The sequence below is a fragment of the Rhizorhabdus sp. genome (assembly GCF_018006725.1).
Classification (GTDB): Bacteria; Pseudomonadota; Alphaproteobacteria; order Sphingomonadales; family Sphingomonadaceae; genus Rhizorhabdus.
This window is the reverse complement of record NZ_JAGMXV010000008.1, coordinates 1-49,914: the sequence shown is the minus strand read 5'-3', so window position 1 is coordinate 49,914 and position 49,914 is coordinate 1. Positions and strand designations below refer to the sequence as shown.

Here is a 49,914-nt window from a genome sequence, read left to right as displayed (position 1 = left end):
AATGCCCTCAGGCCTCAGGCCATAACCTGAATCCCTGATACCTCATTGGCGCGGGGTGGAGCAGCCCGGTAGCTCGTCAGGCTCATAACCTGAAGGCCGCAGGTTCAAATCCTGCCCCCGCAACCAAAACTACAAAAACCCGCCAGGCATTCGCCGGCGGGTTTTTTGTGCGTCCGAGGCCAGTCCCTCAGGCGTTCCGACCTGTCTCTATTCCCGCAATGACACCTGCGCGAGCCGATCAATTCGGCTATGCTCCCCGCATGATAATGATTTTCGACGACACAAGGACGGCCCGCGCATGAGCCTCTCGCTGTGGCAGGGAGCCTGTCTGGCGCTGCTGATCGCAGGGGCGATGGAGCTCGTCGCCTGGGGCGTCCATCGCTACGTCATGCACGGGCCAGGCTGGATCCTTCACAAGTCGCATCATGTCCGGTCAAAAGGCTGGTTGGAGTGGAACGACCTTTACGGGCTGTTCTTCGCGCTGATCAGCGTCGCGCTGCTGATGTTGGAACCGGTCGATAGCGCTGGCTATTGGGTCGGGATCGGCATGACGCTGTACGGTGCTCTCTACGCGATATTGCACGATGGCCTCGTCCACCGTCGACTGCCGCTGCGGTTCGATCGGATGAATGGCTTTTTCCGCCATCTCGTGCGGTCGCATCATCTTCACCATGCCACGCAGGGGCGCGACGGAGCCGTCTCCTTCGGCTTTCTCTATGCGCCGCCGCTCAAGGTGCTTGCCGCCCGGCTGCGCCATAACCGGCAACACCGCCGTGGATGATCTTCCACGATCGCGCGGTTTGCTGCTCGCCGGACTCGTGCTCGGGACCTGGGCGGCGCTGCATATCTGGTCAGTCTTCCTGATCGAAATCGATCGCACGCCGCTGTGGCTGACATCATCGCTTATCCTGCTGCTCTGCTGGTTGAGCGTCGGTCTGTTCATCGTCGCGCATGACGCCATGCACGGTTCGCTGGCACCGGGACGCCCAGGGTTGAGCCGGGCGATCGGCCGGCTGTGCCTGTTCGTCTATGCGGGCTTTTCGTTCGACCGGCTGTTGCCCAAGCATATGGCGCACCATCGCCACGCCGGGACGGCCGAGGATCCCGATTTCCATGCGCCCGCGCCGCGCGATGTGTTCCGCTGGTACGGTGCCTTCTTCCGCCAATATTTCGGTCTGCGTGAGCTCGCGATGATGTCGGCGATGATCGCCGTCTATCTGTTCCTGCTCGGCGCCCGTTACGAAAACCTGCTGCTGTTCTGGGCGCTGCCGTCGATCCTGTCGTCGATGCAGCTGTTCTTCTTCGGCACCTATCTGCCGCATTGTGCCGGTGACGATTTCGTTGACCGACATCGTGCGCGGAGCGCCGATGTGCCTGTCTGGGCCTCGCTTCTCAGCTGCTATCATTTCGGCTATCACCATGAGCATCACCGCTGGCCGCATGTCCCCTGGTGGGGCCTGCCGGCGGCGCGGCGGAGGGCCAAGGCCGAGGCCGCTCTCGGTTCAGGCGGCCGCGTGTAGCAGCGATCGGGCGACGATCGCCAGCTTGCGTGGGGTCGATATGACGACCCGCTCGTCCCAGGCCTGAGCGCCGCGGGCTGCAACTTCCCGACCAATGCCGCCATAGATCGACCGGGCGCTGTGGATCGCCCAGCGCGACCGGAAATCGAGGCGGGCGATCCCCGCCATCGCCCGCTCCTCGTAGAGCAGCGACAGGTCGACGATCCGGCCGACCAGCGCCACCAATGCATCACGACGCGACGGATTCATCGGATCGGCGGGATCGACCCCGAACTCCTCCATCCACGCCCTTGGCAGATAGCAGCGGCCGCCTGCATGATCCTCGGCGACATCGCGGGCGATATTGCCGAGCTGGAAAGACAGACCGAGCGCACAGGCGGTGTCGAGCGTTGCGTCGTCCTCGGGATCGACGCCCATCACGACCGCCATCATGCAGCCGACTGTGCCGGCGACATGATAGCAATAGCGCAGCAGATCGGCTTCGCTTTCGGGCGTCCATCCCGCGCAGTCGAGCGCAAATCCCTCCAGATGGTCGTCGATGTAACGCACCGGAATGCGCCGTTCGGCGGCGACCGCGGCGAGGGCGCGATAGGGAGGGGCACCCGAGATGCCGTCTGCCAGCGCGCGATGCGTCTCGCGGCGCAGCTCTTCGATAACGCTGGCATCACTGGCGCTCAGCGGACCGCCCAGTTCCTGACCGTCGCAGACATCGTCACAGTGCCGGCACCAGGCATAGAGCAGCCAGGCCCGCTCGCGCGTGGCGCGGTCGAACAGCTGGCTGGCCATATAGAAGGAGCGCGAGCCGAGCCGGATCGTCGACCCGGCCCAGTCGACCAGTTCGCTTCTATCCTGCAGCACCGCCGGTGGCACCTCTCCGCTCACCCGGCTAGGTCTTCGATCATCAGGGCCGCCGTGGCCTTCGCGCTTCCCACCACCCCGGGAATGCCCGCTCCCGGATGGGTGCCGGCCCCCACGAAATACAGGCTGCCGATATCGGGATCGCGATTATGCACGCGGAACCAGGCGCTTTGCGTCAGCACCGGCTCCAGGCTGAAGGCCGAGCCGAGATGCGCGGCGAGATCGTCGCGGAAGTCGAACGGCGTGTAATGGAACATCGTCGTGATCCGGTCGCGCAAGCCGGGCATGAAGCGCTGCTCAAGGATCGACAGAACCTGATCGCGATAGCGCGGCCCTTCGACCTCCCAGTCGACATTCGCCTTGCCCAGATGCGGCACCGGAGCGAGGACGTAGAAGGTCGAATGACCGTTCGGCGCCATCGACGGATCGGTCGCGGTCGGATGATGCAGATAGAGCGACGGATCGGGTGCGAGGCCGCCACCCTTGTAGATATCGTCGAGCAGCCCGCGATAACGGGGCCCGAACACGATCGAATGGTGCGGGACATCGGGCCAGTCGCCCGTCGTTCCGAAATGGACCACGAACAACGATGGCGAGAAGCGCTTGGCCTTCAGCTTGCGCTGCTTGCGTTCGTCGCCGAGCAACCCGTAGGTCGAAACGACGTCCGCATTGGATGCGACCGCGTCATAGACTGCACTATGGCCCGAGCGGGTGGCGACGGTGCGCACCTGGCCTTCGCTGGTACCGATGCGCACGACCGGGTCATCGAGGCGCAGCGTTCCTCCGAGCCGCTCGAAATAGCGCACCATGCCGCGGATGAGCGCGTTGGTACCGCCCTTGGCGAACCACACCCCGCCATCCTTTTCCAGCTTGTGGATCAGCGCATAGATGGCGCTGGTCGTCATCGGGTTGCCGCCGACCAGCAAGGTGTGGAACGAGAAGGCCTCGCGCAGTTTCTCGTTGCGGATGAAGCTCGACACCATCGAATAGACCGATCGCCAGGCCTGGTAGCGCGCCAGTTGCGGCGCGGCCTTGAGCATCGAGGCGAAGTCGAGGAACGCGACCGTGCCGAGCTTGCGATAGCCCTCTTCGAACACGCCGGCCGAATAGTCGAGGAAGCGGCGATAGCCGGCCACGTCTGCAGGATCGAGCGCGGCAATCTGGCGCTCGAGCGACGCGTCGTCATTATCATAGTCGAAGGTCGTCCCATCGGGCCAGGACAGGCGGTAGAAGGGCCTTACCGGCACGAGATCGACATCCGCCGCCATATCCGCGCCGCTCAGCGCCCATAGCTGCTGCAGGCAGTCGGGATCGGTGATGACGGTCGGCCCGGCATCGAAGACATGGCCGTCCTTTTCCCAATAATAGGCCCGCCCGCCGGGCCGGTCGCGCGCTTCGTAGATGGTGGTCGCGATCCCTGCCGACTGCAGCCGGATCGCAAGCGCCAGGCCGCCGAAGCCCGAACCGATGACCGCCGCCTTCTTCATGCGCGGCCTGCGATCGCCGAGAGCGCGGCGAAAATACCGACCGGCGGCTTCCCGCTGAGGGTGCGCAGCTTGTCGAGCGCGGTCAGGCGCGTCGCGTAGAAGCGGGCCACGCTCGCCTCGGGCAGGTGATAGAAATGCTCGAGCACACGGTAGCGCTGTCTGGGTGGGGCGGCGTGGAAGAGCATGCGGTTCAACATCCTGTAGAAGCCGCGTTCGCGCCAGAGGCGTTTTGCACGGTCGTGGAGGAGCCGGCGGAGCCCCGACGTCGTCATGTCGGATGCCTCGGTCAGCAGCATGGCATTGGCCACCGCATCCGGCACCGAATAGCCGGTGGTAGGATGGAAGAAGCCGCCGCGCATCCCAATCCGTCCAAATGGGTAGTCGTCCGGCCATAGCGCGTCGAGCCGGCCACCGAGCACGATCGGCAGGACCCCGGTTTCTTCGCCTACCGTCTCGAACCTCCGGCCGATGCGATCGTCGACATAGGCGTTGATCCGCTGCCGCAACAGACCCACGTCCAGCGCCGGATCGAGGCTGTAATAGGTGTCCTCGACAAGCAACTCGGTGGCGCTGAAGGGGAGGAGATAGACGAAGCGATAGCCATCGGCCTGGTCGACCTCGGCGTCCATGATCATCGGCTCGGCGACCCCGTGGGGCACGGCGAAGCGCAGATGACGCCCGACGAATTTCTGCCAGCCCAGATCTAGCCCCTCGATCGGCCCCCCGCCGCGCGCGTCGACGACCGCGTCGGCAGTGATCGTCTCGCCATCGGACAGGCGCACGCCCTCCGGCGTCACTTCGACCGCTTCGCGGCCCAGCCGCAAGGATGATGCCGGCAGGGTCCGGAGCAGAGCGTCGTGGAGATCGGGCGATCGGAGGCTGTTATAGCCCAGGCCGATATGCCGCCTCCGCGCCGGGAAGGCGATTCGGTGCGAGGGCCAGCGCGTCGGGCCGACCGCATCGACGAGCCAGCGATGGCCGGCCTCCACGTCCTGATCGAAGAAGGACCAGATATGATTGCCGCCGAAGCGATCGCCGCGTTCCACGAGGATAGGCTCGACATCCTGCCTTCTCGCATGGAGGGCAAGTGCGCTAAGCCCTCCGGCGAGACCGCCGCCCAGAAGCAGGACACGCCGCTTCATGCCGCGTACCGTGCCGCTTCACGGCGTGGGCAAATCGAAGGATGGGCTTGGTGATGGCGAAGCGCGGGTATCAATGGGCGGCCCTTATCGTCGCGGTGACCTTAGGCGCAGAACCCGGCCATGCCGCCACTGCCGAGCTTCGGCTGTGTCTGGAGGGGTTGCGTAGCACGCGGGGCATGCTCCGCCTATGCCTGGCACGCGAGGCAGCGGCCTTTCCCGATTGCAAGGCAGGGGCGTCGGTTCGCCGGGATATGCCGATCGGTGCCGCGCCGGACCATTGCTTCACTCTAACGGCGCTCCAACCCGGGCCTTACGCCATATCGCTCTTTCACGATGAGAATGCGAATGCGCGGCTCGACAAGACAATGGCAATACCCCGCGAAGGTTTCGGCTTCTCGCGAAACCCCAAGATCGGATTCGGCCCGCCCCGGTTCGACGCAGCGCGCATAGACGTGAAGGCCGGGCAGAATGCCGAGACGGTGAAGGTCCGCTATCTGATGTGACCCGGACAGCTGTACCTTAGGTCGCCGAACGGGAAGCCTGTGTGCGAGAATTGCTCGTGCAATGTCTCGGTACGAGGCGATAGGGCGCCCCGGATAGGGTGCCCATTCCGTTCGTCGCGATCGACGACGCGATCTGCTTCCAAAGTCTCGAAGGATGCTGCATCGTCGCATCGTCCGAAGCCGCATCGACGGCGGAGGACGGCGTCGACACGGCCCTGTCCGCGCTCGCCGGGAGATACAGGCCCTCGATCGGCGAGATGGATGCGCGGGCGGAGTCGATGCTGTTGAAGGGGAGGCCGTTGCATGACGATCGAGATGTTGACTGACCAGGATCTGCCGACTGCGATGCGGCAGGTATCGGATTCGGTCGACGCGGTGTTCGCCGACATATTGGCGACACCGCCCGGCGCGAGCGAACGGCTCTACGAAGCGATGCGCTATGCGGCGATCGGTGGCGGCAAGCGGATGCGGCCATTGCTGGTTGTCGCTTCGGCCAGACTGTTCGATGTCGCGCCGCAAAACGCGCTGCTCGCCGGCGTCGCGGTCGAGTGCGTCCATGTCCATTCGCTGGTTCATGACGACCTGCCCTGCATGGACGATGACGATCTGCGCCGCGGCCGGGCGACGCTGCACAAGCGGTTCGACGAGGCCACCGCTGTATTGGCAGGCGACGCTTTGCTGGCGCTGGCCTTCGAACTCCTCGCTCGGCCGGAAACCCATGCCGATGCGCTGGTGCGGGCCGAACTGATCTCGACGCTCGCCTCTTCGGCCGGCGCGTCGGGCATGGCCAGCGGCCAGATGATGGACATGGCTGCCATCGATGCCACGCTCGACATGGACGCTGTTGTTCAGTTGCAGCAGTTGAAGACCGGCGCGATGATCGGCTGGTGCGTCGGTGCTGGCGCGGCGCTCGGTGCGGCCGATGCCGGCCAGCGCGTGGCGCTATCGCATTATGCCCAATGCGTCAGCCTGGCCTTCCAGATCGCCGACGATCTGCTCGACGTCGAAGGCGATGAACAGGCCGTGGGCAAACGTCTTCGCAAGGATGACGAGCAAGGCAAGCAGACTTTGGTGCGCATGCTCGGCCGCGAGAGCGCGCGCAACTATGCGAGCGGTCTGATCGACCGGGCTGTGAACAGCCTTTCCCCCTTCGGTCCCGCAGCCGATCTGCTCCGCTCGATCGCGCATTTCAGCATCCATCGCGATCGGTGATACTGCCGCGCAGTCCTGTGCCTCAGAGCCCGCTAGAGAATTCTGCGAGATCGTTCAGCACAACCGTAGGATGACGTAGGCGGGGATCGCGAAGGACGTCGCGGAACGCCGCATGTTGCGGATGCGTCGGCATGAACACGGCGCGATCGGCATAGTCTGCTGCGGTGAAGGTGCCCCAGTTGGTCAGGCGCGAAAAGCCGACATGGTCTGCTCCGTAGCGGATGCCGAGATCGACGAAGTCGGGCATCTCGCGGAAATTCTCGGTCTGCACCGTAAAGACGAACTCCAGCGCCTGCACCGCCTCCGCCGCCCGCAACTCGGCCGCGAAGGACAGGTTGCGCTCCATGACCTCCCACCGGGCACCGCGACGGATGCTTTCGTGCACCGGTCCGCTCGCGGCATCGAGGCTGATGCGAAGATGGGCAACGCGCCCGTGAAGGGTGGGAAAGCGCTTCCACTCGCGCGGCGTCAGCAGCATCGCGTTGGTCATAATCAGGAAGCGCAGGTTCGGATAGGTCTCCGCGTCCAGCCGATGGAGGAGGTTCCGGAAATTTTTGCTCGCAAATGGGTCACCCGAGCCGGTGACGAATACCAGTTCGCTGTGCTTCAGCATCGGCAGAACGGCCTCGTCCTGCAGCTTGTCGAAGCGCGCCCGGCGATTGGGGCCGGCGGCGATGATACCGGTGCGGCAACTGGGGCAGGACAGGTTGCAGGTCATGTCATAGGCGAGGTTCACGCGGCGCGGGCTGCTTGGCAGCAGTGTCTGCGTGCGATCAAGGATCGCCTGCGCTACCGGTGAGGTGGCAGACGCCTGAGCTTTTGTCGGCAGCTTGCCCCCCGCGATCAGCGGACACGCCGTCTTGTTGCAATAACGATAGCTGCCGTCATGGATGCTGTTCCGGATCGCCTGCGCCGTGTCCGAATTCCAGACATCCTGCCACGGTTGCTCAGCGAGATCACCGACCGATTCCGGCAACCAGCTGGCGCAGCAGAGATGGCTTTTCCCGTCGAGCACGTCGAGCGTATCGAAAGGCACCGAGCAGAAGCGGTTCGACAGGTCGAACTTCGGATCATCGGGATGCGCGAGCGATTTCAGGTGGAAATAGGCGCCCTGAACCAAGGTCGACTGGCTGTGCGCGACGGCGATCGGTTCCAGCGTCCGCAGGCCGTCCGCCAGGCGTCCTTCAGCGGCGATGCAGACCGCGTACACGACGCTCCACATCTCCGTGTAGAAGTTGAGCTCGTTGGCGGTGAGGCGTTCGATCTGCGCCGAAAGTGAAGGGAAGCACCCGACAATCGCCGGCATCGCGGCCCAGATTTCGGGATGGTCGAGGCCGTCGAGGATTTGCGCCAGAAGCAGTTCGACGACGGCCGTCTCGTGCGGCAGCATCAAGTAGCGCAGCTGAGCGGCGGCATTGCCGAATGCCTGATTAGGCCGGAGATAGGCGGCGCGAACCAGCAGAAAATCCGCGTCCTCGCGACAACCCCGAGCAGCCAGAAGGGCGGCTGACAGCAGCACGAGAGAATCGCCCAATTGGGCCAGATCGTCCTGAGCGGTCAGGCCGTTGGCCTGGCGAAGGATGTCGAGCGCGATACCGGCGATGCGCGGGGTGAGGTCGAGGACTGTTCCGATGGCATCGGGGTTTGAAAGATTCAGATCGAGCTCTTCGAGTGTCTCGACGAGTACGTCGACAAGCAGGGCCCGGTCTTGATCATTGTCCAGCGGCAGCAGGGCGAAATCGGAAAGGCGTGCGGAGGTGAAAGGATCGCTTCGGCTTTCAGGACAGCCCGCTTCTTCGAACCCATGATCCAAGACCAAGTCGATATCGCCGGGATTATCCATGGGTTACCTCGCTGATCCTCCCTATGGTCGCTAGGAAAACAGGGTTAACGAGATGTAAAATTGGAGCTTGCTGCCTGACATAATGCGCCAAAATGGATGCGATTGGTGACCATTCCACCCGCGCCCATCCAGCGCGGCTATTCAAATGCCTTTGGTGAACACCTGACAGGACGCTCCCCACAAAGCCTTGAGTCGGCTCCGGAAACGCGCGACGCTGGCGGTCTGTCTATTTCGAGGGATGCCATGATCAAGACGTCGCTGCTCGCCCTGTTCGCGGGTGCCTCCATCTTCGCCACGCCGGTTCTGGCCCAGGATGCTGCGAGCACGGTCTCGCGCTTCGAGGGGCGGGATATCTTCGCGCTGCAGGTCGCGGCCGATCCGCAGATCAGCCCCGACGGCCGCAGCGTCGCCTATGTGCGGCGGCAGGGCGACATCATGACCGATCGTCAGAAGGGTTCGATCTGGCTCGTCGACGTCGCCAGCGGTCGACAGCGGCCCCTGGTCGAGGGGGCAAGCCAGCCGCGCTGGTCGCCCGACGGGCGGCGGCTGGCCTATGTCGCGGCCGATGCGAAGGGCAATGCCCAGCTGTTCGTCCGCTGGATCGCCGAAGATGCGACCGTCCGCGTTACGGGCCTCCCCGACAGCCCCAGCGCGATCACATGGTCGCCCGATGGCAAGAGCATCGCCTATATCATGCGCGTGCCGGGCGAGCCGATGAAGCTGGGCAAGGCGCCCGACAAACCCGAGGGCGCCGAATGGGCCAAGCCGCTCGAGGTGATCGACCGGATCGACTATCGCAGCGACGGCGGCGGCTATGTCGAACCGGGCTATGACCATGTCTTCCTCGTCGCGGCGGACGGCGGCCCGTCGCGCCAGCTGACGAGCGGCGACTATCAGCATGGCGGGCCGCTGTCGTGGTCGCCCGATGGCCGGTCGCTGCTGTTCAGCGCGGTGCGCAAGCCCGACTGGCAGCGCGAGGTGTTCGATCCCGAAATCTATGCGCTCGATCTGGGCAGTGGCGCGATCCGCGCGCTGACCGACCGGCGCGGTCCGGACATCGCGCCGGTGGTGTCGCCCGATGGCTCCAGGGTTGCCTATCTCGGCTATGACGACCGCCGCCTGTCCTATCAGAACACGCTGCTCTATGTGATGAACCGCGACGGCAGCGGCGTGCGGGCAATCACCGCCGGGCTCGATCGCAGCATCGACCGGGTCGAATGGGCCGCCGACGGCCGGTCGCTTTTTGCGCAATATGACGAGCGCGGCGTGAACCGGGTTGCGCGGATCACGCTCGACGGCAAGGTGACCGAACTGGCGACGGGACTGACCGGCACGGCGTTCGATCGCCCCTACAGCGGCGGCGACTTCACCGTATCGCGCAATGGCGTCATCGCCTTCACCAGCGGGTCGGCGCTGCGACCGGCGGATCTGTCGGTGGCAAGCGGGGGCAAGGCACGCCGGCTGACGGCGCTCAACGACGATTTCCTGGCGCACAAGAGCCTGGGGCAGGTCCGCGAGCTAGCGGTCAAGGCACCCGATGGTCGCGAGGTGCCGGCCTGGCTGGTGACGCCGCCCGGCTATCAGGCAGGGCAGAAGATGCCGCTGGTCCTCGAAATCCACGGGGGGCCGCACACCGCCTATGGGCCGCATTTCTCGACCGACGACCAGCTGTACGCCGCAGCCGGCTATGCGGTGCTCTACACCAACCCGCGCGGGTCGACCTCCTATGGCGAGCAGTTCGCCCAGCTGATCCACCATAAATATCCGGGCGACGACTATGGCGACCTGATGGCGGCGGTCGACGCTGCGATCGCGGCCGGCGTCGCCGATCCCGACAATCTCTTCGTCACGGGCGGATCGGGCGGCGGCGTCCTGACCAGCTGGATCGTCGGCAAGACCGATCGCTTCCGCGGCGCCGCGACGCAGAAGCCGGTTATCAACTGGGTCAGCGAGGCGCTGACGATGGACAACACGCTGTTCACGTCGCGCTACTGGTTCCCCAAGCTGCCGTGGGAAGATCCGATGGGCTATTGGAACCGCTCGCCGCTCAGTCTGGTCGGCAATGTGAAGACTCCGACGCTGGTGGTGGTCGGCAGCGAGGATTATCGGACCCCGGTCAGCGAGTCCGAGCAATATTATGCCGCGCTCCAGATCCAGGGCGTACCGACTGCGCTGGTAAAGATTCCGGGGGCGAGTCACGGCGGAATCGCTGCGCGACCGTCGCAGTCGGCGGCCAAGGCGGCGGCGATCATCGCCTGGTTCGACCGTTATCGCACGGGCGCCAGGGGCACGACTGCACCCTGACCTTCGGGGCATAGGCCGTTCGGCCTAGTCGAAGCGGACGATGCCCGGCCCCGCGCTCCTCGTTATGCCCAGCGCATATAGGGGAGAGGATCGGCGCGCGTCCCGGCTTCGGGCCGGTCCGACCCCATGAGAGAAAAGGACGGGGTCGACATGGCAAAGGCGTTGCGGTTCGTGGTCATCGGTGCGGGGATGTCGGGCATCCTCGCGGCCATCAAGCTGAAGGAACAGGGGCAAAAGGACGTCACCGTCTATGAAAAGGGCGCGACGATCGGTGGCACCTGGCGGGAGAACCGCTACCCCGGCCTCACCTGCGACGTGCCGGCGCATTGCTACACCTACAGCTTCGCGCCGCATGCCGACTGGAGCGCCTTCTACGCCCCCGGCCCCGAGATAAAGGGTTATTTCGAGAAGGTGATCGACGATTTCGGCGTGCGCGACCTGATCCAGCTCGAGCGCGAGGTGACCGAATGCATCTGGCGTGATGGCCGCTGGCAGCTGCGGCTGGCCGATGGCAGCACCGACGCGGCCGACATCGTGATCGCGGCCTCGGGTGTGTTGCACCATGTCAACATGCCCGAGATCGAGGGCATGGAGGATTTCCAGGGCGCGCTGTTCCATTCCGCGCGCTGGGACGACAGCGTAGCGCTCGACGGGCAGCGGATCGGCGTCATTGGCAATGGCTCGACCGGTGTCCAGATCGTCACGGCGCTGTCGACCCGCGCGGCCAAGCTCGTCCATTTTCAGCGCTCGCCGCAGTGGATCATGCCCGTTCAGCAATTTCCCTATAGCGACGAGGACCGCGCCGCCTTCCGCAGCGACCTCTCCAAGATCGATGCGATCCGCTATGGCGACGACTATTGGAACGGTGTGCGCCGCTTCAACAAGGGGCTGGTCGACCCCGATTCCGAAGCGATGCGCGAGATCGAGGATCTTTGCCGCCAGAATCTCGAGAACAATGTCCATGATCCTGTGCTGCGAGAGAAGCTGCGCCCCAATTACCGCGCCGCGTGCAAGCGCCTGATTTATTCGTGGAACTATTATGAGGCGGCGCAGCGGCCTGCGGTCGAGATCGAGACCGGAAAGATCGACCGGATCACCGCGACCGGCATCCGCATGCAGGACGGCACCGAGCACCCGCTCGATGTGATCGTCATGGCCACCGGCTTCCGCGCCGACCGCTTCATCCGGCCAACCGTGGTGCTGGGCGAAGATGGTGCCGATCTCGACGAACTGTGGCGCGAGCGGCCGACCGCCCATTATGCGGTGACGCTGCCGGGCTTCCCCAATTTCTTCATGCTCAACGGCCCGACCGGCCCCGTCGGCAATTTCTCGCTGATCGACATCGCCGAGCAGCAATGGGGCTATATCGCGCAGTTGTTCGCGCCGATCGTCGAGGGGCAGGCCAGGGCGGTTGCGCCGACGCGCGAGGCCCATGCCGACTATGACCGCCGCCGGGCCGATGCCGCCCGCAACACCATCTTCGGCTCGGGCTGCACCAGCTGGTATCTCGACAAGAACGGCGTCCCGCTGACCTGGCCGTGGAGCTACGACGCCTTCGCCGAGGCGATGAGCGCACCGAAGCGCGAGGAATATGTCTGGGCCTGACCGGTTTTCGGGGCGCCGGCCTTGGCAGGCGCCCCATCTACCATTTGAAGCGCTGGACGATACCCCGGCGGCGGCCGGCCAGCTGCTCGCGCCGCTCTTCCGGCCCGATTTGCTTCATGCCGGCGGGCAGATGATCGAACAGCGCGCTGCGCTTGACCTGCTGACAGGTCGGAACCGGATAATGGTCGGCGATCATCCAGCGATAGGTGACATAGCCCTCGCTATGGCCTGACGGGTCCAGCCAGTTGGGCACGCCCGGATCGTCATGACTGACGACGACGATCAACTCGCCATCCTCCTCCAGCGCGGCATAATGGCAGTTGGTGTTGGCGAGGCGGTAGCGATAGTCCATCGTCTCCCACCAGTAATTGCCGAACTCGACCGCCCAGTAGCGCGCTTCGGGCGGGCGGACGCGGATGATCAGCACCTCGTCCTCGGGCAGTATCCAGTAGCAGATCAGCGGCTCGCCGCCCGGCGTCGCGTCGATCTTATTGTCGTCGAGCTGGCGGTAGGAAAGGAAGCGATTGGGCTGGACCTTCCACTTGTCGATCATGTCCGCCCAATAGGTTACCGACCAGTGCAGCCAGTGCGCCGCCGCCGCCAGTCCCTCCGCGACCGTCTCCGGGGTCAGCTGCGGCGGGGCGCCGTCGCCGGTGATCCGGTCGATGCGTGCCTCCATGGGCTTCTCACCCTCCCAGTCGGCAAAGAACTGGCGGAAGGTCAGGCGGAAGGTGTCGGGCGTGGTCCTGATCCAGTTACCCGGGCGCTCGTCGGGCCCGACCCACAGCTCGAAATTTCCGTCCGCATCGACGTCCAGGTCGTCCCCGAACAGGACCGAGGGCACCGCCCCGCCCCAGGGGGTGGCGCCGCGCTCGACCACGGTGACGCTGAAATAGCGGGCGTTGCCGCGTTTGCCGCTGACCCGATAGGTGTCGGTCCCGTTGATCGGCGCGCCGACATAGAGCGCGTCGGTATTGTCCCCGCCCTGTTTCCGCATCGGATCGAAATAATGCATGATCTCCGGGTGGAGCGGGTCCTTGTTCTCCAGCTCGAAGGCCAAAGCGAGGCCGATGTTGCGCGACAGCAGTCGGATCGCGGCCGCACGATCGACGGGATTGGACGAGGCGGTCTCACGGAAGCTGATCTCACCCGCGCGTTTCAACGAGTCGCAGAAATCGTTCCACGCATCGCGCAGCAGCAGGTCATGGTCCGTGGTCATCGGCTGATCCTTTCGTGACGGGCGTGGTTCGGTTCAGGCTTCGCTGGGGACGTCGAAATAGCTTTGGTAGCGGTGGAACAGCTGCCGGGTCCGATCCTGCTGATCGACCTGATAGGCGTGCGCGCCGAACTTCCCCTTGGGCTTATGCGCGAGATAGTCGGCGACCGCCGAGCGCGCCTGGTCGGTGAAAGGGAAGCCGATCTTCGCGTAGAGCTTTTCGAGCGCATCGACGGGCGCGTCGATCAGATCGGCATAGTGGGAATGGACGATCTGGTCCGCCGGGATCGTCCCTTGCTCGATCCAGTCGATCATCTGTTCCAGCCGCGCGGCGGTGCCTTCGGGCGTCAGCAACTCCTCAAAGGCGCGCGCGTCGAACGCCTTGTCGCTACGCATCCAGTAGATGGTGCCGAGCAGATTGGTGACCGAACCCTGTGCCTTGACCGGGTCCCGATGCGTGACGATCACGCGGGCGTCGGGGAAGACGTCGAAAAGGGTCGGCAAAAAGCTCTGATGCTCGGGGGCCTTGAGCAGCCAGTGGTCGCGCGGATTGCGCCACTGCAGCAGCTTCAGCAGCCGGCGATAATAGGCATAGACCGGCGTCTGGTCGGCACCGAACAGCCAGGTCACATAGGTCGGCACCTGGAAGGCGGCGGCGAGATGCTGAGAGCGGAAGGTCAGCCGGAACGCGACCCCGCATTCGTTCGGGATCCACGCGCCCATCTCGTGCATCGCCTGATAGGTCGGCGCGACCCGACCCATCTGCGTGATCATGTCGTGCGCGCGCGGGACCCGCGGATCTGTGCGATAGGTGGCCGCCTCGGGCGGCGGGCAGGGGAGGACGAACTCCCAGTTGGCGGGGGCGAGGAACTGCCTGTCCTGTGCCAGCAACTCAAACAGGATCGAGGTGCCCGATCGCGGCAGGCCGGTGACGAAGACGGGCTTATCGATCACCTCGTCCTCGATCTCGGGATGCTGGCGATAGGCGTCTTCGACCTGCAGCCGGACCTCGAGGAAGTGCAGCAGCTCCTGCCGGGTCCACAGCCGGCCGAACAGGTGGAGTTCAGCCTCCTCATTGATCGCCCTGACCATGATCTCGAGCGGTTCGCGCCAGTCGTCGCTGCCGAAATCGCTGAGGCCCGTGCGGGCGCTGGCGGTGGCGATCAACTCCTTTGCATCAAGCGGGGCGACGGTTTCCGCGTCCCAGGCGGAGGTTTCGGCAAGAAATTGCGACAGCCATTCGGGACGGGGCGGCGGTGCCCAGCTGGAGATTGGCGACCCGTCCTTCTCGCTCATCCTCATCCTCCGATCGGCCGGCGCGATCCATGCGCGCGTCTTTTGTCCTGCCCTGACGATAGGCCGGTAGATGGACGGAACTGGACAGGATATCTCTTCATAAAGACGAGGGTTTTTGTTCGGGAGCGGCTATGGTCGACAGTGGCAGGTCAGTGGCCGAATTGCTCAAACTCTTGCAGAAGATATCGCGCATCGGGGGCGAGCCAACGGACGTGCTGCGCAAGGCGGGAGCGAGCTTCCTGCCGGCCGATCTGGAAAATGGACGGGTAGCAGCGATCGAGCGGCGTCAGCTGGTCGCCATCTATCGCGAGGCGATCGTCACGATCGGCTGGCATTCGAGCCGGCTGGACCGCAAGCCGCAGATGCACCCGGATGAGTTCCGGCTGATGTGTCACTGCCTCATCACCTGCCGGACGCTGGAACAGGTAATCGAGCGCCAGGCCATTTTTTTCCGTACGCGGCTGGAGAAAATCTCGACCATCCGGCTGCAGCGTGGAGAAGGGACGGTGCATGTCCTGGTCGACACGCTGCGTCGGCGTACGAACCTCAGCAGCTTCCTGTCCGACCTTGCCGGCATGTCAATGTTCTGCCGCCTGTACGGCTGGATGCTCGGAACCGGAGAGCATGTCTTTTCGGTCGGCCTCGCCTATGACGAGCGCTACGCCGCCGAGGCGGTGTCCGACTTCTTCTCGGGCGAACTGGCCTTCGGCTGTCCGGTCAACCGCATCTCCTTCCCCGCGCATATGCTGACGATGCCTATCGTGCGGACGCCGGACGATCTCGACCGGCTGCTGGTCGATTTCCCGTTCGACTTTCTCGCAGCGTCGCCCGACAGCCTTGCGCTGACCGACCGGGTGCGGACGCTCTATTCCATCGCTCTTGCTCGCGACGGTCGGTTACCGACACTGGAGCAACTCGCGTCCCTGACGGGCCGCAGCCAGAGTAGCCTCCGGCGGCATCTGGCGGATAGCGGTCAATCGATCCGCTCCTTGCGCGAGGAGGCGCAGCGCGGCCTCGCGACCGAGGCGCTGGCGGTCAGTGGGCGTTCGATCGACGATATCGCGCTGCGTGCCGGCTTTCGCGATACGGGTAGTTTTCGGGAGGCATTCCGGCGCTGGACGGGAGTCTCGCCTGCCGCCTATCGTCGCGTCCGGCGCGATGATGGAGAGACATTAGGTCGGACAGGGGAAACCATTTCGTAACAGCGGCTGTGGCAAGGACAGGCTTCCCCGTCCCCAGCAGAGCATTCCCCTGATGAAGATTTCTCGCGCCCTTCTTGCCGGCCTGTGCCTGATCTCGGCAGCCCAGCCTGCCTTTTCGAGCACGACGCAGGACGAGCAGGCCTGGGTGAATTTGACGGTCATGGGAACCCTCACGGGCAAGGTCGTCTATTTTGCCGAGGTCCAGCCCCGCTTCGGCGACGGCGTCAGCCGGCTCGACCAGTTGCTGCTGCGCCCGGCGATCGGCGTGAAGCTGTCGCCGACGATGACGCTCTATCAGGGCTATGCGCGGGTAATCACCAAGCGCGAGGGGGCCCGTGATCTGCGCGAGCATCGCAGCTTTCAGCAGCTGAGCTGGGTCATGGGCAAGCCTTGGGGTGGGGAGTTCTCCACCCGCACCCGGCTCGAGCAGCGCTGGCGTGCGGATGGCGACGATGTCGGGCACCGGCTGCGCGAAATGGTCCGGCTGGAGGTGCCGGTGGCAAGCAATGGCCTCGCGGCGTTGGGCTATGCGGAGGGCTTCCTTGCGTTCAACGATACTGACTGGGGCGCACGATCCGGCTTCGACCAGCTGCGCAGCTTCATCGGCGCCGAGATTCCGGTGGCCGGCAAGACGACGATCGAGCTCGGCTATCTGAACCAGCTGGTCAATCAGACCGGCGGGCGTCGCCGGATGAACCACGTCCTGTCCTTCTCGCTGTTCGCGCGCTTGTAAGGATCAGGCGGGCGGCAGCGGCAGCGCCGTCGTCGACTTGATTTCGGAGAGGGCAGCGATCGAGTTGATCTCCTGTACGCCCTGCAGCCGGCTGAGCTTGTCGAAGAAGAAGCGTTCATAGGCGTCGATGTCGGCGGCGACGATGCGCAGCAGGAAGTCGACCGGTCCCATCAATACGAAGGCTTCGAGCACTTCCGGAAATTCCCGGATCGCGGCGGTGAACTCGTCGAGATGCTGCCGGCCGTGCGCGTTGAGCTTCACCTGGGCGAAGATCTGCGCGTTGAGACCGATCTTCCGGCGATCCAACAGCGCCACCTGACGCGCGATCACGCCGCTCTCGCGCAGCCGCTGGATGCGCCGCCAGCAAGGTGTGGTCGACAGGCCCACCCGTTCGGCAATCTCTGCCGCCGAGAGCGAGCAGTCCTCCTGCAGAAGGGCGAGAATCTTGCGTTCGTAGCTGTCGAGCTTCATCGCAAAATCATACTCAATATGAGCATATATGAGGAATGATTTTTTCGGATAGACAGGGTGCTCCGTCAATCAGCACGAATTTTCCCGGCCGGATCGTCTAGAAGACCTCCTGTCGAAACACCCACTGGAATCGCCATGAGCCTCGCCACCCGCACCTCCCCCGCCGCGCTGCGGTCCCGTATCTCACTTGAGGCCGAGGCCGATCTCGGCGTGACCGGCAGGCTGCTCGATCTGCTCGTCGCGCGTGACAGCCTTCCGCAGAAAATGGATCTCCTGCGCGACGGTCGCACGATGACCGTGACGATGGAAATGGCCGGCGGTGTCGAGTTGGACGCAGGTCTGCTGGCGCAGATGCGCGAGATTCCTGGCGTCAGGGCCGCCGGTCCGCTCTGACCACAGCGCGCCGCGGCAGGGGCGGCCCACGATAACCGGCTGCGGATGTCGAGGGTGCTGGATGAACCCGCCGCCTCTGCCTATGGACGGATCATGGATGTTCCGCCCGATCCCGCCACCTCTCCCGATGCGCTGACGACGCTGCGCGCGTTGCTGCGGGGGCATCGGGGCATCGGATCGGTCGTCGGCCTGTCGATCCTTTCCAGCCTGACCGAAGGCATCGGGCTGCTGATCATGGTGCCGTTGCTGCTGTCGCTGGAAGCGGGGGATGGGCGCGCCGCGCACTATCTGGACATTCTGGGCCTCTCGAAGACGCAGTTTGCGATGCTGGCGCTCGGTCTCGGTTTCCTGCTCGTCATGCTGCGTGTCGCCATCAACCTGGCCCTCAACGTACAGCGCCGGCGGCTCGAACAGGACGTCGTAGACGGGCTTCGGATGCGGATTTTCGGAGCGCTGGGACGGGCGGAATGGCGCTGGTTGTCACAGCAGCGCGGCGCCGATCACGTCGCCGCCATGTCGACCCAGCTCGGGCGCATCAATGCCGGTCTCTACGCGGCGATCCGCGTTCTCGGCCTGCTGGTGTCGATCGGTATCAATCTCGGTGTCGCGCTCGTCATCTCCTGGCAGACCGCGCTGGCCGCGATCCTGTCGGGCGGGTTGATCGCCGCCATTTTTCGCCAGCAGCGCGGCCGCGTCGCGCGGCTGGCGCAGCAGGTCACCCCGCTGTCGAACCATGTCCACCGTCTCGGCCAGGAGGGGGTGACCCAGCTGCGCCTGAACCGGTTGCTCCACCGCCAGCCGGCGGCCGAAGCCGAGCTTGGCGCGGCGGTGCAGCGGCTGCGCGACGTTCAGATCGGCCATGGACGCGATGTCGCTCTGATCGGCGGCGCAGCGCAGCTGGTGACGGCGTTCGTGGCAGTCGGTCTCGTCGCCTTCGGTTATGCGCTGATAGGCCTGCCGATCGGCATGCTCCTGCCGCTGCTGGTCGCGATCGTCCGCATTGGTCCGATGATCGGCGGGGCCCAGGACAGCTGGAACATCTGGGTTCACGCAGCACCCACCGTCGAGGCCGTGCAGCGCCTGATCGTGCAGATCGACGCCGCCGCCGAGCCCGTCGCAGCGCCGGATATGCCGCGGATCGCGCTGGTCCGGGATATCCGTCTGTCCGGGGTCACGCTATGCTATCCGGGGCGCGATCGACCGGCGCTGGAGCGCATCGACTGCCGGATCGAGGCGCGCACCACGACGGCGCTGGTAGGCCCCTCAGGAAGCGGCAAGAGCACCTTTGCCGATCTCGTGACGGGGCTGCTTGCGCCCGATGAGGGGCATGTGGAGGTGGACGGGCGGATCCTGTCGGGCGGGGACCGGATCGCCTGGCGCCGCTCGGTCGCCTATGTCGACCAGCATGCGATGCTGTTCAACGCGACGGTTCGCGAAAATCTGCTCGCTGCGGTGCCAGGTGCCAGCGAAGCCGAATTACGGGCAGCGCTCGATGCGGCTTCCGCCCAGTTCGTCCACAGTCTGCCCGCCGGGCTCGATACCGCCATCGGTGACGATGGCGTCCGTCTGTCGGGCGGGGAGCGCCAGCGGCTGGCACTGGCGCGCGCGCTGCTCGATCGGCCGGCACTGCTGCTGCTCGACGAAGCGACGAGTGCGCTCGATGGCGACAATCAGGCCGCCATCGCCGACGCCATCGCCGCGCTGCACGGGCGCATGACCATCCTGTCGATCAGCCATGGCGGCTGGCTGCTCGATCGCGCGGACCGCATCCTGCGGATCGAGAATGGCCGACTGACGATCGAACGCTGAGCTTACGGCTTGTAACGGCGGGTGATTGCGCGCAGCCTTTCCGTGCTGGCCCAGCGGACAGGCGGGGCGCGGAGGGGAGGGTGTGTCGATGGCGCCACAAGGGACGCGCATGATCTGGCCTGCCGCCAACGCTGCTGTTCGGACCCCGGCGGTACAGGCCGTATCGCCAACCTTCTTCCCGCCCGCTTCAGCGAATTTGGCGCGCCATGCTCGATAATCGCTGCCAGCCATCGCAGCAACGTCGTCCGGGGCCCGGGCGGCCGCGCCGCGACGAGATCGACGCGCGAAATGCCGAATTGCTCGATCAGGCGCTGGCGCTGTTTCTCGACCAAGGCTTCGAGCGCACGACGATCGAGGGGATAGCGGCCGCCGTCGGCATGGCGAAGCGGACTGTCTATGCCCGTTATCGGGACAAGGAAGGCCTGTTCAAGGCGGCGCTCGAGCGAGCGATCGACGATTGGGCGGTGCCGCCCGAGGCCTTTTGGGCGATCGAGTGCGACGATGTGGAGTGCTGTCTGCAGGACATTGCCCGGCTGCTGGTTTCCAACCTGCTCGGCTCGCGCGGGCTGCGACTGATGCGGCTGGTGAATTGTGAATCCTATCACCTGCCCGACATCGGCCGATACGCCTATCAGCGGGTGACGCAGCGGACGATCGGCTATCTGGCCGATCTGTTCCGGCGGCGCTCGAGCGGAAGCGGGACAGACCCGGACGAAGCAGAGGAAGCGGCGGCGGCGTTCCTCAACCTCGTCGTCGGCGGTCCCGCGCGCACGGCGGCCATGGGCATCGGCCTGCTGGATGACGATCTGGAGCGGCAGACCCGCTTTCGTGTGCACATCTTCGTCCGGGGTGCTTTCCCGCTTGCGACAGAGCGGCAGAACGCGGCCGTTTAGCCCGACGGGGTTCTTTCGGCCGAGGACACGGCATCGGCTGCCCGCAGCGCCGCGATGATCTTCATCAGATGCTGGAGGTCGTCCACCTCGACCGTGACGTCATAGGTGTGGAAGGCCGCGTCGCGATGCGACAGGCTGAGGTTGACGATGTTCGCGTGATAGGTGCCGAGAATGCCCGACATCACGCCCAGCGCGCCGGGCTCGTTCTTCACGATCACGGTCAGCCGCGCGCTCGCGCCGTCCGATCCGTCACCCCAGGCGAGGTCGACCCAGCCGGACTCGTCGCTTTCGGCGAGGATGCGGCAGTCGATGGTGTGGACCTGCACCGGCTGGTCGGGCTGACGCACCCCGATGATGCGATCACCTGGGACCGGGTTGCAACATTTGGAGAGCTGGAAGGCGACGCCGGGGGTCAGGCCTTTCATCGAGATCGCCTCGCGCTGGACCGGATCACGCCGTTTCACGCCGGCTTTTTCGGCGCTTCCCGGCATGAGCGCGTCCATCACCGAGGCGTCGTCGACCAGCTTGCGCGCGATGGCCTCCATCAGCGCGTCCTCGTCGGGCAGTTTCAGCCGCTTTAGGGCGTCGTGCATCGCGTCGGCGCCCAGCGTCGCTGGCAGCCGCCGAACGATCTCCTCGTAGAATTTGCGGCCGAGCGCGATCGTTTCGTCGCGCTCCTTCTGGCGCACGAAGCGTCGGATCGAGGCCCTTGCCTTGCCCGTGTAGGCGAAGGCGAGCCATTCGACCTGCGGCTCCTGCGCCTTGGAACGCAGAATCTGCACCTGGTCGCCATTCTCGATCGGCGTCCGCAGCGGAACGACGCGGCCGTTCACCTTGGCGCCCACCGTCGTGTCGCCGACGTCGGTATGGACGGCATAAGCAAAGTCGATCGCGGTCGATCCCTTGGGCAACTGGATCAGTTCGCCGGTCGGGCTGAAGGCGAAGATGCGATCCTGGTACATCGCCATCTTGGTGTGTTCGAGCAGTTCTTCCGGATTGCCCGCATGTTCGAGAATGTCGACCAGATCCCGGATCCAGCTGTGATTCCCGTTGGGGTCGGTCTGCTTGCCCTGCTTATAGGCCCAGTGGGCGGCGAGGCCGAACTCGGCCTCGGCGTGCATCTCCTCGGTGCGGATCTGCACCTCGATCCGCATCTTTTCCGAATGGATGATAGAGGTGTGGAGCGAGCGATAACCGTTGCGCTTCGGGGTCGAGATATAATCCTTGAAGCGGCCGGGGACCATCGGCCAGCGGCGGTGCAACACACCCAGCGTCTTGTAGCAGTCCTCCACGTCCTTCACGATCACGCGAAACGCCATCACGTCCGACAGTTGTTCGAAACTGATGTGGCGCTCTGCCATCTTTCGCCAAATCGAATAGGGGTGCTTCTCGCGGCCCTGAATATCGGCCTGGATGCCGGCGCGGCCCAGTTGCAGGCGGAGGCCCGAGCTGATCCGGGAGATCAGATCTCCGCCACCTTCGTTGAGCTGCTCCAGGCGCTTGGTGATCGAGTCATAAGCGTCGGGTTCGAGCTGCTGAAAGGCGAGTGTCTGCATCTCGCGCATGAACTCGTACATGCCGATCCGTTCGGCGAGCGGGGCATAGATGTCCATCGTCTCGCGCGCGATGCGCCGGCGCTTCTGTTCCGAGGCGATATGGTGGAGCGTGCGCATATTGTGCAGCCGGTCGGCCAGCTTGACCAGCAGCACGCGGATGTCGCTCGACATCGCCAGAAGGAATTTGCGCAAATTCTCGGCGGCGCGTTCATTCTCGGTCTGGGCTTCGATCTTCGACAGCTTGGTCACGCCGTCGACCAGCCGCGCGACTGAGGGGCCGAAGCTTTTCTCGATCTGCTCCGGTGTAGCGACGGTGTCCTCGATCGTGTCGTGGAGGATTGCGGTGGCAATCGTCTCGTCGTCGAGCTGGAGATCGGTCAATATGCCCGCCACCTCGATCGGGTGGCTGAAATAGGGATCGCCGCTGGCCCGCTTCTGGCTCCCGTGCGCCTGCATCGAAAAGACATAGGCGCGGTTAAGCAGGGCCTCGTCGGCATCCGGGTCGTAGCTCAGGACCCGGTCCACTAGTTCATATTGTCTCAGCACATATCCATGATTGGGGTGCGATTGCCGATGATGCAACTGCGAAAAGACCGATTATTTGCCTCAAGGCCAGCCGGCCTGTCCAATCGCACCAGAAAGGAAACGACCCGCCTGCCGTGGGGCAAGCGGGTCGTGTCATTCCAGTCGTTGCTACGACGGTCAGTCGTAATCGCCGCCGATGTTCTGGTTACGCGGCGGGGCGGCGGCCGTAAGGCGCAGCGCCTCGGCAGAAGCCGCCAGCGAGCCGATTTCGTCCGGCGCGTCGTCGTCGTCGACGCGGACGCGCTGAAGGGACGAAACCACGGCCTCGTGCAGGTCGGCCGGGGTCACCGTCTGCTCGGCAATCTCGCGCAGCGCGACGACGGGGTTCTTATCGCGGTCGCGGTCGACCGTCAGTTCGGCGCCGCCAGAAATCTGACGGGCGCGCTGGGCCGCCATCAGCACCAGGTCGAACCGGTTGGAAATCTTGTCGACGCAATCCTCGACTGTGACGCGCGCCATAGAACGCTCCGTTCTGACTCATACTTCGGAAAGAGGGCGCGGCTAACAGGGGCAAGGCCGAATGTAAAGGAAAATGCCCGATCAGCCCGCGTCGTGCGTCAGGGCTCGGCGGGCTTGCGCGCCTTGAGAAGGTGGCAGGGCGGGATGTTGAACCATTCGAACGACCGGTCCACCCGCGTGAAATGGGGCGCGAGCAGTCGCAGGACATTGGGCGAATATTGGTAGATCAGAAAACTGCCGCCGGGACTCAGTGCCGCGAAGGTCTGTTCGGCGATTCGCGCGCCCACGCCGGCAGGAAGAGTCGAAAAAGGCAGGCCCGACAGGATGTAATCCGCACTTTCGAAACCATGCGTCGCGATGATGTCCTGGACGTCTGCGGCAGAACCGTGGACGGCAATGAAGCGGCTGTCGGCATAGCGACGGCGCACAAAGTCGACGAACACGGGATTGGTGTCGATCACCAGCAGCGTGGCATCGGGCGAAAGCCGTTCGAGGATCGTGTCGCAGAAGGTGCCGACGCCGGGGCCATATTCGACGAACAGCCTGGTTTCGTCCCAGCGCACGTCGGACAGCATGGCTTCGATGGTCCGGCGCGACGAGGGGATGATCGAACCGATCATCGCCGGGTGGCGCAGAAACTCCCGGAAGAACAATGCCATGGGGCTGGCCGTGCTTCGCGAGGAACGGGACGCCACGCCGCCGTCCAGCGTTCTTTCAGCCATCAAATCACCCATGTTCGTCCCATCGGATCTGTCGTTGTCAGCTTCCGTCGCAAAAGCCGCAGCGCATGGCAAGCTATGCTAGCGACGGAAACGACAGGACGCCTCAGAGCGGGTGCGGGTTGCAGGAGCCGGACGGGGCATGAAAAAAAAGGCCGGCTGCCCAAGGGCGCCGGCCTGAAAGTTTTAGGAGAGGATGCCTGAAAGGCCCGTCCTTATTGCGCTGCGGCATGAAATCTCGCAAGTGCGAAATTCGGCATATGGATTGCAACTTCTGCAACCTTGAATCTCCGGCTATTGCTGCCATAAGATGTTTCCACGCCGTTGCTGAGCGCCACGATTGCATTTTGCATCGCAACGCAAACCGGCGGGATGAAAGGGTCGCATGCGCAGACTGCCCCCCCTGACCGCCATAGAGGCGTTCGTCCAGGTCGCCCGGCTCGGTTCGGTCAAGGCTGCCGCCGAGGAACTGGCGCTTTCGTCGCCCGCGCTAAGCCGTCGGGTCCAGGCGCTGGAACGCTTCATGGGGCGCAACCTGTTCGAGCGCCGCCACCAGGCAATGATTCTGTCCTCGGAGGGCGAAAAACTGTTGTCGCGTATCGCGCCGGCGCTCGACCAGCTCACCCTGGCGATCGATGCCAGTTCCGGTGAGACCGAGCTGGTCCGCCTGCGCTTGGGGGTCATGCCGCTGTTTGCGTCGCAGCGCCTTATGGGGCGCCTGCCCGAACTCCGCGAGCGGCATCCCGAACTCCATATCGACATCGACACGGGCAGCCATGCGCTCGCCCGGCTGGGGGAAGGCGTCGATGCGGCGATCGTGCTGGCTCGCGATGTCGACACCAGCCTCTATTCGCGCCGGATCGACCGCGACACGGTGGTCGGCATCGTCAATCGTTCGCTGCTGTCCGGTCGCTATCCGGTCGGCAAGGTCGACGACCTGGCCCGTCTGACGATCTTCCTGCACCGCGACATGCCTGAGCTGTTCACTATCTGGCGCGAGGCCTTGGGGCGGCCCGATCTAGAGCCTGCGGCGGTCGACGTGTTCGACTCGGGACAGCTGATGCTCGATGCGGCGGCGCAGGGACTGGGCGTTGCCTTCATGCTGCGTAGCCACCTCGAGGATGCGCATGATGAGCGGCTGACGCACATCTTCGACGAGTCGATCGACAGCCCCTATGGCTATTTCTTCGCCTGCCGCCGTCCCGCGCTCTCGACGCGCGCCGTGCGCATCTTCCACGACTGGCTGTTCGAGGCGATCTCGACAGTCTGATCAAAGAAAATGCCTCCCCGGCGATGGCCGGAGAGGCATGTTCGGTTGCTCGATCTGAAGATCAGGCGTCGGCGGCGATGCGCGCCTTGACGATCTTGCCCGGCGTGCGCGGCGGCTCGCCCTTGGGCAGAGCGTCGACATGTTCCATGCCCGAGTCGACCACGCCCCAGACGGTGTACTGGCCGTCGAGGAAGCGGGCGTCGTCGAAGCAGATGAAAAACTGGCTGTTCGCGCTGTTCGGATTGGCGCTGCGCGCCATCGAGCAAACGCCGCGAACGTGCGGCTCGCGGTTGAACTCAGCCTTCAGGTTCGGCTTGTCCGAACCGCCCATGCCGGTGCCGGTCGGATCGCCGCCCTGCGCCATGAAGCCGTCGATGACGCGGTGAAAGACGACGCCGTCATAGAAGCCTTCGCGGGTCAGCTCCTTGATCTGGGCGACATGGCCGGGAGCGAGGTCGGGGCGCAGGTTGATGACGACATCGCCGCCCTCCAGCGTCATGATCAGGGTGTTTTCGGGATCGGCGGACATCGGGAACTCCTTCTGGTCGATGCGACTCCGCTCCGTCCCTATCGGCAGATGGCGTTCGAGGCGAGCGCTGATTGAATGGGCCATAAGCCCGCCGTCGCTAAATGTCCGGTGGGCTGCGAAAGGCTCGATTCCCGCCATTGCCGTTTGCCGGTCCGGGCCCTAGACCGGCGCTCCAGCCAGGCGTTCGGAGGATGGCGTGAGCGAGACGGACAGCGAAATCCTCGAATCCTCCCCGGTCGAGACGCTCCACGACGAGGATGACCGGCTGAAGTCGAGCTTCGTCGACGCGGTCATCGAATGTGTCGAGCAAGGCGATACCGACGGCGCCCGCGCGCTCGTCTCGCCGCTGCACCCGGCCGACGTCGCGGACCTGTTCGAACTCGCGCCGCAGGAGATGCGGCGACCGATCGCTTCGGCGATTTCCGACCTGCTCGATGCCGACGTCTTCGCGGAAATGAACGAGTGGGTGCGCGAGGAACTGATCGACGCGCTCGCCCCGCACGAGGTGGCCGAAATCGCCACCCAGCTCGACACCGATGACGCCGTTGCGATCATCGAGGAACTGGAGGAGGAGGATCAGCGCGCGGTCCTGCGCGCGATGGAGCCCGACGATCGCGCGGCGATCGAAGAGGCGCTGTCCTATCCCGAGGAATCTGCCGGGCGCCTGATGCAGCGCGACCTGATCGCGGTGCCCGAGCATTGGACGGTCGGCCATGTGCTCGACTATCTGCGTGGCAACGAGGATCTCGTCACCGACTTCTGGGAAGTGTTCGTCGTCGACGCCGGGCACCGCCCGATCGGCACCTGCAAGCTCAGCTGGATCATGCGCACCCCGCGTCAGGTGTCCGTCGGTGACGTCATGGCGCGCGAGCAGACGCTCATTCCGGTCGACATGGACCAGGAAGAAGTCGCCCTCCGCTTCCAGAAATATGCACTGATTTCGGCGGCCGTGGTCGATCATTCGGGCCGGCTGGTCGGCATGATCACCGTCGACGACATCGTCCACATCATCCAGGAAGAGGCCGGCGAAGACATATTGAAGCTGTCGGGCGCGGGTGATGGCGACATCAACGAGCCCGTTCTCGAAACGGTCAAGGTCCGGCTGACCTGGCTGGTGGTCAATCTCGGCACTGCCATCCTTGCGGCGTCGGTCGTTGGATTGTTTCAGGACACGATCTCGCGGCTCGTGGTTCTCGCGGTACTGATGCCGATCGTCTCGGGCATGGGCGGCAATGCGGGCACCCAGACCATGGCGGTGGCGGTGCGGGCGCTCGCGCTCAACCAGCTTACCTCGTCAAACACGGCGCGCATGATCTTCCGCGAATTCCGCATCGCGATCACCAACGGGTTGTGCCTGGGCGCACTGATCGGGCTGGCAGTCTTTCTGATTTACGGCAATCGCGATCTCGGGATCGTGATCTGCCTCGCGATGATCATCAACAATATCACGGCGGGCCTTGCCGGCATTCTCGTGCCCGTCGGCCTCGACAAGGCCGGCGCGGACCCTGCGGTGTCCTCGGCCGTATTCGTGACGACCGCGACCGACGTGATGGGCTTCTTCTCCTTCCTGGGCCTGGCTGCCCTTTGGGGATTGCACGGTTGAAGCCGGCCGGCTCCCAGCCGATATGGAGGCCATGAGCGACCTCCACATCACCAAGATCGCCTTTGGTTGCGACGGCTTCGACGACCTGCGCGCGCGGCTGTTGCCGCGGATCGAGCGCGGCGAGCCGATCATGCTCACCACCCGCTACAAGCCCAAGCGGTTCGAGGAACTCGACGGCGGATCGCTCTACTGGATTTCGCAGCATCGCTTCGGCCTGCGGCAGCCGCTGATCGGTTTCGAAGATATCGAAGGCGGTCGTTGTGGCATCATTCTTGCACCGGTGCTGATCCCGGTGGAACCGCGCCCCCGGCGCGCGCATCAGGGCTGGCGCTACCTGACGGCTGCCGACGCGCCGCGCGACATCGGGGAGAACGGGGCCGATGGCGATGCCATCCCGGCGTCCTTGCAGGCCGAACTGGCCACTCTCGGCCTGCTTTGAGGCGGCATCAGCCGCCGCAGCGAATCGATCCCGACCCCGTCTTGCGCTGAGTGCAACTCGGCTGGCCCGCGATCCTTATGTCGCCGGAGCCCGTGACCGTCGCCTTGGCCGTTCGGGTCGTGCCGACGTCGATATCGCCCGACCCGGTCACCGCCGCGACGAGGTCGCCCGTCGAGAGACTCGCTGCCGCAATACTCCCCGACCCCGTCACGCTGGCGGTCACGCTCTGTGCCGCACCGCGCGCTGCAAGATCTCCGGAGCCGGTGATGCGCAGCGACAGAGTGGACGCCTCGACGCGATCGATCCGCAGGTCGCCCGAACCGCTCACGCCCGCAGAAAAGCTGGCCCCCTTGGCCTGGTCCAAGGCGATATTGCCCGATCCGCTGAGCTGAACCGAGCGGAGCGAGGGCGCCGTAATCGCGACCCGCGTGACATTGCGTCCGGTTCCCCAGGACCAGTTGGAATGGCGCGTCTTCACCACCAGCGCGTCGCCTTCGACCGCCATGATCAGGCGGTCGAGCTGTTCCTGCGGGCCGCGTGCCGAGGCGGATGGGCGCGCTCCATCGCGAATCTCGACATCATAGGGTCCTTCGACCACCACCCGGCTGAAAGCGGAAACGGGGTAATCCCGGCTGGCTGGCGTATCGGCAAGCGCGGGCGAGCCGAGCCCGGCGGAAATCAGCAGCAGAACCTGTACGCGCATTTCGGTCTCCCGACTGTGTTGTTTTAATAATACACAGCTGCTGCGGGCAGACCAGAGTGAAAAGCGCAAAGAAAAAGGCGGCCCGCGAAGGCCGCCTCATTCATCCTTCCGGGGAAGGGACTTATTTGTTGTGGATCGCAGCCGCCTTGCGGAGGATGTCGAGAATCTTCTCCTGCGCCGTGGGCTCGTCGACCGCTTCCATCGCGGCGAGTTCGCGGGCGAGGCGGCTGGTGGCCGCTTCGAAGATCTGACGCTCCGAATAGCTCTGCTCGGGCTGATCGTCGGCCCGGAACAGATCGCGCACCACTTCGGAGATCGACACCAGGTCGCCCGAATTGATCTTCGCTTCATATTCCTGGGCGCGGCGCGACCACATGGTGCGCTTGATCTTGGGCTTGCCCTTGAGCGTGGCGAGCGCTTCGCTCATCGTCAGGTTCGACGAGAGCTTGCGCATACCAACGGCCTCGGCCTTGTTGGTCGGAACGCGGAGCGTCATGCGCTCCTTTTCAAAACGCAGAACGTAAAGTTCGAGTTTGGCTCCAGCAATTTCCTGGCTTTGCAGTTCGACCACGCGGCCGACACCATGCTTGGGATAAACAACATAATCGCCGACGACGAAGCTCAGCGCCTTGGCAGCCATTTAGCAGACCTTTCATTGGGATGCCGTATCAGTTCCGTCCGATCCGCCCTCCCGTTAGCGGCCGACGGCAATCCTCATACGGCGACTCGCAGGTTCCTTGTTGCAGGCGCGCTGGATCGCGCCCGGACGCGAATCCTGTAACACATCAGTAAGCGAAAAGCCAGCATCCGGGCCCATTCCAGCCCGGATAGGGCAAATTCGGTCGCTTTTTGCAGCTGCGAAGGGTGCGATCAGTCGCCCTGGCCGGGTTCGGGCGAGAAGTGTTTCTCATATTTGCCCTCGACGCCCTTCCACTCGTCCGCATCGGCGGGCGCTTCGCGCTTGCGCGTGATGTTCGGCCACTGCGCGGCGAATGTGTTGTTGAGCTCCAGCCACTGTTCCAGGCCGGATTCGGTGTCGGGCAAGATGGCTTCGGCCGGGCATTCGGGTTCGCACACGCCGCAGTCGATGCACTCGCTGGGGTTGATCACCAGCATGTTGTCGCCCTCGTAGAAACAGTCGACAGGGCACACCTCGACACAATCCATATACTTGCAACGGATGCAGGCATCGGTGACGACGTAGGTCATTATCCACTTTTCCCCAGGGGCTGACGCGGCCCCCGTTAGGTTGCGCGTCGCTGCTCGTCAACAGGGGGCGGCGAAAGGTCAGTGTAGCAGGCGGCGGCTTCGGGTGCCGGCCCGCGACGAACGGGCAGCGCCTCGACCCGCACGATACGGACCCGGTCATGCAGCGCGAAGGTCAGCACATTGCCGATCCGGACCGTCGCATGGGCCCGGTCGACGACCCGGCCGTCGATGCGCATATGCCCGGCTTCGGCGAGGACCTGCGCGAGCGCGCGGGTCTTGGTGAGGCGGGTGAACCAGAGGAATTTATCGAGCCGCATTCCGCGGGGACCGTGACGGATAGAGATCGGCAAGCGCGCCGAACAGGTTACCGGGACGCTCGCTTTCGACCTTGCGCGGTGGACGCTTGCCCTTCCATGTCCATTCTTCGCTATTGCCCGGCTGGGTGGCGCGAAAGCCCAGCGCCAGCATCAACTGGGTGAAGCTGGCGGGACGCAAGCCGAGCGAGGTGGACAGTGCCGGGTCGGGCGTGAAGGGCTTTCGTCCGGTACGCGCTTCATGGGCTATTCTGGCCAGCCGCTCTGCCAGATCGACGCGGAGCATCTGCGCCCCGAGCGCGCGATAGCCGGCGCGTGTCATAGCCTCACAGGCGGCGTTGTCGGTGGGAGTGGGCATGGACACCGCTCCGGGTACCGGCAGGTCGGGCATCATCTGGTCCTCGGCCGCAGCGAAGAGGGCGAGACGCCAGCGCGTTGGTTCGGGCTTCAAAAGGGTTGGGGAGTAGACGTCGATCGTGCCGATCTTGACGTCCAGCCGCTCGGCGCGCGAGCGGTCTTCGCGCTCGAGATGCTCGATCGCCGAAGCGACCTGGTCGCGAGGCACGATGCCGCCGGCCTCGGCGAGCGGCGCCAGCAGCGCGCGCAGGGACGGGGGGCAGGCGGGGTCACGAGCTGCATCGGAATAGCGGGAAAGCGGCTTCAGTTCCCTTTGGATCCGCGCTTCCAGCCATGCGGTGACGCGCTGTTCGACGGCAGCGCGATCGACCGGGGTGAGGGTATCGAGCGCGCGGTGCAGTCGGATTCGAGGACTCAGCAGACTGCGCCCCTTTTCGAGCCGCGCCACGACGTCGCCGCGCCAGAAGATCGCCACCGGCCGCCCGGCATCGGTGGCTAGTGAGAATTCGGCATCGCCGTCGGCCGCCAATTGCCGCGCGCGACTCGACAATTCCACGCCCAGCCGCCGTTCGGCTGCCGCCATCAGCCGCTTCATGTCGCCATGCCGCGCCAGATGGTCGGCCTTGAACCGGAAACCGATGAGCCGTCCGATCGCCTCGCCATCGACGGTGACGATACCGTCCTCGTCGACCTTCACGGGGAGCAGCAGGTCCCCTCCCTTGGCGCCGAGATCGCGCATCAGTACCGACGTGCGCCGATCGACGAAGCGCTGGGTCAGTCGCTGGTGCAGCGCGTCGGACAGCTTTTCTTCGAGCGAGCGGGTGCGCTCCGCCCAGCTTTCGGCGTCGGGCAGCCAATCCGACCGGTGCGCGATATAGGCCCAGGTTCGGACCCCGGCGATGCGGTCTGCGAGCGTCTCGACGTCGCCCTGCACGCTGTCGAGCCGGGCGAGTTCGTCCGCAAACCAGCTGACCGGCAGGAAGCTATTGCCTTCGCTGAGGTGGCGAAAGATGCGCGCAACGAGACGGCCGTGCGGTTCAGGGCCGGTCTTGCGGAAGTCTGGCAGCCCGCAGGCCGCCCATAGCCGCGCAATGACAGGTTTGCTCCGGGCGCGTTCGCGGACCCAGTCTTCCTCGGCCAGCCGCTTGAGCACCGCCAGGTCGATCGCCTGGGGCGCCGCGCGCAGCACCTGCCGATCGGGACGCCGTTCAAGATCGGCGATGAGCCCATCGAGCGAGGCCAGCGTCGGCCGCCCCTCGCGCCAGAAGAGATGGTCGATCGGCTGGAAGGCGTGCGCTTCGATCGCATCGACCTCCTCATCCTCGAAGCGGGCCCCGCTGCTGCCCTCCAGCGCGAGTGTCCCGAAGGTTCCATCACGCTGGTGGCGACCTGCGCGTCCGGCGATCTGCGCCATTTCCGCGATGGTGAGCCGCCGCGTCCGCCGGCCGTCGAACTTGCGCAGCGAGGCGAAGGCGACGTGGGCGACGTCCATGTTCAGGCCCATGCCGATCGCATCGGTGGCGACCAGATAGTCGACCTCGCCCGCCTGGAACATCGCGACCTGGGCGTTGCGGGTGCGGGGCGAAAGCGCGCCCATCACCACGGCGGCCCCACCGCGCAGACGGCGCAGCATCTCCGCCACCGCATAGACTTCCTCGGCCGAGAAGGCGACGATCGCAGACCGTGGCGGCAGCCGCGACAATTTGGTCGCGCCCGCAAAACTGAGCGTCGAGAAACGGGGGCGGCCGATGATCTCGGCATCCTTTACCAGCGCGCGGACCATCGGGCGCAAGGCATCCGATCCGAGGATCATCGTCTCTTCCCGACCGCGGGCGCGTAGCAGGCGATCGGTGAATACATGGCCTCGTTCGGGATCGGTGCCGAGCTGCGCCTCGTCCAGCGCGACGAAGGCGAAGTCGCGATCGATCGGCATCGATTCGGCGGTGGTCAGATAATATTGTGCATTGGGCGGAAGAATCTTCTCTTCGCCGGTGATCAGCGCGACGCGTTCCTTGCCCTTGATCGCGACCACCCGGTCATAGACCTCGCGCGCCAGCAGACGCAGCGGAAAGCCGATCATGCCGCTCGAATGGCCGCACATCCGCTCGATCGCGAGATGCGTCTTGCCGGTGTTGGTCGGACCCAGCACGGCCACGACCGGCTGGGCGCTGAGGCTGGCCATGAAGCAAGGATCGGCGCGTCGCGTGACGAACGCAAGCGCGAAACCTGCAGACGACTCGACTCGTGGCCGCAAAGGACTCGATTCGTCGCATATGGCGGCTTCGGTCCGGCCCTTTAGTTTGACATTAACCATGCTGCGGCAGACTGACTGCGTCCGGCACGAATTTGTCTCGTCAGGGCAATCGGATAGGCGATTCGTTGAAAGGGCGGGGGCTTTTGTTTCGGGGCGGCGCTCAGGATCTGGCATCGGAAGGGCTCGCCGCTGGCGGCGGTCGCGCCCTCGCGCTTGTCCGGCCAGCCCGATTCCCCCAATTCGACCGGCTGATCGATAGCCCGCTCGGCACCGCCGTCGACCGGCTGGCCGGGGCAGATCTCGTCGTCGATCTCGGCGCCCGCATCGGATCGCGCGAATGGTTCCGCGGGCTGTTCACCTGCTTGTCATTGTGCACCGCGGCCGGACTCATGGTTCCCGATTTCCGGCCGATTCGCCTGCCGGCCGAGCCGCAGATGGGCGCCGCGCAATATGAGCAGGCGCGCACCCTCGCCATAGCGCCGCTCGCGCTCGGCGCCGACACCGGCCGCCGGCTTGCCCCCAGTGCGCAGGTCGAAACGCTCGATGACACGCCCGAACGCCCGCGCGTCGAACTCACCGCAACGCTCGGGCAGGGTGATGGCTTCGCCCGCGTCCTCGAACGCGCGGGTGTCGCGCGCAGCGAAGCCGCACAGGTGGCCACGCTGGTCGACCGGACGGTTCCGCTGGACGATCTGCGTGCCGGGACAAGAATGGACCTCGTGCTGGGCCGGCGCGAGTCCAAGCGCGATGCGCGGCCGCTGGAAAATCTCGCATTCCGCGCCCGCTTCGATCTCAAGCTCGCGGTAGAGCGCGTCGACGGCGCGCTCCGGCTTCAACGGATCCCGATCCGCGTCGACAACACGCCGCTGCGCATCCAGGGCCGTGTCGGCTCCAGTCTTTACCGCTCCGCGCGCGCCGCCGGTCTGCCTGCCGGCGCGATCGAGACCTTCATCAAGGCGGTGTCGCAGAAGCTGTCGATGCGCAGCATCGGCTCGGACGCGCGCTTCGACGCGATCGTCGAGCATGCCCGCGCGGAGACTGGTGAGGTCAAGGTCGGTGAACTGCTCTATGCGGGTGTCACCGAAGGCAAGAAGAAGGTCCAGATGCTGAAATGGACCACCGGCGGGCGCCAGCAATGGTATGAAGCCTCCGGTGTGGGCGAGAGCAAGGGCGTCATGCAGCGCCCGGTACTCGGTCATCTGACCTCGACCTTCGGGATGCGGATGCATCCCATTCTCGGTTATTCGCGGATGCACCAGGGGGTCGATTTCGGCGCTCCCATGGGCGCGCCAATCGTCGCCGCTACCGATGGTGTCATCGCTTTTGCCGGGCGTCATGGCGGCCATGGCAATTATGTCCGGATCAGCCATTCGGGCGGAATCGCGACCGGCTATGCCCATATGAGCCGCATCATCGCCCGCGTCGGCGAGCGTGTCCGGCAAGGGCAACTGATCGGCTATGTCGGATCGACCGGGCTCTCGACCGGGCCGCATCTTCATTATGAGATGTACCGTGAGGGCCGGCCGATCAATCCGACCTCGTTGAAATTCACGACTGTCCAACAGCTGTCCGGGCGGGAGCTTGCCAGTTTCCGGGCCAAGTTGAGCAATCTGCTGGCGGTGCGCGTAGCGGGCCCCGTCGTCGCATCCGAAACGCCTGAAAAGAGCGCCGAAGCAGGCGATCGCACCAAGCCCCGCAAGGGCTGATCCGCCTAAGGTAAAATCTGTGCAGGACGTCGCGGAATCGCGCGTCGCCGCTTTCGCGACGCCCTGCGCAGGGCTAGGCTGACACCTCCGCAGCAGGAGGCGTTTCATGGTCGACGGACAGGGTATCTTTCTGGGTGGCAGTCCCTCGGGCTCTTCGATCGACCCGCAATATCTGAACCTCAGGCGCGCCAATCGCCACGGCCTGATCGCTGGCGCCACCGGCACCGGCAAGACCGTCACCTTGCAGGGCATTGCCGAGAATTTCTCGGCGGCGGGCGTGCCCGTGTTCATGGCGGACGTGAAGGGCGATCTGTCGGGCATGGCCATGGCGGGGTCACCGATGGCGAAGAATGCCGACAAGTTGGTCGCGCGGGCTGCGGACATCGGGATGGAAGGCTTCGGCTGGCGCGACAACCCGGTGATCTTTTGGGATCTTTATGGGGAGCAGGGTCACCCGATCCGCACGACCGTCTCGGAAATGGGGCCGCTGCTCCTCGCGCGGCTGATGAATCTGAACGAGGTGCAGGAGGGTGTCCTCAACATCGCCTTCCGTCTGGCCGACGAGGAGGGGCTTTTGCTGCTCGACCTCGGCGATCTGCAGGCCATGCTAGTCCATTGCGCGGAACAGGCCGACGCGTTGTCGGCGCGCTATGGCAATGTCAGCAAGGCGAGCGTCGGGTCGATCCAGCGTCAGCTGCTCCAGCTGGAAAGTCAGGGCGGCGGACATTTTTTCGGGGAGCCCGCGCTGGCTATCGAGGATTTCCTGGGCGTCGACGATCAGGGGCGCGGCTATGTGAATATCCTCGCCGCCGACAAGCTGATGCAGAGCCCCAAGCTCTACGCTACCTTCCTGCTCTGGCTGCTGAGCGAACTGTTCGAGGTGCTCCCCGAGGTCGGCGACCCGGACAAGCCGAAGCTCGTCTTCTTCTTCGATGAGGCGCATCTCCTTTTCGACGACGCTCCGAAGGCGCTGACCGACAAGATCGAGCAGGTGGTGCGCCTGATCCGGTCGAAAGGTGTCGGGGTCTATTTCGTGACCCAGAATCCGATCGACATCCCCGAGGATGTCGCCGGCCAGCTCGGCAACCGCGTACAGCACGCCCTGCGCGCCTTCACTCCGCGCGATCAGAAGGCGATCGCAGCGGCGGCCGAGACCTTCCGGATCAACCCCGACCTCGACGTCGCCCGGGTTATCACCGAATTGAAGGTCGGCGAGGCGCTTGTCTCTGTTCTGCAGGAGGACGGCAGCCCGTCGATCGTGCAGCGGACCCTGATCGCCCCTCCGGGATCGCGGCTCGGACCGGTCGATGCGCGCGAGCGGGCGTTGATGCTGTCCACCTCGCCGGTCGCGGGAAAATATGACGAGGCGATCGACCGGGAGTCGGCCGAAGAGATATTGGCGGCGCGCGCGGACGCCGCCATCGCAGCAGCGGGCGCCGCAAAGGCGCAGGTCGAGGCCGACAAGGCTGCGGCGACCCAAGCCAAGCTGGAAGCCAGGCAGCGCGAAGCAGAGGCACGGGACAATGTGCGTCGGCAGGCGGCGGCTGAGCGGGAGGCAGCGAAACCCGGCGCTGTGGAGAAAGCGCTGCAGTCGGCGACCCGTGCGGCGGCGTCCTCGATCGGGCGCCAGATCGCCAATGAAGTCGGTCGCGCCGTCCTCGGCGGCGGTCGGCGGCGGGGGGCCTCGGGCGGTATTGCCGGGCAACTGGTGCGCGGCATCCTCGGCGGTCTGTTCAAGTGACGAAAAATGCGATGCTACGGTCAGGGGCAGGCGGGGCCATCCACGTTACAGCGCTTGCGGAGGCTGGCCAACTGCCATGCTTTCGTTGAGGCAATCTGCGGTGAACGCGACGGCAGAGCCAGGCAAGAAGCTCGGGGTCCTTTTTGGTTCGGACAACCAGCATGGCAAGCTCCGGCCCGGTGAGGATCGACGAAACGCGGGAGGCACAACCGATATTCGTCTGCTCCAGTCGGGCGACGGGGACGACTTCGTCCGCTTGAACATTCCGGTCAATTTCCAGCGGCTGAAGGCGCGCCCGTCCCTCGCCGGGATTGGCGTGGTCCTCAACCTGATCACCGACGCGGACATCAATCCTGTCGTGCTGGGCTATGCCGAACGTTTCCTCAAAGGGTTCCAGGGGCGGGTGCTCAATCGTCCCGAGCATGTGTTGCAAACGCAGCGGGACAAGATCGCGGCACGCATGACCGGGATCGACGGTCTGGTCGTCCCACCCGTGGCCAGATTCAAGGGGCGTCCCAATCTCGCCGTTGCGGCGATCACCCAGGCTGAGGTGGGCTTTCCTGCGATCCTCCGCATGGCCGGTCGCCATGATGGACAGATTTGCGGGGTTTGTGCAGATATGGACGGGGTGCTGCGGCAGGTCGATCCGAAACAGACTTACTATCTCACACAGTTCTTCGATATCCGGCAGCCGACCGGTCTGTTTCGCAAATTTCGAGTGTTCTATTTCGGTGACCGCGCCGTCATCCGGCACCGGCTCGTGTCGGATCACTGGAATGTCCACGGTCCGGACCGCGAACGGGTGATGCCTCACCTATCCGACGAAATCGCTGAGGAAAAGCGGGTCGTAGAAGGCGGGCTGTCGGCTCTGCCGGGCGAGGTCCAGCGGATATTGCGCGATATCCGCGCGCGTATGCCCCTCGATTTCTTCGGGGTCGATTTCGACATCCTGGCCGATGGCCGGGTGATCCTGTTCGAGGCGAACGCCACGATGATGTTCTTTCCGATTTCTACCGACCCGCGCTTCGCCTTTGGGCACAAAGCCCGCGAACAGGCTACCGCTGCCTATGATGCAATGATCGCCGGCTGACACGATCAGCTGTGTGGAGGTCAGCGTCTCTGGTTGCGCCAGCGGGCGATCACCTGCTCGACCAGTGCGTCCTCGTCTCCGCCGCGCTTCCACAGGTCCGAGAAGAGCGGATCATGCGATGCGGGGCGGAGTTCCGGAGCGAGATCGTCGAAGGCGACGCGGATCGGAATCGGAACGCCTTCGCCGCAGATGATTGCCTCGCGGTTGCGCAGTGCGGGAATGGTGTCGAGGAAGCCGCGCGCGCCTTCGGGCATGGCCGCGCGCACGAACGCCTGATCGCGTTCGTTGTTGAGACGCATCGCGATGATCGTGCCGCATTGCGACAGAACGCCTTCTGCAAGGTCCGACGGACGCTGCGTCACCAGCCCGAGCGAAACGCCATATTTGCGGCCTTCCTTGGCGATCCGCTCGAGAATGCGACGGACCGGCCCGCTGTTCTGCTGCCGGTCCGAGGGGACGTAACGGTGCGCTTCTTCGCAGACGAGGAGGATCGGATGTTCGGCGCTGTTCCGCGCCCAGATCGCATAGTCGAACACGCAGCGCGCGAGCACCGACGCCACGACCGAGGTGATTTCTGACGGGACCCCCGACACATCGATGACCGAGATCGGCCGGCCCTCTCCGGGCAGGCGGAAGATGCGCTTTATGAAGCTCTTCATGCTGTCGCCCACCAGCATGCCCGAGAACATGAAATGGTAGCGGGGATCGGACCGGATTTCGTCGATCTTGTGCTTCAGGCGCAGATAGGGCGCGTTGCTCGACGCCTTCTCCAGCTTCCCCATTTCGGTCTGGATGATGGTCGTCAGATCGGAGAGCACATAGGGGATCGGGCTGTCGACGGTGATCCGGGCCACGCCCTCTGCCGCGCGGTTGCGCTGGCGCGCGGCAAGCAGGCACTTGGCGAGGATATCGGCATCCATCTGCCGTTCGGCCCCGCTGGTGGTGAGCAGCACTTCGCAATGCTCCTCGAAGTTCATCAGCCAATAGGGCATCGCCAGATTGGCCACGCCATAGGCCGCGCCGACGCTGTCGAAAGCCGCCGCATATTCCCCGTGCGGATCGATCATCACGATATGACCATGGGGTGCCATGTCGCAGATCCGGTGCAGGATCAGCGCGGTCGCGGTCGACTTGCCGGTGCCGGTCGATCCGAGCAGCGCAAAATGCTTGGACAGCATGGCGTCGACGAGCAGCGCTGCACGCGTCGCCTGGGTTGGGTGTACGGTGCCCACTTCGATGTTGGGAATGTCCCGGGCCGAGAATATCGCGTCCATGTCGGCGGTCGAAACGCCCGTCACTACCGTTCCCGGAAGCGGGAAGCGTGTTACCCCCCGGCGAAAGGCGGTCAACCGGCCTGCGGCGTCGCGGTCTCCTTCCCCTAGAAAGGCGATATGAGCAAATACGCCCTGCGCATCATGGTCGAGCGCATGGACGGTTGCGATCACGCTGCGGCTGGCGACGGCCATAGCGAGCATCGAGCCGATTTCGCCGGCCATCGCCAGCGCACTATCGTCATTCCCGACGAGCAGGTCGACGCCTCGCCCGTCGAGCCGGATGCGGGCACCCCCGCCCGAAACGGCCTCGACTCGACCGAGCGTGATGTCTCCGATCCCGCTGGCCGGCTGCAGGTCGCGCGTCATCTCATTCATGTATCAAGTGTCCCGATCCGTTGCCGGGGGTCTAGCGACGGGCGGTTAACAAAGCCGCCAATGCGCGCAGTATCTCGCTATTCGCGAAGCCGCCTGAAAGCTACGCTGGCAGCCCAGCCGAGCGCGAGCGAGAGCAGGACGGCGGTCAGGCCGTAAAGGACTCCGTGGCGTTCGGCGGCGCGCGCGACGAAAGCCTCCATGCCCGACTTGTGGATTTCGATTTCGCGGGTCGCGGCGGCAACCACCCGACCGCGTTCGATCAGGAAGGTCTCAGCGGTGTAACGCCCAACCGGCACGCGCGCCGGGATGGCGATGCGGGCGCGATAGAGTACGCCTTCGCTGATCTCGACGCCCCGGTCGGTCTCGGAATAATAGCCGCCGCGCCGCTTGAGTTCGATCAACCCCTCCTCGAAGCGCTGGTCCTCGGCAAGGTTGCCCGAGCTGGCGGGCGACAGCTGCAGATTGTCGATGCCCAGCTCGTAGATGACTGCCGTGCGCTGGTCGACGAGCTGCGCGATCGGGCGCGATGAGGCGAGGGCGTAGAAGGATGGCACCGAGCGAAAGTCGCTGCTGTCCGCGTTGATCCACATGCCCGCGATCTTGCGCTTCTCACGTACCAGCACCGGCTCGGACGGTCCCTTCACCACGACCGCGATCTGGGCATCGTCGCTGGGCGTCCGCCCGCCGGGGTACAGGATCGCCCCGAACAGCAGCAGTTCGGCACCAGTGAAGCTGTAAATAATCTCGATCTTGCGTTGCGATACGTCGGGGACGAGCTTGGGGCTCGACGCCGCGATCAGGACCGGCGCGAGGCAGGCGAGCAGCAGCCTCCTCATAGCGGCTGCACCGTGAAGATCTCGGGCGGTCGCCAGGTCAGGCCCAGCAACATGCGGATCGCGACGACGAGGACGATGAAGGCGAGCGCGAGACGCAGATATTCCGGCTTCATCTTCAGCGCCATGCGCGTGCCGATCTGTGCGCCGGTCACGCTGCCGACCAGCAAAAGTGCGGTCAGCACGAGGTCGACCGCGCGGGTTGTCAGGGCATGGACCATCGTCGTTGCCGCCGTCACGAACAGGATCTGGAACAGGGAGGTGCCGACGACGACGCGCGCCGACATGCCGAGGATGTAGATCATCGCCGGCACCAGAATGAAGCCGCCGCCGACGCCCATCAGCACGGTCATGACCCCGGTAGCGAGGCCCAGCAGGAAGGGTGCGAGCGGCGAGATGTAGAGGCCCGACCGGTAGAAGCGCCAGCGGAACGGCATCATGGCGATCAGCGGATGGTGGCGACGACCGCTTGCCGGCGGCGCGACCCCGCGCCATTGGGCCTGCAGCGAGCCGATCGCGTCCTTGGCCATCACGATGCCGATGCTGCCGAGCATCAGGACATACATGACGTTCACGACCGTATCGATCTGACCGATGTCCTGCAGCAGGCGAAACAGGAAGCCGCCCAGGAGCGAGCCGATCGCGCCACCTGCGACCAGCACGCCACCCATCTGATAATCGACCCCGCCGCGTGTCCCATGGGCCAGCACGCCCGATACGCTGGCGCCGGTGATCTGCGGGGCAGAGGAGGCGACGGCAACGGCCGGGGGAATGCCGTAGAAGATCATCAGCGGCGTGGTCAGAAATCCGCCGCCGACGCCGAACATGCCCGACAAAATGCCCACCAGGCCGCCCAGACCGATGATCACCAGGATGTTCACCGACAATCCGGCAATGGGCAGGTACAGATCCATGACAGCAGGGCTAAAGCATTTTCGCCCATCGGGGAAAGGCCCAAGCGCCGATTGCGGCCGGTTTCGGCCTGTGATCGGGGCGTTCCGAGGGGCGGCCTCTTGCCCAGCGCGCCGGTGCAGGGCTATGCAGGGTCATGGTTCCCTTTTCGTTCTGTTCGGTCGATCTGTTGGCGCTCGGCGAAGGCGGGCTGTTTCACACGCCCACCGCGAGCCTGCTGTTCGCAGATCTCCATCTCGAAAAGGCGAGCAGCTATGCGCGGCGCGGACAGATGCTGCCGCCCTATGATTCGATCGAAACGCTCCGCCGCGTCCTGGCGCTGGTCGAGCGCACGGAGGCGAAAGCCGTCTATTGTCTGGGCGACAGCTTCCACGACCGCAGGGGCAGCGAACGCCTGGCCGACGAGGCGCTCGGGCTTCTCGCCCTGCTGACGGCGCGGACCCGCTGGACCTGGATCGTCGGCAACCATGACCATGCCATCGCAGATCCCCTCGGCGGCCATATCGTCGCCGAGGCGGAACTGGCCGGGCTCGTGCTGCGCCACGAGGCCGATCGCCATGATTCTCGCCCGGAGATCTCGGGCCATTATCATCCGCGCTATATGGTGACGCTGCGCGGGCGGCGAGTGTCGCGGCCCTGTTTCGTGATTGGCGCGACCAAGCTGATCCTGCCGTCCTTCGGCGTGTTGACCGGCGGGATGGATGCAGCCGATCCCGTCATTCTGGGGACGGTTGGAGTCGGCGCACGGGCGCTGATCCCGGTTCAGGAGCGGCTACTGGGATTCCCGCTGGCCGCCTGAGGCCAGCCGGTCAGCCTTTCGGGTAGACCATCACCGGCTGTTTGCGGAACCGCTCCGGGAAGGCGACGCGCAACGCCTCGACCTTGGGCAGGTCGTTATAGACGATATAGGGATAGTCCGGTTTCCGTAGCAGGAAGTCCTGATGATAGCGCTCGGCCGGATAGAAGCCGCGATAGCGCTCGACCTTGGTCACGATCGGGGCCTTCCACAGCCGCGCTGCCGACAGCTGGGCGATATAGGCCTCTGCCGTCGTGCGCTGCGCCGGCGTCGTCGGGAAGATTGCGGTGCGATACTGGCTGCCGCGATCGGGCCCCTGCCGGTTGAGCGTCGTCGGGTCGGCCACCAGCGCGAAGAAGATGCGCAACAGCGTACCATAGCTGACCTTGGACGGATCATAGGTGACACGCACCGCCTCGGCATGGCCGGTGCTGCCTGATCCCACCGCTTCATAATTGGCGGTCTGCGCCGATCCGCCCGAATAGCCGGAGACGGCGGATTGCACGCCTTCGACATATTGGAACACGCCCTGCACGCCCCAGAAGCATCCGCCGGCAAAAATGGCGGTCGCTGTCGCCGCGCGATCGGCGGGATCTACCGCAGGCGCTGGAACGCGAACAATGGGGCCGGGCGCCACTTTGGGCGCCGGGGCGACAGCCGGGCTGCGCGTCGCCATCGTTCCGGCTGCGGCCAAAAGGAGTACGCCAGCGCAAATGCCCGCGATCATCGGCCGGTTAGGACTGTCCGTCAAAAGGTCATCCTTTTTTCGATCCTGTGACGATTATGTCACACAGATGGAGAGCCGCCAACCGGATTCAATCCTGACGACGTTTGCGATCGTGCCGGGATGGAGCAGCACGACCGCGCCCTCCCCGATGCGGGGAGGGCGGGAAATCATCAGGCGAGCGCCGCGCAAGCGGCCTGGATACGGGTGCAGGCTTCGGTCAGGATCGCTTCCGACGTTGCGTAGCTGACGCGGAAGGCCGGCTCGAGGCCGAAGGCCGCGCCATGGACGGCGGCGACGCGGTGATCGTCGAGGAAATAGTCGATCAGGTCGGCGTCGTTCGCGATCGTCTTGCCGGTCGGGGTCTTGAGGCCGATCAGTCCGGACACGTCCGGATAGACATAGAAGGCGCCTTCGGGGCGAGGGCAGTTGATGCCCTTTGCTTCGTTCAGCATCGAGACGACCAGGTCGCGGCGCTTCTGGAAGGCGACGGCCCGCTCAGCCAGGAAGGACTGGTCGCCGTTCAGTGCGGCGGTCGCCGCCGCCTGTGCGATCGAGCAGGGGTTGGAGGTCGACTGCGACTGCAGCTTCGACATCGCCTTGATCAGCGGCGCCGGACCACCGGCGAAACCGATGCGCCAGCCGGTCATCGAATAGGCCTTGGAGCAGCCGTTGACCGTCAGCGTACGCTCGTAGAGGTCGGGTGCGACCTGCGCGATCGTCGCGAACTCGAAGCCGTCGTACAGGATGTGCTCGTACATGTCGTCGGACATGATCCAGACATGCGGATGGCGGCGCAGCACCTCGGCGATCGCCTTGAGTTCGTCGGCGCTATAGGCGGCGCCGCTCGGGTTCGAGGGCGAATTGAGCAGCAGCCACTTGGTCTTGGGAGTGATCGCCGCCTCGATCTGCTCGGGGGTGATCTTGTAAAGCTGGTCGGCGCCGGCGCGGATAAACACCGGCGTGCCGCCCGCGAACTGGACGATGTCCGGATAGCTGACCCAATAGGGCGCCGGAATGATCACCTCATCGCCCGCCGAGACGGTCGCGACGAGCGCGTTGAACAGCGTGTGCTTGCCGCCGACATTGACGCTGATCTGCGAGGCTTCGTAGGTCAGGCCGTTGTCGCGCTTGAACTTGGCGGCGATTGCCGCCTTCAGCTCCGCAGTGCCGTCGACATTCGTATATTTGGTCTGGCCCTTGCGGATCGCCTCGATCGCGGCTTCCTTGACGAAGTCGGGCGTGTCGAAGTCTGGCTCGCCTGCCGAAAGGCCGATCACATCGATGCCCTTCGACTTCAGCTCGAGCACCCGGCTCGTCATGGCGAGCGTCGGCGAGGGCGAGATGCGGTTGAGGGCAGGTGCGATGAGGCTCATGGCGAGGCGCTTTCCTGTTGCTGCGCTGATGGAAACGGCCGCGCTATAGGGGAGAGGGGGCTCTGCCTCAACCTCCGTTGTGCGCCGCCGCAACGAGGCGCGCCGCGATGAGGCCCCGCAGCGAATTGCCGATGAAGAAGCCGTCGGCGAGATCCGCGGCGGTCAGTCGCGTCTCGTAAGCGCGTCCCTCTTCGATCAATCGCTCGCGCAATATACCGGGGAGCAGCCCACCGCCGGCCGGCGTCGCCAGGCGGTCGCCGCTTGGCACGAAGATGTTGGTGAAACTGCCTTCGGTCAGGCTGCCGTCCGGCAGGCGGAACGCTATCTCGAACGTCCCGGCGGCTCTTCGCGGCGCGTCGTAGAAGTCCCGGTCGGTGGTCTTGTGGACCAGCCTGATGTCACCGGCGGGGACGGGGAGATCGGCCAGCGCCACATCGACCGGCTCGACCGGCCTGGGCGGCAGGCTCCGCACTTCGATCGCGATTGCGCCGCTGCGACCCAGCAGCAACCGCACCCGGGCATCGTGGGTCAGGCGGAAGGTCGCGGCCTGAAGTTCGTTGCGGCAATCATGCCGGTTGAACCGGAAGCCGAGGCTGTCGGCGCTGCGGCGCATCCGCTCCAGATGGCGTTCGAGTTCGACGAATCCGTCGAGCGCCTCGAAACGCATCGTTTCGATGAGGTCGAACCCCGTCGACGCCATGACTGTCCGCTGCTCCCTGCCGCTCCAAAGGGCGGCGCTCATTGCCCTGCCTCTCCTATGGTGCGAAACCGTCGCGAGCAAAAGCTCTTATCGCCATATGTCCGATCGCGGGCCAGAGGCCTGGGTCACGCGCCATATTGCATCTGGCTCGCCGCACCGCCATGTCGGCTCCATGACCAATGACGCCACTCCGCCGCTCAAGGCCGCCATCGTGCCGGTCACGCCCCTGCAGCAGAACTGCACCTTGATCTGGTGCACCAGGACGATGAAGGGCGCGTTCGTGGACGCCGGGGGCGACCTCGAACGGCTGAAGGCCGCTGCCGCCCAGCACGGCGTGACGATTGAAAAGCTGCTGGTGACCCATGGCCATATCGACCATTGCGGCGGCACCGGAATTCTGGCCGAGCAACTCGGCGTGCCGATCGAAGGGCCACACCCTGACGATCGCTTCTGGATCGCGCGGCTGGATGATGATGGTCGCAATTATGGTATCGAGGGGCGGGCGTTCGAACCCGATCGCTGGCTCGACGACGGCGACAAGGTCACTGTCGGCGATCTCGAACTCGACGTGATCCATTGCCCGGGCCACACGCCCGGTCACGTCGTCTTCCACCATGCCCCGTCGAAACTGGCGCTCGTCGGGGACGTGTTGTTCCAGGGGTCGATCGGCCGGACCGACTTTCCGAAGGGCAACCACGCCGATCTGATTGCGTCGATCACGGGTAAACTGTGGCCGCTGGGCGGTGCCACCGCCTTCGTCCCCGGCCACGGGCCGATGTCGACCTTTGCCCATGAGCGGGCCAGCAACCCCTTCGTGGCTGACCGCGTCATTGCCGCCTGAAGGCGGGAGCGGCACGGCCGCCGCTCCCCGGATGGGTCATTGGCCTGGCGTCAGTCCGTCGTTGGTGACGGTCGTGACCATGCCGTTCTTGGTCGTATAGGGGATGGTCAGCGCATAGCCGGCCAGAGCCAGGGTGACGATGAAGCTGATGAGGACCCCGGCGGCGCGAAGCACGTTGGGGGTCTGTCGATCCATGCCGAACGGGTGAAGCACGCGACCGGCTATATATATGATGCCGGCACCCCACAGCCAGTTCTGCGTCCCCTGGGCGAATTCGATCAGCGCCATCAGGATCAGCACGATCGGCGTATACTCGATGAAGTTGGCCTGTGCGCGCATCCGCGCCAGCAGCAGCGGCTTGCCGCCGTCGCCGATCAGCACCTTGTCCTTGACGCGGATCGTCGCGATGCGGATGGCAAGCCATATGTTCAGGATGGCAGCGGCGCCGGCGATCGTCAGCGTGATAGGCAGGATCATATCCCCTCCTTGGTTGGAAGCGCGTTGATTGGCAGGTCGTACCGATACTTGCAACGCGGAGCGAAATCGCTATAGGTCGCGCGCTCGCGACGAGCCCGACCCCCTACAGGGTTCCGGGCGTTCGTCGCTTTATTTGTTTAGCTAGGAACAGGTGCCGACATGGCCGTCCCCAAGAGAAAGACCTCGCCCTCTAAGCGCAACATGCGCCGCAGCCACCACGCGCTGTCGGTGGAAGCGTTCCAGGAGTGCCCGAACTGTGGCGAGCTGAAGCGCCCGCACAACCTCTGCAACGCCTGCGGTCACTATAACGGCCGCGAGATCCTCTCGGTCGAGGCCTGACCAAGGCCTTATCCGGGGGATGACCGTGGACGAAGCACCGCGAATCGCCATTGACGCGATGGGCGGTGACGGTGGGCCGGCGACGATCGTTGCCGGTGTCGCCCTTGCTCGCCAGCGTGATCCATCATTGCGATTCACCCTGTTCGGCGACGATGCCGCGCTGCGCGCGGAGTTGCGTCGCCACTCGGGCATGGCCGATTCGGACGTCGTACACTGCGCCGACGTGATCACTGGCGATGACAAGCCGAGCCAGGCGATTCGGCGGTCCAAGACCAGCTCGATGGGAGCCGCGATCCAGGCCGTGAAGGCCGGGGAGGCGGCCGCTGCTTTGTCCGCCGGCAACACCGGCGCCTTGATGGCAATCGCGAAGCTGTCGCTGCGGACGATGCATGGCATCGACCGGCCGGCGCTCGCCGCGCTCTTGCCGACCTTGGGCGAGCGCGATCTGGTGATGCTCGATCTGGGCGCCAACACCGATTGCGACGCGCGGAACCTCGTCGAGTTCGCCGTCATGGGCGCCGCCTATTCGCGTCTCGCTCTCGGTACCGTGCAGCCTCGCGTCCGGCTCCTCAACATTGGCACCGAGGAACTCAAGGGCACCGGCGAGCTCAAGGATGCTGCGGCCCAGCTGCGCCAGCAGACCGGTAGCGGTTGGCGCTTCGACGGGTTCATCGAAGCCGACCGGCTCGGTCGGGGCGAGGCGGACGTCATCGTCAGCGACGGCTTTTCCGGAAATATCGCCCTGAAGTCGATCGAAGGCACGGCGCGTTTCATCACGGATCTGCTGCGCCGCGCCTTTTCCAGCTCGATTCGGTCCAAGGCGGGGTTCCTGCTGTCCAAGCCGGCATTCCAGCTTCTGCGCCATCATCTCGACCCCAATAATCACAATGGTGCCGTCTTCCTCGGCCTGAACGGGCTGGTGGTCAAAAGTCATGGCGGCGCCGACGAGAAGGGAATCGCCAATGCGATCAGCCTTGCCGCCAAGATCGCCCGCGAGGACCTCACCCGTCGGATCACCGACGATCTCGAGGATTTCCGGGGCAGCGTCGTACAGCCGGAAGATGTCGCATGAACGCTGAGCGGATGCGTCGCGCCGTCATCGCAGGCACGGGCTCGGCCCTGCCGCGCCGTCAGGTAACCAATGCGCAGCTCGCGGAAACGGTCGATACGTCCGACGAATGGATCGTCGAGCGGACCGGCATACGCATGCGGTACATCGCCGGAGAAGGGGAGACCACCTCCTCGCTGGCCACCGACGCCGCCCGGCGCGCCATCGAGAGCGCAGGGATCGAGCCGTCGGCGATCGACCTGATCATCCTGGCTACGGCCACGCCTGATCAGACCTTCCCCGCGTCGGCCACGATCGTGCAGACCGCACTCGGCATCGACGATTGCGTGTCCTTCGACGTGCAGGCTGTCTGCTCTGGTTTCCTCTACGCGCTGTCGGTCGCCGACAGCATGATCAAGAGCGGTGCTGCCCGTCACGCACTGGTGATCGGCGCCGAGACGTTCAGCCGCATCCTCGACTGGGAAGACCGCACGACCTGCGTTCTGTTCGGCGACGGCGCGGGCGCGGTCGTGTTGCGCGGCGAAGACAGCGAATCCGGCGTGCTGGCAACCCGGCTCCATGCCGATGGGCGGCATAACCAGCTGCTCTATGTCGATGGCGGTCCGTCGACCACGCAGACCGTGGGCAAGCTCCGCATGAAGGGCCAGGAGGTCTTCCGCCATGCGGTGACCAACCTCGCCGAAGTGCTGCGCGAAGTTCTGGCGGCGGCCGACCTGACCGTCGCCGATATCGACTGGGTCGTTCCGCACCAGGCCAATCGCCGCATTCTTGACGCTACGGCCCGCAAGCTCGGCCTGCCGGCCGAGCGCGTCGTCATCACCGTGGATCAGCATGCCAATACGTCGGCGGCCTCGGTTCCGCTCGCGCTCGACACGGCCGTCCGCGACGGTCGCATCAAGCGCGGTGACCTGCTGGTGCTGGAAGCCATGGGCGGCGGATTTACGTGGGGTGCCGCTGCGATACGCTATTGAAGCCCTTGGAATCGGCTTTGATTCGTGCGCTACTGTACGTAAGATAATCGATATGTAACCGACCGGGGGGTTCTATGGCGTTGGATGGGGGCACTTTGACGCGGGCGGATCTGTCCGAAGAGGTCCATCGCGAGATCGGCCTTTCGCGCGCCGACTCGGCGGCGGTCGTCGAACAGATCCTCGAGCATATGAGCTCTGCTCTGGCGCGCGGCGAGAATGTGAAGATTTCCGGCTTCGGAAGCTTCATCCTTCGCCAGAAGGGAGAACGGATCGGTCGCAACCCCAAGACCGGGGTAGAGGTGCCGATCGCACCGCGGCGTGTTCTCACCTTCAGGGCCAGCCAGATGCTCCGCGATCGGATCGTTGCGGGGAATTAAGGCTTTTTCTTGAATGACTTCTGCTGGTGAAAAATCCGACGACGCCTTTCGGACCATTGGGGAGCTATCGGCGGAGCTTGGTATCCAGCAGCATATCCTCCGCTATTGGGAGACGCGTTTCCCGCAGCTGAGGCCCCTGCAGCGTGCGGGCAACCGCCGCTATTATCGTCCCTCCGACGCTGCGCTGGTGCGTCGCATCCACAGTCTGCTCAACGAGCAGGGCTATACGATCCGCGGCGTCCAGAAACTGCTCTCGCAGAAGGCCCCCGTCGAAGAGGCATCGCCTGAACCAGCGTCCGAGACGATCCCCGTTCCGGCCGCTGCGCTCCCCGACTCGGATATGGAAGCTGTTGCCGAACCGGTGCGGACCGCTCCTATCGCTCCGCAGCCCGTACTCGTGGTCAATCAGACCTTGCCGTCGCCGGCACGGGTCGAATTGCTTGCCATTCGCGAAGCGCTGGTCGAGGCACTCGCCACCGACATGGACTGAGGCCCGCTGCCTCAGCTCTGGTCGGGACCGAGGCTGGGATCGAGATCGCGCGGGCGAACGAACAGCGACAGGGTGCCGCCATTGGGGCGGACATCGTCCCAGCGCTCCACCGGAAAGCTGATCTCCGCAAGGCTGGCGGTCGGGAATTTCTCCTCGACCTGGTCGCGGGCCTCGTCGTCGATCCGGTCGGGGACGAGCATCAGGACGAGGTCCTCGAGGCCCGGATTATGCCCGACGAGCAGCAGCGAATCATGGCGATCGTCGGTTTCCTGCACGACATCGAGCAGGGACACCGCTGAGGCGAGATAGATGCGCTTGTCCCAGGATGGCGCGATCGTCTCTCCGACGCCCTGCGCCAACTGCTCGATCGTCTCGACGCAGCGTATCGCCGGCGAGGACAGGACATGGTCATAGTGCAGGTCGTTGTCGCGCAGATATTGCCCGATACGCAGCGCCGCCCGCTTGCCGCGCGCATTGAGGGGCCGGTCGAAGTCGCGGGCGACGGGATCGTCCCAACCCGACTTGGCATGGCGCAAAAGCGTCAATTTCTTCACGGTAGCAGCACACTCCCTCGACCTCGGGCCGTGATGCCCGAAACAGGCGACGGAAGAAAGTCTGCTTGCGGCAGCTGTCCGTCTGCGGATCAGCGGTCGTCGTGACGGTCCTCATGCGCGCGATCGGCGAGTCCGGGCAGGAAGTCGCGGCTCGCTGAACCGATGCGGACTGAAGGCGGGGTATGGCGAACGGCCCCTTGCTGGCCCGCGATCCGCGCAATCGCCTCGTCGAGCGTCACGCGCAGCACGGGGACGCCGCCGGGAAAAGCGTCGAGGAGGCGCGATGGCGTGGCCGCGCCGAGCAGGACGAAATGGCCGCGGTCGCCGGCGCTGCGGATGAGCCGGCCGAAGGCCTGGCGCAGCCGGGCGCGGACGATGCGGTCGTCATAGACGCTGCCGCCGCCTGCCGCCTTGCGCGCGGCGTGGAGGACGGTGGGGCGGGGCCAGGGAACACCTTCCATCACCACCAGCCGGAGCGACTCGCCCGGCACGTCGACTCCGTCGCGCAGCGCATCGGTTCCGAGCAGCGACGCGCGGGGATCGTCGCGGAAGATGTCGACCAATGTACCGGTGTCTATGGGGTCGACATGCTGGGCATAGAGCGGCAGCCCGTCGCGGGCGAGCCGGTCGGCGATCCGTGCATGCACCGCGCGCAGGCAGGAGATCGCCGTGAACAGGCCCAGCGTCCCGCCGCCGGCCGCCGCGATCAGGCGGTGATAGGCCTGCCCCAGCTGCGCGACATCTCCGCGCTTCAGGTCGGTGACGACCAGCACCTCGGCGCTGGT

General features: G+C 65.0%; 49 protein-coding genes, 1 tRNA gene and 1 pseudogene. 26 read left to right on the top strand and 25 right to left on the bottom strand.

The window, feature by feature from the left end:
- Nucleotides 1-49: 49 nt before the first annotated feature.
- The 3 genes from KAY22_RS02645 (at nucleotide 50) to KAY22_RS02635 (ending at nucleotide 1,520) form a co-directional block, all read left to right on the top strand.
- Nucleotides 50-126: transfer RNA gene (locus KAY22_RS02645), tRNA-Met, on the top strand.
- 172 nt (nucleotides 127-298) lie between these two features.
- Nucleotides 299-781 (top strand): sterol desaturase family protein, encoded by a 483-nt coding sequence (locus tag KAY22_RS02640; RefSeq protein WP_296619656.1) that lies wholly within the window; start codon nucleotides 299-301, stop codon nucleotides 779-781.
- Nucleotides 774-1,520 (top strand): fatty acid desaturase, encoded by a 747-nt coding sequence (locus tag KAY22_RS02635; protein WP_296619654.1) that lies wholly within the window; start codon nucleotides 774-776, stop codon nucleotides 1,518-1,520. The genes KAY22_RS02640 and KAY22_RS02635 overlap by 8 nt, the downstream gene beginning before the upstream one ends.
- Here the strand turns inward: KAY22_RS02635 and KAY22_RS02630 are convergent.
- From KAY22_RS02630 to crtY, 3 genes are read right to left on the bottom strand one after another with little or no spacing between them, the layout of a single operon-like run.
- The gene (locus KAY22_RS02630) at nucleotides 1,503-2,402 is read right to left on the bottom strand and encodes a phytoene/squalene synthase family protein (protein WP_296619652.1); all 900 of its coding nucleotides are present in this window, start codon (nucleotides 2,400-2,402) and stop codon (nucleotides 1,503-1,505) included. The two genes, KAY22_RS02635 and KAY22_RS02630, sit on opposite strands and share 18 nt — an antisense overlap.
- Complete coding sequence (locus KAY22_RS02625; RefSeq protein WP_296619651.1) at nucleotides 2,399-3,865, bottom strand: phytoene desaturase; 1,467 nt, start codon at nucleotides 3,863-3,865, stop codon at nucleotides 2,399-2,401. Before KAY22_RS02625 ends, KAY22_RS02630 begins: the two co-directional genes overlap by 4 nt.
- Nucleotides 3,862-5,007, bottom strand: a complete 1,146-nt coding sequence (crtY, locus tag KAY22_RS02620) for a lycopene beta-cyclase CrtY (protein WP_296619648.1) — start codon at nucleotides 5,005-5,007, stop codon at nucleotides 3,862-3,864. The genes KAY22_RS02625 and crtY overlap by 4 nt, the downstream gene beginning before the upstream one ends.
- A 53-nt stretch (nucleotides 5,008-5,060) precedes the next feature.
- Between crtY and KAY22_RS02615 the strand changes: the two genes are divergently transcribed.
- The 3 genes from KAY22_RS02615 to KAY22_RS02605 all read left to right on the top strand — a co-directional run bounded on the left by KAY22_RS02615 (nucleotide 5,061) and on the right by KAY22_RS02605 (nucleotide 6,722).
- The gene (locus tag KAY22_RS02615; RefSeq protein ID WP_296619646.1) at nucleotides 5,061-5,510 is read left to right on the top strand and encodes a DUF2141 domain-containing protein; all 450 of its coding nucleotides are present in this window, start codon (nucleotides 5,061-5,063) and stop codon (nucleotides 5,508-5,510) included.
- 98 nt (nucleotides 5,511-5,608) lie between these two features.
- On the top strand, nucleotides 5,609-5,836 hold the full coding sequence (locus KAY22_RS02610) for a hypothetical protein (RefSeq protein WP_296619643.1): 228 nt from the start codon (nucleotides 5,609-5,611) through the stop codon (nucleotides 5,834-5,836).
- Nucleotides 5,814-6,722, top strand: a complete 909-nt coding sequence (locus KAY22_RS02605; RefSeq protein WP_296619640.1) for a farnesyl diphosphate synthase — start codon at nucleotides 5,814-5,816, stop codon at nucleotides 6,720-6,722. The genes KAY22_RS02610 and KAY22_RS02605 overlap by 23 nt, the downstream gene beginning before the upstream one ends.
- Nucleotides 6,723-6,744: 22 nt before the next feature.
- Here the strand turns inward: KAY22_RS02605 and KAY22_RS02600 are convergent, their stop codons facing one another.
- Nucleotides 6,745-8,565 (bottom strand): SPASM domain-containing protein, encoded by a 1,821-nt coding sequence (locus tag KAY22_RS02600; RefSeq protein WP_296619638.1) that lies wholly within the window; start codon nucleotides 8,563-8,565, stop codon nucleotides 6,745-6,747.
- A 243-nt stretch (nucleotides 8,566-8,808) separates the two neighbouring features.
- On the opposite strand from KAY22_RS02600, the gene KAY22_RS02595 reads away from it, so the two are divergent.
- Nucleotides 8,809-10,869 (top strand): S9 family peptidase, encoded by a 2,061-nt coding sequence (locus KAY22_RS02595; RefSeq protein WP_296619636.1) that lies wholly within the window; start codon nucleotides 8,809-8,811, stop codon nucleotides 10,867-10,869.
- 150 nt (nucleotides 10,870-11,019) lie between these two features.
- On the top strand, nucleotides 11,020-12,474 hold the full coding sequence (locus tag KAY22_RS02590) for an NAD(P)/FAD-dependent oxidoreductase (RefSeq protein ID WP_296619633.1): 1,455 nt from the start codon (nucleotides 11,020-11,022) through the stop codon (nucleotides 12,472-12,474).
- Nucleotides 12,475-12,511: 37 nt separating this feature from the next.
- On the opposite strand, the gene KAY22_RS02585 is transcribed toward KAY22_RS02590, so the two are convergent.
- Nucleotides 12,512-13,693: a DUF1214 domain-containing protein gene (locus KAY22_RS02585; protein ID WP_296619631.1), complete on the bottom strand. Its 1,182-nt coding sequence runs from the start codon at nucleotides 13,691-13,693 to the stop codon at nucleotides 12,512-12,514.
- Nucleotides 13,694-13,726: 33 nt separating this feature from the next.
- A complete protein-coding gene (locus tag KAY22_RS02580; protein ID WP_296619629.1) occupies nucleotides 13,727-14,986 on the bottom strand; it encodes a sulfotransferase in 1,260 nt (419 codons plus the stop codon).
- Nucleotides 14,987-15,117: 131 nt separating this feature from the next.
- Between KAY22_RS02580 and KAY22_RS02575 the strand changes: the two genes are divergently transcribed.
- Entirely contained in the window at nucleotides 15,118-16,188 is a 1,071-nt protein-coding gene (locus tag KAY22_RS02575) for an AraC family transcriptional regulator (protein ID WP_296619626.1), read from the top strand.
- A 52-nt stretch (nucleotides 16,189-16,240) separates the two neighbouring features.
- Nucleotides 16,241-16,921 (top strand): DUF2490 domain-containing protein, encoded by a 681-nt coding sequence (locus KAY22_RS02570; RefSeq protein WP_296619624.1) that lies wholly within the window; start codon nucleotides 16,241-16,243, stop codon nucleotides 16,919-16,921.
- Between the two features lie 3 nt (nucleotides 16,922-16,924).
- On the opposite strand, the gene KAY22_RS02565 is transcribed toward KAY22_RS02570, so the two are convergent.
- A complete protein-coding gene (locus tag KAY22_RS02565) occupies nucleotides 16,925-17,392 on the bottom strand; it encodes an Lrp/AsnC family transcriptional regulator (protein ID WP_296619623.1) in 468 nt (155 codons plus the stop codon).
- Nucleotides 17,393-17,527: 135 nt separating this feature from the next.
- On the opposite strand from KAY22_RS02565, the gene KAY22_RS02560 reads away from it, so the two are divergent.
- From KAY22_RS02560 to KAY22_RS02550, 3 genes are all read left to right on the top strand, one after another.
- Nucleotides 17,528-17,785: a hypothetical protein gene (locus tag KAY22_RS02560; protein ID WP_296619620.1), complete on the top strand. Its 258-nt coding sequence runs from the start codon at nucleotides 17,528-17,530 to the stop codon at nucleotides 17,783-17,785.
- Nucleotides 17,786-17,839: 54 nt separating this feature from the next.
- Nucleotides 17,840-19,594, top strand: coding sequence for an ABC transporter ATP-binding protein (locus KAY22_RS02555; protein ID WP_296619617.1), 1,755 nt, complete (start codon nucleotides 17,840-17,842; stop codon nucleotides 19,592-19,594).
- A gap of 206 nt (nucleotides 19,595-19,800) precedes the next feature.
- Nucleotides 19,801-20,487, top strand: a complete 687-nt coding sequence (locus KAY22_RS02550) for a TetR/AcrR family transcriptional regulator (protein ID WP_296619615.1) — start codon at nucleotides 19,801-19,803, stop codon at nucleotides 20,485-20,487.
- Here the strand turns inward: KAY22_RS02550 and KAY22_RS02545 are convergent.
- The 3 genes from KAY22_RS02545 to KAY22_RS02535 all read right to left on the bottom strand — a co-directional run bounded on the left by KAY22_RS02545 (nucleotide 20,484) and on the right by KAY22_RS02535 (nucleotide 23,809).
- A complete protein-coding gene (locus tag KAY22_RS02545) occupies nucleotides 20,484-22,589 on the bottom strand; it encodes a bifunctional (p)ppGpp synthetase/guanosine-3',5'-bis(diphosphate) 3'-pyrophosphohydrolase (RefSeq protein ID WP_296619612.1) in 2,106 nt (701 codons plus the stop codon). The genes KAY22_RS02550 and KAY22_RS02545 overlap by 4 nt on opposite strands.
- A 156-nt stretch (nucleotides 22,590-22,745) precedes the next feature.
- Nucleotides 22,746-23,087, bottom strand: a complete 342-nt coding sequence (gene rpoZ, locus KAY22_RS02540) for a DNA-directed RNA polymerase subunit omega (protein ID WP_296619609.1) — start codon at nucleotides 23,085-23,087, stop codon at nucleotides 22,746-22,748.
- Nucleotides 23,088-23,185: 98 nt separating this feature from the next.
- Nucleotides 23,186-23,809, bottom strand: coding sequence for a methyltransferase (locus tag KAY22_RS02535; RefSeq protein WP_296619607.1), 624 nt, complete (start codon nucleotides 23,807-23,809; stop codon nucleotides 23,186-23,188).
- A 382-nt stretch (nucleotides 23,810-24,191) separates the two neighbouring features.
- Here KAY22_RS02535 and KAY22_RS02530 point away from each other — a divergent pair, with 382 nt between their 5' ends.
- Entirely contained in the window at nucleotides 24,192-25,076 is an 885-nt protein-coding gene (locus tag KAY22_RS02530; RefSeq protein WP_296619604.1) for a LysR substrate-binding domain-containing protein, read from the top strand.
- Between the two features lie 61 nt (nucleotides 25,077-25,137).
- Here the strand turns inward: KAY22_RS02530 and KAY22_RS02525 are convergent, their stop codons facing one another.
- The gene (locus KAY22_RS02525; RefSeq protein WP_296619602.1) at nucleotides 25,138-25,605 is read right to left on the bottom strand and encodes a peptidylprolyl isomerase; all 468 of its coding nucleotides are present in this window, start codon (nucleotides 25,603-25,605) and stop codon (nucleotides 25,138-25,140) included.
- Nucleotides 25,606-25,801: 196 nt separating this feature from the next.
- Here KAY22_RS02525 and mgtE point away from each other — a divergent pair, with 196 nt between their 5' ends.
- The gene (mgtE, locus tag KAY22_RS02520; protein WP_296619600.1) at nucleotides 25,802-27,208 is read left to right on the top strand and encodes a magnesium transporter; all 1,407 of its coding nucleotides are present in this window, start codon (nucleotides 25,802-25,804) and stop codon (nucleotides 27,206-27,208) included.
- Between the two features lie 22 nt (nucleotides 27,209-27,230).
- Nucleotides 27,231-27,647 (top strand): DUF1489 domain-containing protein, encoded by a 417-nt coding sequence (locus KAY22_RS02515; protein WP_296619598.1) that lies wholly within the window; start codon nucleotides 27,231-27,233, stop codon nucleotides 27,645-27,647.
- Nucleotides 27,648-27,654: 7 nt separating this feature from the next.
- Here KAY22_RS02515 and KAY22_RS02510 read toward each other — a convergent pair whose 3' ends face one another.
- The 5 genes from KAY22_RS02510 to KAY22_RS02490 form a co-directional block, all read right to left on the bottom strand.
- Nucleotides 27,655-28,350 carry a head GIN domain-containing protein gene (locus tag KAY22_RS02510; protein WP_296619595.1) on the bottom strand — a complete coding sequence of 232 codons (696 nt, stop codon included), beginning with the start codon at nucleotides 28,348-28,350 and terminating at the stop codon, nucleotides 27,655-27,657.
- 121 nt (nucleotides 28,351-28,471) lie between these two features.
- The gene (locus tag KAY22_RS02505) at nucleotides 28,472-28,990 is read right to left on the bottom strand and encodes a CarD family transcriptional regulator (RefSeq protein WP_165322810.1); all 519 of its coding nucleotides are present in this window, start codon (nucleotides 28,988-28,990) and stop codon (nucleotides 28,472-28,474) included.
- A gap of 230 nt (nucleotides 28,991-29,220) precedes the next feature.
- Nucleotides 29,221-29,559, bottom strand: a complete 339-nt coding sequence (gene fdxA, locus KAY22_RS02500; RefSeq protein WP_165322809.1) for a ferredoxin FdxA — start codon at nucleotides 29,557-29,559, stop codon at nucleotides 29,221-29,223.
- A gap of 35 nt (nucleotides 29,560-29,594) precedes the next feature.
- Nucleotides 29,595-29,876 carry an RNA-binding S4 domain-containing protein gene (locus KAY22_RS02495; RefSeq protein ID WP_296619590.1) on the bottom strand — a complete coding sequence of 94 codons (282 nt, stop codon included), beginning with the start codon at nucleotides 29,874-29,876 and terminating at the stop codon, nucleotides 29,595-29,597.
- Complete coding sequence (locus KAY22_RS02490; RefSeq protein WP_296619587.1) at nucleotides 29,863-32,412, bottom strand: helicase-related protein; 2,550 nt, start codon at nucleotides 32,410-32,412, stop codon at nucleotides 29,863-29,865. Before KAY22_RS02490 ends, KAY22_RS02495 begins: the two co-directional genes overlap by 14 nt.
- A 215-nt stretch (nucleotides 32,413-32,627) precedes the next feature.
- On the opposite strand from KAY22_RS02490, the gene KAY22_RS02485 reads away from it, so the two are divergent.
- The 3 genes from KAY22_RS02485 to KAY22_RS02475 all read left to right on the top strand — a co-directional run bounded on the left by KAY22_RS02485 (nucleotide 32,628) and on the right by KAY22_RS02475 (nucleotide 37,021).
- On the top strand, nucleotides 32,628-34,190 hold the full coding sequence (locus KAY22_RS02485) for a M23 family metallopeptidase (protein ID WP_296619585.1): 1,563 nt from the start codon (nucleotides 32,628-32,630) through the stop codon (nucleotides 34,188-34,190).
- Between the two features lie 106 nt (nucleotides 34,191-34,296).
- Nucleotides 34,297-35,931 carry a helicase HerA-like domain-containing protein gene (locus KAY22_RS02480; protein ID WP_296619584.1) on the top strand — a complete coding sequence of 545 codons (1,635 nt, stop codon included), beginning with the start codon at nucleotides 34,297-34,299 and terminating at the stop codon, nucleotides 35,929-35,931.
- A gap of 100 nt (nucleotides 35,932-36,031) precedes the next feature.
- A complete protein-coding gene (locus KAY22_RS02475; protein WP_296619582.1) occupies nucleotides 36,032-37,021 on the top strand; it encodes a hypothetical protein in 990 nt (329 codons plus the stop codon).
- A 20-nt stretch (nucleotides 37,022-37,041) separates the two neighbouring features.
- Here KAY22_RS02475 and KAY22_RS02470 read toward each other — a convergent pair whose 3' ends face one another.
- From KAY22_RS02470 to KAY22_RS02460, 3 genes are all read right to left on the bottom strand, one after another.
- Nucleotides 37,042-38,670 carry a DUF87 domain-containing protein gene (locus tag KAY22_RS02470; RefSeq protein ID WP_296619580.1) on the bottom strand — a complete coding sequence of 543 codons (1,629 nt, stop codon included), beginning with the start codon at nucleotides 38,668-38,670 and terminating at the stop codon, nucleotides 37,042-37,044.
- 77 nt (nucleotides 38,671-38,747) lie between these two features.
- Nucleotides 38,748-39,506 (bottom strand): TIGR02186 family protein, encoded by a 759-nt coding sequence (locus KAY22_RS02465; protein ID WP_296619578.1) that lies wholly within the window; start codon nucleotides 39,504-39,506, stop codon nucleotides 38,748-38,750.
- Complete coding sequence (locus KAY22_RS02460; protein WP_296619576.1) at nucleotides 39,503-40,417, bottom strand: sulfite exporter TauE/SafE family protein; 915 nt, start codon at nucleotides 40,415-40,417, stop codon at nucleotides 39,503-39,505. Before KAY22_RS02460 ends, KAY22_RS02465 begins: the two co-directional genes overlap by 4 nt.
- 134 nt (nucleotides 40,418-40,551) lie before the next feature.
- Between KAY22_RS02460 and pdeM the strand changes: the two genes are divergently transcribed.
- Complete coding sequence (pdeM, locus tag KAY22_RS02455; RefSeq protein WP_296619574.1) at nucleotides 40,552-41,214, top strand: ligase-associated DNA damage response endonuclease PdeM; 663 nt, start codon at nucleotides 40,552-40,554, stop codon at nucleotides 41,212-41,214.
- 10 nt (nucleotides 41,215-41,224) lie between these two features.
- Here pdeM and msrA read toward each other — a convergent pair whose 3' ends face one another.
- The 3 genes from msrA to KAY22_RS02440 all read right to left on the bottom strand — a co-directional run bounded on the left by msrA (nucleotide 41,225) and on the right by KAY22_RS02440 (nucleotide 44,053).
- The gene (msrA, locus tag KAY22_RS02450) at nucleotides 41,225-41,962 is read right to left on the bottom strand and encodes a peptide-methionine (S)-S-oxide reductase MsrA (RefSeq protein WP_296619572.1); all 738 of its coding nucleotides are present in this window, start codon (nucleotides 41,960-41,962) and stop codon (nucleotides 41,225-41,227) included.
- A gap of 146 nt (nucleotides 41,963-42,108) precedes the next feature.
- Nucleotides 42,109-43,311: a pyridoxal phosphate-dependent aminotransferase gene (locus KAY22_RS02445; RefSeq protein ID WP_296619570.1), complete on the bottom strand. Its 1,203-nt coding sequence runs from the start codon at nucleotides 43,309-43,311 to the stop codon at nucleotides 42,109-42,111.
- A gap of 67 nt (nucleotides 43,312-43,378) precedes the next feature.
- Nucleotides 43,379-44,053 carry an aminotransferase class IV gene (locus KAY22_RS02440; RefSeq protein WP_296619568.1) on the bottom strand — a complete coding sequence of 225 codons (675 nt, stop codon included), beginning with the start codon at nucleotides 44,051-44,053 and terminating at the stop codon, nucleotides 43,379-43,381.
- A gap of 130 nt (nucleotides 44,054-44,183) precedes the next feature.
- Here KAY22_RS02440 and KAY22_RS02435 point away from each other — a divergent pair, with 130 nt between their 5' ends.
- Nucleotides 44,184-44,852, top strand: a complete 669-nt coding sequence (locus KAY22_RS02435; protein ID WP_296619565.1) for an MBL fold metallo-hydrolase — start codon at nucleotides 44,184-44,186, stop codon at nucleotides 44,850-44,852.
- A gap of 36 nt (nucleotides 44,853-44,888) precedes the next feature.
- Here the strand turns inward: KAY22_RS02435 and KAY22_RS02430 are convergent, their stop codons facing one another.
- Nucleotides 44,889-45,329, bottom strand: a complete 441-nt coding sequence (locus KAY22_RS02430) for an MAPEG family protein (RefSeq protein ID WP_296619563.1) — start codon at nucleotides 45,327-45,329, stop codon at nucleotides 44,889-44,891.
- 159 nt (nucleotides 45,330-45,488) lie between these two features.
- Between KAY22_RS02430 and rpmF the strand changes: the two genes are divergently transcribed.
- The 5 genes and pseudogenes from rpmF to KAY22_RS02405 form a co-directional block, all read left to right on the top strand.
- Nucleotides 45,489-45,668 (top strand): 50S ribosomal protein L32, encoded by a 180-nt coding sequence (rpmF, locus tag KAY22_RS02425; protein ID WP_296619560.1) that lies wholly within the window; start codon nucleotides 45,489-45,491, stop codon nucleotides 45,666-45,668.
- A 25-nt stretch (nucleotides 45,669-45,693) separates the two neighbouring features.
- The gene (gene plsX / locus KAY22_RS02420; RefSeq protein WP_296619659.1) at nucleotides 45,694-46,740 is read left to right on the top strand and encodes a phosphate acyltransferase PlsX; all 1,047 of its coding nucleotides are present in this window, start codon (nucleotides 45,694-45,696) and stop codon (nucleotides 46,738-46,740) included.
- Nucleotides 46,741-46,751: 11 nt separating this feature from the next.
- A complete protein-coding gene (locus tag KAY22_RS02415; protein WP_296619658.1) occupies nucleotides 46,752-47,708 on the top strand; it encodes a beta-ketoacyl-ACP synthase III in 957 nt (318 codons plus the stop codon).
- A 74-nt stretch (nucleotides 47,709-47,782) separates the two neighbouring features.
- A complete protein-coding gene (locus tag KAY22_RS02410; RefSeq protein WP_296619559.1) occupies nucleotides 47,783-48,085 on the top strand; it encodes an integration host factor subunit alpha in 303 nt (100 codons plus the stop codon).
- Nucleotides 48,086-48,098: 13 nt separating this feature from the next.
- Nucleotides 48,099-48,350: pseudogene (locus tag KAY22_RS02405) on the top strand (MerR family transcriptional regulator); the annotation flags it as partial.
- A gap of 236 nt (nucleotides 48,351-48,586) precedes the next feature.
- Here KAY22_RS02405 and KAY22_RS02400 read toward each other — a convergent pair.
- Together KAY22_RS02400 and KAY22_RS02395 are read right to left on the bottom strand one after the other, a co-directional pair.
- A complete protein-coding gene (locus KAY22_RS02400) occupies nucleotides 48,587-49,129 on the bottom strand; it encodes a histidine phosphatase family protein (protein WP_296619556.1) in 543 nt (180 codons plus the stop codon).
- Between the two features lie 89 nt (nucleotides 49,130-49,218).
- A partial coding sequence (locus tag KAY22_RS02395) for a helicase C-terminal domain-containing protein (protein WP_296619554.1) occupies nucleotides 49,219-49,914 on the bottom strand: 696 nt, incomplete at its 5' end.

Bases quoted from the DNA above. Each gene is read 5' to 3' on its own strand.
- KAY22_RS02640 (WP_296619656.1), top strand. From the start codon at position 299: ATGAGCCTCTCGCTGTGGCAGGGAGCCTGTCTGGCGCTGCTGATCGCA.
- KAY22_RS02625 (WP_296619651.1), bottom strand. From the start codon at position 3,865: ATGAAGAAGGCGGCGGTCATCGGTTCGGGCTTCGGCGGCCTGGCGCTT.
- crtY (WP_296619648.1), bottom strand. From the start codon at position 5,007: ATGAAGCGGCGTGTCCTGCTTCTGGGCGGCGGTCTCGCCGGAGGGCTT.
- KAY22_RS02615 (WP_296619646.1), top strand. From the start codon at position 5,061: ATGGCGAAGCGCGGGTATCAATGGGCGGCCCTTATCGTCGCGGTGACC.
- KAY22_RS02605 (WP_296619640.1), top strand. From the start codon at position 5,814: ATGACGATCGAGATGTTGACTGACCAGGATCTGCCGACTGCGATGCGG.
- KAY22_RS02600 (WP_296619638.1), bottom strand. From the start codon at position 8,565: ATGGATAATCCCGGCGATATCGACTTGGTCTTGGATCATGGGTTCGAA.
- KAY22_RS02595 (WP_296619636.1), top strand. From the start codon at position 8,809: ATGATCAAGACGTCGCTGCTCGCCCTGTTCGCGGGTGCCTCCATCTTC.
- KAY22_RS02590 (WP_296619633.1), top strand. From the start codon at position 11,020: ATGGCAAAGGCGTTGCGGTTCGTGGTCATCGGTGCGGGGATGTCGGGC.
- KAY22_RS02585 (WP_296619631.1), bottom strand. From the start codon at position 13,693: ATGACCACGGACCATGACCTGCTGCTGCGCGATGCGTGGAACGATTTC.
- KAY22_RS02580 (WP_296619629.1), bottom strand. From the start codon at position 14,986: ATGAGCGAGAAGGACGGGTCGCCAATCTCCAGCTGGGCACCGCCGCCC.
- KAY22_RS02575 (WP_296619626.1), top strand. From the start codon at position 15,118: ATGGTCGACAGTGGCAGGTCAGTGGCCGAATTGCTCAAACTCTTGCAG.
- KAY22_RS02570 (WP_296619624.1), top strand. From the start codon at position 16,241: ATGAAGATTTCTCGCGCCCTTCTTGCCGGCCTGTGCCTGATCTCGGCA.
- KAY22_RS02565 (WP_296619623.1), bottom strand. From the start codon at position 17,392: ATGAAGCTCGACAGCTACGAACGCAAGATTCTCGCCCTTCTGCAGGAG.
- KAY22_RS02560 (WP_296619620.1), top strand. From the start codon at position 17,528: ATGAGCCTCGCCACCCGCACCTCCCCCGCCGCGCTGCGGTCCCGTATC.
- KAY22_RS02550 (WP_296619615.1), top strand. From the start codon at position 19,801: ATGCTCGATAATCGCTGCCAGCCATCGCAGCAACGTCGTCCGGGGCCC.
- rpoZ (WP_296619609.1), bottom strand. From the start codon at position 23,087: ATGGCGCGCGTCACAGTCGAGGATTGCGTCGACAAGATTTCCAACCGG.
- KAY22_RS02535 (WP_296619607.1), bottom strand. From the start codon at position 23,809: ATGGCTGAAAGAACGCTGGACGGCGGCGTGGCGTCCCGTTCCTCGCGA.
- KAY22_RS02530 (WP_296619604.1), top strand. From the start codon at position 24,192: ATGCGCAGACTGCCCCCCCTGACCGCCATAGAGGCGTTCGTCCAGGTC.
- KAY22_RS02525 (WP_296619602.1), bottom strand. From the start codon at position 25,605: ATGTCCGCCGATCCCGAAAACACCCTGATCATGACGCTGGAGGGCGGC.
- KAY22_RS02515 (WP_296619598.1), top strand. From the start codon at position 27,231: ATGGAGGCCATGAGCGACCTCCACATCACCAAGATCGCCTTTGGTTGC.
- KAY22_RS02510 (WP_296619595.1), bottom strand. From the start codon at position 28,350: ATGCGCGTACAGGTTCTGCTGCTGATTTCCGCCGGGCTCGGCTCGCCC.
- KAY22_RS02505 (WP_165322810.1), bottom strand. From the start codon at position 28,990: ATGGCTGCCAAGGCGCTGAGCTTCGTCGTCGGCGATTATGTTGTTTAT.
- fdxA (WP_165322809.1), bottom strand. From the start codon at position 29,559: ATGACCTACGTCGTCACCGATGCCTGCATCCGTTGCAAGTATATGGAT.
- KAY22_RS02495 (WP_296619590.1), bottom strand. From the start codon at position 29,876: ATGCGGCTCGATAAATTCCTCTGGTTCACCCGCCTCACCAAGACCCGC.
- KAY22_RS02490 (WP_296619587.1), bottom strand. From the start codon at position 32,412: ATGGCCAGCCTCAGCGCCCAGCCGGTCGTGGCCGTGCTGGGTCCGACC.
- KAY22_RS02480 (WP_296619584.1), top strand. From the start codon at position 34,297: ATGGTCGACGGACAGGGTATCTTTCTGGGTGGCAGTCCCTCGGGCTCT.
- KAY22_RS02470 (WP_296619580.1), bottom strand. From the start codon at position 38,670: ATGAATGAGATGACGCGCGACCTGCAGCCGGCCAGCGGGATCGGAGAC.
- KAY22_RS02465 (WP_296619578.1), bottom strand. From the start codon at position 39,506: ATGAGGAGGCTGCTGCTCGCCTGCCTCGCGCCGGTCCTGATCGCGGCG.
- KAY22_RS02460 (WP_296619576.1), bottom strand. From the start codon at position 40,417: ATGGATCTGTACCTGCCCATTGCCGGATTGTCGGTGAACATCCTGGTG.
- pdeM (WP_296619574.1), top strand. From the start codon at position 40,552: ATGGTTCCCTTTTCGTTCTGTTCGGTCGATCTGTTGGCGCTCGGCGAA.
- KAY22_RS02445 (WP_296619570.1), bottom strand. From the start codon at position 43,311: ATGAGCCTCATCGCACCTGCCCTCAACCGCATCTCGCCCTCGCCGACG.
- KAY22_RS02440 (WP_296619568.1), bottom strand. From the start codon at position 44,053: ATGAGCGCCGCCCTTTGGAGCGGCAGGGAGCAGCGGACAGTCATGGCG.
- KAY22_RS02435 (WP_296619565.1), top strand. From the start codon at position 44,184: ATGACCAATGACGCCACTCCGCCGCTCAAGGCCGCCATCGTGCCGGTC.
- KAY22_RS02430 (WP_296619563.1), bottom strand. From the start codon at position 45,329: ATGATCCTGCCTATCACGCTGACGATCGCCGGCGCCGCTGCCATCCTG.
- rpmF (WP_296619560.1), top strand. From the start codon at position 45,489: ATGGCCGTCCCCAAGAGAAAGACCTCGCCCTCTAAGCGCAACATGCGC.
- KAY22_RS02415 (WP_296619658.1), top strand. From the start codon at position 46,752: ATGCGTCGCGCCGTCATCGCAGGCACGGGCTCGGCCCTGCCGCGCCGT.
- KAY22_RS02410 (WP_296619559.1), top strand. From the start codon at position 47,783: ATGGCGTTGGATGGGGGCACTTTGACGCGGGCGGATCTGTCCGAAGAG.